56 protein-coding genes, 1 tRNA gene and 1 other RNA gene (2 of these 58 cut by a window edge) are annotated in these 56,658 nt (G+C 69.0%); 36 read left to right on the forward strand and 22 right to left on the reverse strand.

Features of this window, described 5'->3' with window-relative positions; translation table 11 throughout:
• The 9 genes from LL239_RS07875 to LL239_RS07915 all read left to right on the forward strand — a co-directional run.
• Positions 1-65, forward strand: the end of a protein-coding gene (locus LL239_RS07875; RefSeq protein ID WP_228162893.1) for a M23 family metallopeptidase. Its footprint begins 931 nt before the window's first position; 65 of the gene's 996 nt are visible here — the last part of the coding sequence; its start codon lies off the left edge, out of view; its stop codon occupies positions 63-65.
• A 1-nt stretch (position 66) separates the two neighbouring features.
• Complete coding sequence (locus tag LL239_RS07880) at positions 67-333, forward strand: DUF6112 family protein (RefSeq protein ID WP_228162894.1); 267 nt, start codon at positions 67-69, stop codon at positions 331-333.
• Positions 334-431: 98 nt separating this feature from the next.
• Positions 432-923, forward strand: a complete 492-nt coding sequence (locus LL239_RS07885; RefSeq protein ID WP_228162895.1) for a DUF6932 family protein — start codon at positions 432-434, stop codon at positions 921-923.
• Positions 920-1,876, forward strand: coding sequence for a hypothetical protein (locus tag LL239_RS07890; RefSeq protein WP_228162896.1), 957 nt, complete (start codon positions 920-922; stop codon positions 1,874-1,876). Before LL239_RS07885 ends, LL239_RS07890 begins: the two co-directional genes overlap by 4 nt.
• Before the next feature lie 343 nt (positions 1,877-2,219).
• Entirely contained in the window at positions 2,220-2,489 is a 270-nt protein-coding gene (locus LL239_RS07895) for a DUF6112 family protein (RefSeq protein WP_228162897.1), read from the forward strand.
• A gap of 30 nt (positions 2,490-2,519) precedes the next feature.
• Positions 2,520-3,797 (forward strand): conjugal transfer protein TrbL, encoded by a 1,278-nt coding sequence (locus tag LL239_RS07900; protein ID WP_228162898.1) that lies wholly within the window; start codon positions 2,520-2,522, stop codon positions 3,795-3,797.
• A 3-nt stretch (positions 3,798-3,800) separates the two neighbouring features.
• Positions 3,801-5,267 (forward strand): SCO6880 family protein, encoded by a 1,467-nt coding sequence (locus tag LL239_RS07905; RefSeq protein WP_228162899.1) that lies wholly within the window; start codon positions 3,801-3,803, stop codon positions 5,265-5,267.
• Positions 5,268-5,300: 33 nt separating this feature from the next.
• A complete protein-coding gene (locus LL239_RS07910; protein ID WP_228162900.1) occupies positions 5,301-5,738 on the forward strand; it encodes a hypothetical protein in 438 nt (145 codons plus the stop codon).
• A complete protein-coding gene (locus LL239_RS07915; RefSeq protein WP_228162901.1) occupies positions 5,735-7,222 on the forward strand; it encodes an ATP-binding protein in 1,488 nt (495 codons plus the stop codon). Before LL239_RS07910 ends, LL239_RS07915 begins: the two co-directional genes overlap by 4 nt.
• 390 nt (positions 7,223-7,612) lie before the next feature.
• On the opposite strand, the gene LL239_RS07920 is transcribed toward LL239_RS07915, so the two are convergent.
• Positions 7,613-8,002: a heavy metal-responsive transcriptional regulator gene (locus tag LL239_RS07920; RefSeq protein WP_045246594.1), complete on the reverse strand. Its 390-nt coding sequence runs from the start codon at positions 8,000-8,002 to the stop codon at positions 7,613-7,615.
• Positions 8,003-8,077: 75 nt separating this feature from the next.
• Here LL239_RS07920 and merA point away from each other — a divergent pair, with 75 nt between their 5' ends.
• From merA to LL239_RS07955, 7 genes are all read left to right on the forward strand, one after another.
• The gene (merA, locus tag LL239_RS07925) at positions 8,078-9,514 is read left to right on the forward strand and encodes a mercury(II) reductase (RefSeq protein WP_045246603.1); all 1,437 of its coding nucleotides are present in this window, start codon (positions 8,078-8,080) and stop codon (positions 9,512-9,514) included.
• 34 nt (positions 9,515-9,548) lie between these two features.
• Complete coding sequence (merB, locus tag LL239_RS07930; RefSeq protein WP_045246593.1) at positions 9,549-10,211, forward strand: organomercurial lyase MerB; 663 nt, start codon at positions 9,549-9,551, stop codon at positions 10,209-10,211.
• Between the two features lie 96 nt (positions 10,212-10,307).
• Positions 10,308-10,670 carry a Cd(II)/Pb(II)-sensing metalloregulatory transcriptional regulator CmtR gene (gene cmtR / locus LL239_RS07935; protein ID WP_045246592.1) on the forward strand — a complete coding sequence of 121 codons (363 nt, stop codon included), beginning with the start codon at positions 10,308-10,310 and terminating at the stop codon, positions 10,668-10,670.
• Entirely contained in the window at positions 10,667-11,326 is a 660-nt protein-coding gene (locus LL239_RS07940; protein WP_228162902.1) for a cation transporter, read from the forward strand. Before cmtR (LL239_RS07935) ends, LL239_RS07940 begins: the two co-directional genes overlap by 4 nt.
• Entirely contained in the window at positions 11,323-11,631 is a 309-nt protein-coding gene (locus LL239_RS07945) for a hypothetical protein (RefSeq protein WP_045246590.1), read from the forward strand. The genes LL239_RS07940 and LL239_RS07945 overlap by 4 nt, the downstream gene beginning before the upstream one ends.
• Before the next feature lie 272 nt (positions 11,632-11,903).
• On the forward strand, positions 11,904-12,413 hold the full coding sequence (locus LL239_RS07950) for a hypothetical protein (protein ID WP_052671989.1): 510 nt from the start codon (positions 11,904-11,906) through the stop codon (positions 12,411-12,413).
• Positions 12,410-14,221 carry a type IV secretory system conjugative DNA transfer family protein gene (locus tag LL239_RS07955; protein ID WP_228162903.1) on the forward strand — a complete coding sequence of 604 codons (1,812 nt, stop codon included), beginning with the start codon at positions 12,410-12,412 and terminating at the stop codon, positions 14,219-14,221. The genes LL239_RS07950 and LL239_RS07955 overlap by 4 nt, the downstream gene beginning before the upstream one ends.
• 11 nt (positions 14,222-14,232) lie before the next feature.
• Here LL239_RS07955 and LL239_RS07960 read toward each other — a convergent pair whose 3' ends face one another.
• The 4 genes from LL239_RS07960 to cmtR (LL239_RS07975) form a co-directional block, all read right to left on the reverse strand.
• Complete coding sequence (locus LL239_RS07960) at positions 14,233-14,583, reverse strand: hypothetical protein (RefSeq protein WP_228162904.1); 351 nt, start codon at positions 14,581-14,583, stop codon at positions 14,233-14,235.
• 122 nt (positions 14,584-14,705) lie between these two features.
• A complete protein-coding gene (locus LL239_RS07965; RefSeq protein WP_102209671.1) occupies positions 14,706-15,254 on the reverse strand; it encodes a signal peptidase II in 549 nt (182 codons plus the stop codon).
• A gap of 47 nt (positions 15,255-15,301) precedes the next feature.
• Complete coding sequence (locus LL239_RS07970) at positions 15,302-17,203, reverse strand: heavy metal translocating P-type ATPase (protein WP_228162905.1); 1,902 nt, start codon at positions 17,201-17,203, stop codon at positions 15,302-15,304.
• Complete coding sequence (gene cmtR, locus LL239_RS07975) at positions 17,200-17,559, reverse strand: Cd(II)/Pb(II)-sensing metalloregulatory transcriptional regulator CmtR (RefSeq protein WP_228162999.1); 360 nt, start codon at positions 17,557-17,559, stop codon at positions 17,200-17,202. Before cmtR (LL239_RS07975) ends, LL239_RS07970 begins: the two co-directional genes overlap by 4 nt.
• 271 nt (positions 17,560-17,830) lie before the next feature.
• Between cmtR (LL239_RS07975) and LL239_RS07980 the strand changes: the two genes are divergently transcribed.
• The 5 genes from LL239_RS07980 (at position 17,831) to LL239_RS18130 (ending at position 24,563) form a co-directional block, all read left to right on the forward strand.
• The gene (locus LL239_RS07980; protein ID WP_048809344.1) at positions 17,831-18,271 is read left to right on the forward strand and encodes a single-stranded DNA-binding protein; all 441 of its coding nucleotides are present in this window, start codon (positions 17,831-17,833) and stop codon (positions 18,269-18,271) included.
• A gap of 9 nt (positions 18,272-18,280) precedes the next feature.
• Entirely contained in the window at positions 18,281-18,895 is a 615-nt protein-coding gene (locus tag LL239_RS07985) for a hypothetical protein (RefSeq protein WP_102209673.1), read from the forward strand.
• Positions 18,896-19,033: 138 nt separating this feature from the next.
• The gene (locus LL239_RS07990) at positions 19,034-19,558 is read left to right on the forward strand and encodes a hypothetical protein (protein ID WP_045246583.1); all 525 of its coding nucleotides are present in this window, start codon (positions 19,034-19,036) and stop codon (positions 19,556-19,558) included.
• A 71-nt stretch (positions 19,559-19,629) separates the two neighbouring features.
• Positions 19,630-22,017, forward strand: coding sequence for a hypothetical protein (locus tag LL239_RS18125; RefSeq protein WP_374197620.1), 2,388 nt, complete (start codon positions 19,630-19,632; stop codon positions 22,015-22,017).
• 1,310 nt (positions 22,018-23,327) lie between these two features.
• A complete protein-coding gene (locus LL239_RS18130; RefSeq protein ID WP_374197622.1) occupies positions 23,328-24,563 on the forward strand; it encodes a hypothetical protein in 1,236 nt (411 codons plus the stop codon).
• Between the two features lies 1 nt (position 24,564).
• Here the strand turns inward: LL239_RS18130 and LL239_RS08000 are convergent, their stop codons facing one another.
• The 5 genes from LL239_RS08000 to LL239_RS08020 form a co-directional block, all read right to left on the reverse strand.
• Positions 24,565-25,245, reverse strand: coding sequence for a hypothetical protein (locus LL239_RS08000; protein ID WP_228162907.1), 681 nt, complete (start codon positions 25,243-25,245; stop codon positions 24,565-24,567).
• Positions 25,211-25,567 (reverse strand): helix-turn-helix domain-containing protein, encoded by a 357-nt coding sequence (locus tag LL239_RS08005; RefSeq protein ID WP_138172280.1) that lies wholly within the window; start codon positions 25,565-25,567, stop codon positions 25,211-25,213. The genes LL239_RS08000 and LL239_RS08005 overlap by 35 nt, the downstream gene beginning before the upstream one ends.
• Before the next feature lie 77 nt (positions 25,568-25,644).
• Entirely contained in the window at positions 25,645-26,967 is a 1,323-nt protein-coding gene (locus LL239_RS08010; RefSeq protein WP_228162908.1) for a site-specific integrase, read from the reverse strand.
• Positions 26,967-27,191 carry a helix-turn-helix transcriptional regulator gene (locus LL239_RS08015; RefSeq protein ID WP_228162909.1) on the reverse strand — a complete coding sequence of 75 codons (225 nt, stop codon included), beginning with the start codon at positions 27,189-27,191 and terminating at the stop codon, positions 26,967-26,969. Before LL239_RS08015 ends, LL239_RS08010 begins: the two co-directional genes overlap by 1 nt.
• 523 nt (positions 27,192-27,714) lie before the next feature.
• Positions 27,715-28,029: a DUF2277 domain-containing protein gene (locus LL239_RS08020; protein WP_228162910.1), complete on the reverse strand. Its 315-nt coding sequence runs from the start codon at positions 28,027-28,029 to the stop codon at positions 27,715-27,717.
• Positions 28,030-28,144: 115 nt separating this feature from the next.
• Between LL239_RS08020 and LL239_RS08025 the strand changes: the two genes are divergently transcribed.
• Complete coding sequence (locus LL239_RS08025; protein ID WP_228162911.1) at positions 28,145-29,839, forward strand: long-chain-fatty-acid--CoA ligase; 1,695 nt, start codon at positions 28,145-28,147, stop codon at positions 29,837-29,839.
• Between the two features lie 6 nt (positions 29,840-29,845).
• Here the strand turns inward: LL239_RS08025 and LL239_RS08030 are convergent, their stop codons facing one another.
• From LL239_RS08030 to LL239_RS08040, 3 genes are read right to left on the reverse strand one after another with little or no spacing between them, the layout of a single operon-like run.
• Positions 29,846-32,836 carry a bifunctional [glutamine synthetase] adenylyltransferase/[glutamine synthetase]-adenylyl-L-tyrosine phosphorylase gene (locus tag LL239_RS08030; protein WP_228162912.1) on the reverse strand — a complete coding sequence of 997 codons (2,991 nt, stop codon included), beginning with the start codon at positions 32,834-32,836 and terminating at the stop codon, positions 29,846-29,848.
• A 10-nt stretch (positions 32,837-32,846) separates the two neighbouring features.
• Complete coding sequence (gene glnA, locus LL239_RS08035; RefSeq protein ID WP_228162913.1) at positions 32,847-34,187, reverse strand: type I glutamate--ammonia ligase; 1,341 nt, start codon at positions 34,185-34,187, stop codon at positions 32,847-32,849.
• Positions 34,188-34,214: 27 nt separating this feature from the next.
• Positions 34,215-34,421, reverse strand: coding sequence for an SPOR domain-containing protein (locus LL239_RS08040; RefSeq protein WP_228162914.1), 207 nt, complete (start codon positions 34,419-34,421; stop codon positions 34,215-34,217).
• Between the two features lie 98 nt (positions 34,422-34,519).
• On the opposite strand from LL239_RS08040, the gene ppgK reads away from it, so the two are divergent.
• On the forward strand, positions 34,520-35,305 hold the full coding sequence (gene ppgK / locus LL239_RS08045) for a polyphosphate--glucose phosphotransferase (RefSeq protein WP_228162915.1): 786 nt from the start codon (positions 34,520-34,522) through the stop codon (positions 35,303-35,305).
• Between the two features lie 125 nt (positions 35,306-35,430).
• Positions 35,431-36,522 carry a fatty acid desaturase family protein gene (locus LL239_RS08050; RefSeq protein WP_228162916.1) on the forward strand — a complete coding sequence of 364 codons (1,092 nt, stop codon included), beginning with the start codon at positions 35,431-35,433 and terminating at the stop codon, positions 36,520-36,522.
• 170 nt (positions 36,523-36,692) lie between these two features.
• On the opposite strand, the gene rnpB is transcribed toward LL239_RS08050, so the two are convergent.
• The 3 genes from rnpB to LL239_RS08065 all read right to left on the reverse strand — a co-directional run bounded on the left by rnpB (position 36,693) and on the right by LL239_RS08065 (position 39,537).
• Positions 36,693-37,061, reverse strand: an RNA gene (gene rnpB / locus LL239_RS08055) — RNase P RNA component class A.
• Positions 37,062-37,089: 28 nt separating this feature from the next.
• Complete coding sequence (locus LL239_RS08060; protein WP_228163000.1) at positions 37,090-38,802, reverse strand: bifunctional 3'-5' exonuclease/DNA polymerase; 1,713 nt, start codon at positions 38,800-38,802, stop codon at positions 37,090-37,092.
• A 6-nt stretch (positions 38,803-38,808) separates the two neighbouring features.
• Positions 38,809-39,537, reverse strand: coding sequence for a zinc ribbon domain-containing protein (locus LL239_RS08065; protein WP_228162917.1), 729 nt, complete (start codon positions 39,535-39,537; stop codon positions 38,809-38,811).
• Between the two features lie 76 nt (positions 39,538-39,613).
• Here LL239_RS08065 and LL239_RS08070 point away from each other — a divergent pair, with 76 nt between their 5' ends.
• Both LL239_RS08070 and LL239_RS08075 read left to right on the forward strand, forming a co-directional pair.
• On the forward strand, positions 39,614-39,937 hold the full coding sequence (locus LL239_RS08070) for a hypothetical protein (protein ID WP_228162918.1): 324 nt from the start codon (positions 39,614-39,616) through the stop codon (positions 39,935-39,937).
• Positions 39,938-39,951: 14 nt separating this feature from the next.
• Positions 39,952-40,024, forward strand: a tRNA-Val gene (locus LL239_RS08075).
• Positions 40,025-40,027: 3 nt separating this feature from the next.
• On the opposite strand, the gene LL239_RS08080 is transcribed toward LL239_RS08075, so the two are convergent.
• Complete coding sequence (locus tag LL239_RS08080) at positions 40,028-40,723, reverse strand: DUF1345 domain-containing protein (protein WP_228162919.1); 696 nt, start codon at positions 40,721-40,723, stop codon at positions 40,028-40,030.
• Positions 40,724-40,952: 229 nt separating this feature from the next.
• Between LL239_RS08080 and aceE the strand changes: the two genes are divergently transcribed.
• From aceE to LL239_RS08110, 6 genes are all read left to right on the forward strand, one after another.
• Positions 40,953-43,679, forward strand: coding sequence for a pyruvate dehydrogenase (acetyl-transferring), homodimeric type (aceE, locus tag LL239_RS08085; RefSeq protein WP_228162920.1), 2,727 nt, complete (start codon positions 40,953-40,955; stop codon positions 43,677-43,679).
• Positions 43,680-43,767: 88 nt separating this feature from the next.
• A complete protein-coding gene (locus tag LL239_RS08090) occupies positions 43,768-44,955 on the forward strand; it encodes a PucR family transcriptional regulator (protein WP_228163001.1) in 1,188 nt (395 codons plus the stop codon).
• An 82-nt stretch (positions 44,956-45,037) separates the two neighbouring features.
• Positions 45,038-45,958, forward strand: a complete 921-nt coding sequence (locus LL239_RS08095; RefSeq protein WP_228162921.1) for an ACP S-malonyltransferase — start codon at positions 45,038-45,040, stop codon at positions 45,956-45,958.
• Positions 45,955-46,959, forward strand: coding sequence for a beta-ketoacyl-ACP synthase III (locus tag LL239_RS08100; RefSeq protein WP_228162922.1), 1,005 nt, complete (start codon positions 45,955-45,957; stop codon positions 46,957-46,959). The genes LL239_RS08095 and LL239_RS08100 overlap by 4 nt, the downstream gene beginning before the upstream one ends.
• Positions 46,960-47,035: 76 nt before the next feature.
• A complete protein-coding gene (locus tag LL239_RS08105; RefSeq protein ID WP_128216336.1) occupies positions 47,036-47,284 on the forward strand; it encodes an acyl carrier protein in 249 nt (82 codons plus the stop codon).
• 65 nt (positions 47,285-47,349) lie between these two features.
• Positions 47,350-48,588: a beta-ketoacyl-[acyl-carrier-protein] synthase family protein gene (locus LL239_RS08110; protein ID WP_228162923.1), complete on the forward strand. Its 1,239-nt coding sequence runs from the start codon at positions 47,350-47,352 to the stop codon at positions 48,586-48,588.
• 144 nt (positions 48,589-48,732) lie between these two features.
• Here the strand turns inward: LL239_RS08110 and LL239_RS08115 are convergent, their stop codons facing one another.
• The 3 genes from LL239_RS08115 to LL239_RS08125 all read right to left on the reverse strand — a co-directional run bounded on the left by LL239_RS08115 (position 48,733) and on the right by LL239_RS08125 (position 50,704).
• On the reverse strand, positions 48,733-49,236 hold the full coding sequence (locus LL239_RS08115; RefSeq protein WP_228162924.1) for a DUF3145 domain-containing protein: 504 nt from the start codon (positions 49,234-49,236) through the stop codon (positions 48,733-48,735).
• A gap of 117 nt (positions 49,237-49,353) precedes the next feature.
• Entirely contained in the window at positions 49,354-50,184 is an 831-nt protein-coding gene (locus LL239_RS08120) for a hypothetical protein (protein WP_228162925.1), read from the reverse strand.
• 154 nt (positions 50,185-50,338) lie between these two features.
• Positions 50,339-50,704 carry a DUF7882 family protein gene (locus LL239_RS08125; RefSeq protein WP_228162926.1) on the reverse strand — a complete coding sequence of 122 codons (366 nt, stop codon included), beginning with the start codon at positions 50,702-50,704 and terminating at the stop codon, positions 50,339-50,341.
• Positions 50,705-50,970: 266 nt separating this feature from the next.
• Between LL239_RS08125 and LL239_RS08130 the strand changes: the two genes are divergently transcribed.
• A complete protein-coding gene (locus LL239_RS08130; protein ID WP_228162927.1) occupies positions 50,971-52,401 on the forward strand; it encodes a hemolysin family protein in 1,431 nt (476 codons plus the stop codon).
• Positions 52,398-53,417, forward strand: coding sequence for a CNNM domain-containing protein (locus tag LL239_RS08135; RefSeq protein ID WP_228162928.1), 1,020 nt, complete (start codon positions 52,398-52,400; stop codon positions 53,415-53,417). Before LL239_RS08130 ends, LL239_RS08135 begins: the two co-directional genes overlap by 4 nt.
• A gap of 93 nt (positions 53,418-53,510) precedes the next feature.
• On the opposite strand, the gene LL239_RS08140 is transcribed toward LL239_RS08135, so the two are convergent.
• Together LL239_RS08140 and LL239_RS08145 are read right to left on the reverse strand one after the other, a co-directional pair.
• Positions 53,511-54,377 (reverse strand): zinc-ribbon domain-containing protein, encoded by an 867-nt coding sequence (locus LL239_RS08140; protein WP_228162929.1) that lies wholly within the window; start codon positions 54,375-54,377, stop codon positions 53,511-53,513.
• A 112-nt stretch (positions 54,378-54,489) separates the two neighbouring features.
• On the reverse strand, positions 54,490-55,344 hold the full coding sequence (locus LL239_RS08145) for a LuxR C-terminal-related transcriptional regulator (RefSeq protein ID WP_228162930.1): 855 nt from the start codon (positions 55,342-55,344) through the stop codon (positions 54,490-54,492).
• 108 nt (positions 55,345-55,452) lie between these two features.
• On the opposite strand from LL239_RS08145, the gene hxlB reads away from it, so the two are divergent.
• A complete protein-coding gene (hxlB, locus tag LL239_RS08150; protein ID WP_228162931.1) occupies positions 55,453-56,025 on the forward strand; it encodes a 6-phospho-3-hexuloisomerase in 573 nt (190 codons plus the stop codon).
• Positions 56,026-56,070: 45 nt separating this feature from the next.
• Positions 56,071-56,658, forward strand: the 5' portion of a protein-coding gene (hxlA, locus tag LL239_RS08155; RefSeq protein WP_228162932.1) for a 3-hexulose-6-phosphate synthase. The gene runs 51 nt beyond the window's last position; only the first 588 of its 639 coding nucleotides appear in the window; it begins with the start codon at positions 56,071-56,073; its stop codon lies off the right edge, out of view.

Genomic DNA, 56,658 nt, shown 5'->3' on the forward strand with positions numbered 1-56,658 from the left:
ACGGAGTGCAGAACCTCGATGCCGCAAGCACCGCGGCGCTCTGCTCAGCAGAGATGGCCGCGTGACATGGACATATTCCCCGACTTCGGAGCCGTCGGCGGTCAGGCAGAACTGCGCGCCATCGTTGGCGCGCTGCTGACCATCGTGCTCATCCTCGCCGTGCTCATGCTCGTCATCTGCGCCGCAGTGTGGGCGATCTCGTCGGCGAACGGCAACATCACTTCGGCTGTCCGCGCGCGCACCGGATTCCTCGTCTCCGTCGGAGCTGCCGCACTCGCCGGCCTCGGCGTCACCTGGGTCAACTTCCTGCTCGGAGTCGGCGCGGGCATCTGAGGCGTCGTGCTGTCACCACTCGTGCGCTCGCCGCGCCACGAGCCGCAGCCCGATCACGTTCGTGCGCTGGATATAATCGCGCGCATGGGGAGCAACGCGTGATCCCGCCCTTCGAAGACGGGACCTGGTACCTCCCACAGGGGTTGCACACGGCGACGCTCGAAGAGATCGACGAACGCTTTGTCGCCGCCGCACCATTCATTGATCGGCGTCGCGTCGTCTTCGACGCATTCCAGCTCTGGCATGGGATCGTGAGCGGGATCGTGCCCGGCGCTCGCTTCTGGGTCGACGGCGGATTCATCACTCACAAGCCCTGGGCGGCTCCGTCGGACGTCGATGTTACGGTCATGCTCAGGCCGGACGAACTCAACAACCTTCCTGACGACGAGCAGCAGCACCTGGACCAGATGTTCACCAAACCTGGCCCGCCGCGTCAACAGCCCATGTCGGGGCTCGTCGACGCGTTCCTGTGCCTGCGTGGAGACGTGGACAGGACTCTTTACTGGCGGGAGCATTGGTCCACGGTGCTCGGCGAGAACCGGACGAAGTTAAACGGCACACAAAAGGGCTTCGTGGAGGTGAGGTCATGACGCTTTCGAACCAGGCACTCGATCAGTTCCGCGACGCCTGGCACGCCGCCGAAGGCGAGGACTTCGCCAGCCGCCTGCAGCGTCAATCCCTCGAAGCAATAGCATCCGAGAACGATGCACTGCGCCCGGTTCTCTTCGAGCTTACGAACCGTGCGCAGTCCGAGCTTGACCTGCATCTCGACGGCGAGACAGTGCACAATCATGAGGCAAACGCGGAGTCCTTCGCTTCCCTCGTGCGTGGTCTGGCCGATGCGACGAAGGAAGTCGCGAAGCACCTACTTGGACGCCAACGGCGCGCGTCAACGCTGCGAGTCCTCGCGCCGAGTCCTGGCTCCGTGCGTGTAGTCCTGAAGGCCGCGCCACCCGAGGAAGCACCAGGAAAGACCGCGCAGAACACTCGCACGCCCTCGGTCGACTCGACGTCCCTGGACACCGTAGCGGTGCTGCTTTCGCGCGCTCAACACGAAGGGGCAAGCCTCACCGACGACGTTCTGTCCGGGCTGGCTGCCGACCTGCCTCAGAAGGCGCACGCCGGACTGAAACGAGTTGCACGGGCAATCGACGAACAGAATTGGGATATCGCAGGTGAGTTGCGATCTCAGCATGGATTCCAACCGCTGCATGTCAGCCCATTAGGTGCCAAGGCACTGCTCCGAGTCCTCGACGAGCGCCAGGAGAGCAGCGATGTCGTGCGCCTCGATGGAGTCATCGACGGGCAACGCCGATCAGTTGGCGCTTTGTGGTTCACCCCCGACGGCGCAGCAGCGATCGAAGCCGCGGTTCCTAGCCCAGAGCTGATGGAGCAGGTCGTGCAGCATGATGCTGCGAACGCGCGCGTTCGCGCAGTGTTCGATGTCGTCACGATCGTAGGCAAGGGTGCGAACGCACGCCGACGCCAGGTCTACACCCTGCGCTCCATTGAGCCCTTGCCAGAAGCACCGACGCTGATCTGACGACGCATCGCGCCAAGGCGGGAGCATCCGAGCTGGCGTAGGGTTCGCCGCACGGCAACCAGCACTCTTCAGCGACGCTTGCGCGGCTTCGAGGGCCGCTCCAGCGGCGAGCCGTGGCCGACGACGTGCCACCAGCCGCAGTAGTGGCACTGCACGGCTTCTGCGCCCTTCGCTACGCGCGCCGCGACGGTCGCAGCCTCCAGCCGAGTCTCAATCGGAGGGCGCTTTGTCGGGCAACGAACTCCTCGCATAGCCACGACGGTAACCCTGACCTCCGACGTTCCTCGGGACGCCGTGCGCACCTGATGGACGAGACCCGCCCGTCCATTCCAAGGAGCACACAGTGATCGACATCGACCCCAATACCGACGGGTTGCCCGGCATCGAACAGCTCCGCGTCATCGTCGGCGCGGCCATGACGGTGGGGCTCATCCTCGCTGTCCTCGCCCTCATCATCTCGGCCGTGGTCTGGGGCTACGGGGCGAACAGCTCGAATCCGCACCTCGCCAGCCGGGGCAAGGTCGGCGTACTCGTCTCGTGCGGCGCGGCGATCATCTGCGGTGCGTCGGTGACGCTCGTGAACTTCTTTTGGAGCGTCGGCCAGTCGGTCTGACTCCACGACCGAGTTGAGATGGCTGAGCCGATGAGTATCTGTGATGTGCCCGTCATCGCCTCGGTGTGCGATGCCGTGGGTGAGGGAACTGCGTCGCTCATCTCCGCGCCGTTCGACTGGCTCGCGCAGGCAATGGGGCAGGCCGCCGCCTGGCTGTTCGAAAGCGTGTGGGCGGTGTTCGACTCGACAACGCTCGTCGACGTCACTGGAAGCCAGTACGTCTCGGTCTACAACGTGCTGTTCGGGGTGGCGATCTTCGTCATGCTCGTCTTCTTCTGCCTCCAACTCATCACCGGGCTCGTGCATCGAGATCCGATGGCACTGTCGCGCGCGGGCGTGGGACTCGCCAAGTCGGTGCTCGGATCGTTCGTCGCCATCACCCTCACCGCGACCCTGTTGGAGGTCACCGATCAACTCACCATCGGCATCGTGCAGGCGACTGGCAACACGATGGAAGGCATCGGCGACCGCATGGCCCTGCTCGCCGCTGGGCTGACGACGATCAACATCGCCTCGCCCGGCGTCGGTGCGATCATCACGATCTTCCTTGCCGGGCTCGGCATCGCGGGTGCGGGCATCGTGTGGTTCACGCTGCTCATCCGTAAGGCGCTGCTACTGGTCGCCATTGTCTTCGCGCCCATCGCACTCGCCGGGTTCACCTGGGATGCTGCAAAGGGTTGGTTCGGACGCTGGGCGGCGTTTGTCGTGGCGCTCATCTTCTCGAAGCTCGTCATCGTCGTCGTGTTCCTCGTCGCCATTGGGCAGATCAGCGCGCCCATCGACCTCGACCTCGCCTCGATCAGTGACCCGATCTCGGGCGTCGTGCTGATGTTCATCGCCGCGTTCGCGCCCTACCTGACGTACAAGTTCATCTCGTTCGTGGGCTTCGACATGTACCACGCGATGTCGAGCGAGCAGGAAGCGAAGTCGGCGCTCAACCGACCCGTCCCGCTACCGGTCAAGGCTCAGCCGAACGCGGCAAAGTCCGTCCTCGGAGGGCAAAGCGGCGCGAGAGGCGGGACTCCTCCCGCGCCGAGCACAGCTCCCGCTGCAAGTGGCGCAGCAGGCGGCGCTGCGGGCGCAGGTGGCGGGGCGGCCGCTTCCGGTGGCGGGGCTGCGGCCTCGGGGGGCGCGGCAGGTACCGGGGCAGCAGCGGCCGGACCTGCGGCCGCAGCCGTCGTCGGGGCGCAGGTTGTCAAGGCGGCGGCGACAACTGGGCCGAAAGTCGGTGCCGCAGTCGGCGGCGCAGCAGCCGGGCACGCAGAGACATCAACGCCGCCGATACCCGTGGCACCGAGGAAGGGGTAGAACATGGCCACCCGGCACCCTCCGGCTCCCGAGCAGCAGCTCTCCCCCGTGCAGTTCTCGCGCCTCGCGCACCGTGGCATCCTGCTCGGACTGTCGATCTCGCAGTTGATCGTGCTGGGCATTGGCGTGGTCACGGTCGTCGCCACGATCTACACGGGCGGTGGCATGGGGCTGGTCTGGACATCCCCGATCTGGCTCAGCTGTCTGCTGCTCGCGATCGTCCCCGTGGGCGGGCGCAAGCTCGTGGACTGGCTGCCCATCGTGTCGCGCTGGATGTGGCGGAGCACCGCTGGGCAGTTGATCTTCCGCCGCCGCGTCATCAAGCCGCGTCCCGTCGGCACGCTCGCGCTCCCCGGCGATGCGACCGCGCTGCGTGAATGGGTCGATCCCGAGACGGGCACGGCGATGGTGCACGACCCCCACGCTCAGACCCTGACCGCGGTGCTGGGGGTGACGCACCCGGCGTTCGTGCTGCTCGATCCGGGCGAGCAGGAGCGGCGGATCAACGGCTGGGGTCGGGTGCTCGCTACTGCGTGCCGCTCAGGCCGGATCGCCCGGCTCCAGGTCTGCGAGCGGACGCTGCCGGACTCAGGCACGGGGCTCGCCGAATGGTGGGCCAGGCACGGCACCGACGATGAATCCTGGCCTGCGACCACCTACCGGGAGCTGATCGAGCGTGCTGGGCCGACCGGCGAGCGCCATGCGACGACCATCTCGATTGCGCTCGATATGAACGCCTCGGGACGACAGATCCGCTCAGCGGGCGGCGGCATCCGTGGAGCTGCCGCCGTGCTGCGTCAGGAGATGACCACGCTCGTCACGGCGCTGCGAGCTGCGGACCTCGCCACGACCGGCTGGCTCGCGCCCGGCGAAGTCGCTGTCATCCTGCGCTCCGCTTACGACCCGGCTGCTGCGCCCGCGCTGGAGCGGCACGCCGACATCGGGCGTTCCCTCGCCACCGCGGGACCAATCGCGGTGACCGAGAGCTGGGATCGCGTGCGCACCGACTCCGCGCACCACACCGTGCTTTGGCTCTCCGAGTGGCCGCGCTCGCAGGTGTTCCCCGGATTCCTCGCCCCGTTGCTACTCACCTCCGGCGTGCAGCGGTCGTTCTCGCTCATCTGCACGCCAGTTCGCGCCGACATCGCGGCCCGCGACCTGCGGAAGAAGAAGGTCGGCCTGCTCTCCGACGCGACGCAGCGCGCGAAGATCGGCCAGGTCGAGGACGCCGCGCGCACGGCCGAGTACCAGGACGTGCTCCAGCAAGAGTCCGACCTCACCGCTGGGCATGGCGTGCTTCGCTACACCGGCCTCATCTCCGTCTCCGCGCCCACGGTCGATGAGCTGGATGCCGCCGTCGCCGCTATCGAGCAAGCCGCCGTGCAGGCGTCCTGCGAGACGCGCCGCCTCGTCGGCCAGCAGGCCACCGCATTCGCCGCCGCCGCGCTCCCGCTCTGTCGGGACGTGTGACAAACCCAGCCCTCGACCCCGGAAGGAGTGGCCATGCCGATCTTCAGCAATCCCGTGCAGGACGCCACGGAGACCCGCCAGGCGGTGCGGGCGCTCGCTCATGCGAGCCGCGCCTTCGCCGACCCCGCGGACACCTATCAGGTGGTCGGCGAGCTGCTGGGGACGCTGCGCTCCCTGGAGCAAGTGCTGGAGCAGGTCGCGGCGGCGCACGTTCGGCACCACGACAAGGCGTTTCTCGACAATGGCGACCACGAGGCTGGGGTTGATGAGGCTTGGGCCGCCGCCAACGCCCTTCGCAAGGCCGCAGAACTCGTCCAGTTGGCCGAGACTGCCGTCGATCAGGCGACGCAGCATTCGAGCTACATAGCCTGGCACCCGGCACCTGTCGCCAGCCGACCTGAGCTGGACCCGTTCTCACGCGATCCGTTCGAGGCCCACTTCGTCAGTTCGCCAAAGGGGCTGTCGCTATGAGTCCCGACGACCGCGAGCGCCTGCACACCGCGGTCCTGCTCGACCCAGCGGGCGAGCGCCGTGCCGCTCGGAAGGCGCGACGGCGAGCGGCGAACAAGATCGAGACCGCCGACCGCAAGGCGCAGCAGGATCTGGCGCGCGCGGCGTGGGAGGCCGAACGCGAGGCGCGGCGGGCGACGACCTACCTGCCACCGTCCGGCGAGACGAGGCCCGCTGCACTCCGCACACCGGGCCGATTCCGGCTGCCGCGTCACCAGGACACGAGCGCGACGCTGGCCGGGGCGTATCCGTTCCTCGCCGAGGGCGGACTGGGCTCTGCCGGGTTGTTCGTCGGCCAGGATCTCTACAGCGGGGCATCGTTCGTCTATGACCCCTGGGTGCTCTACGCGCAGGGCCTCATCACCGCACCGAACATCGTCCTCGCGGGGATCGTCGGCTCCGGCAAGTCCTCGCTCGCCAAGAGCCTTTACACGCGCTCCATCCCATTCGGTCGGCGGGTATATGTCCCCGGCGATCCGAAAGGCGAGCACACGGCTGTCGCTGAAGCAGTCGGCGGACGGGCGATCGTGCTGGGGCACGGGATGTCTACGCGGCTGAATCCGCTCGATGAAGGGCATCGGCCTTCGGGCCTCAGCGATGCCGAGTGGCAAAGCCAGGTCACCTCCCGGCGACGCGACCTCATCGGCGCACTCGCCGAGACCGTCCTCGACCGCGGCCTCACCCCGCTGGAGCACACCGCCGTCGACTTCGCGCTCACCGATGCGGTGCGCTCGGCCGAGGTGCCGATCCTTCCGATGGTGGTCGACCGCATCCTCGCCCCGCAGCCCAAGGACGACGACGGCAGGCTCGCCGAGGACGGCCGACTCGTCGGACACGCGCTGCGGAGGCTCGTGGCCGGGGACCTGGCGGGGCTGTTCGACGGCCCGAGCACCGTGCGCTTCGACCCGTCACTGCCGATGGTGTCGCTCGACCTGTCGCGGGTGGCAGAGAACTCGACGCTCATCTCCGTGCTCATGACGTGTTCCTCGGCGTGGATGGAGTCGGCGCTTCTCGACCCGGCAGGCGGCCCGAGGTGGGTCGTGTATGACGAGGCGTGGCGGCTCATGTCACATCCGGCGCTGCTGCGCCGGATGGACGCACAGTGGCGGCTCGCGCGGCACTATGGCATCGCCAACCTGCTCATCTTCCACAAGCTCAGCGACCTCGACAACGTAGGCGACCAGGGCTCGGCGATGCGCGCGCTCGCCTCGTCCCTGCTCGCCAACGCCGAGACACGGGTGATCTACCGGCAGGAGAGCGATCAGCTCGGAGCTACCGCGCAGGCCCTCGGACTCACCGGAACGGAGCAGGGATTGCTACCCGGTCTCGGCACCGGACAGGGGCTCTGGAGGATCAAGAACCGCTCGTTCGTCGTCCAGCATCAGCTCCACCCTGCCGAACTTGCGATGTACGAGACAGGGCAGAAGGCAAGAGGAAAGACCTAGATGTTCCCGCGATTTGACGGCTTGGCGGGAACAATGAAGGTCCCCGACCTCAAGCGCCCATGCGGGGGTCGAAGTTCGCGGAACCTGCACGTTCTCGCTGGTGAGGTTGCAGGCAGTGTCCGAAATAGCTTGGACAGCATCGCATGATGGATGGCATTCGGTGAACATGCGAGCAAGCAGGCGCGTCAGTGCGTCATGGACTCAGCCCGGAGGTCTCCGATCGGTCGCCTGAGAGCCGCAATGCCACCCAGAGGCCGCATCGGCGGCAGATGAAGGCGTTGTCGTGCGCCAGGGCGTGGAGCTTGCGTCGCGGGAGTTCTCGCCCGCAGCATGAGCAACTGTGCTGCATGGTCGGTGTCGTCATACTTAGCCTGGTTGCCCTCGGATGCCTCAGATGTAGCTGCAGATGTCCTGTGCGGTGCACCTGGCCGGGTCGCCGGTTTCGGTGGTATCGCGGACTTCGGCGACCGTGGCACGGAGGGCCGTGAGTTCGGCGATCTTCTGGTCGATGTCGGTCAACTGCTTGTTCAGGATGTCGCGGACGTGGGTGCACGGTGCGGCGCCGGCGTCGCGCACCTTCAGGATGTCGCCAATCTGGGACAGCGTCAGGCCCGTGGCCCGACCGCGCCGGATGAAATCGAGCCGCGGCACGATGTCAGCGCTGTAGTCGCGGTACCCATTCCCCGCACGGCTGGGGACTGGGAGCAGCCCACGGTCTTCGTAGAACCGCAGGGTCTTGCTCGTCATCCCGGCCGCTGTGGCCGCCTCACCGATCAGCACGGTACACCTCCGTCGCCGGGGTAGCCTCCGGCATCCCTTGACCTTCCAGCGTAGTGGAAGGTGCAGGCTGAGGCCATGGAAGATCCGACCTCCTTCGACCTGGCCGTCATCGGTTCCGGTGCCGGCTCGTTCGCTGCGGCGATCCGGGCCAGCCAGTTGGGCAAGCGGGTGGTGATGGTCGAGCGAGGCGTCATCGGCGGCACCTGCGTGAACACCGGCTGTGTGCCGTCCAAAGCGCTGCTGGCGGCGGCCGACGCCCGGCACGTTGCCCTAAATTCTGGACGGTTCCCGGGCATCTCCGCATCGACCGGGCGGGTGGACATGCCCGCGCTGATCGAGGGCAAACGCGCCCTGGTCGAGGGCATGCGTGCGGAGAAGTACGAGGATCTGATCGCCTCCTACGGTTGGGACCTGCGAGCCGGAACGGCCGCATTCGCCGGTACCACGGCGGACCCGAGGTTGGAGATCACCGCAGCGGACGGGACGCGGAGCACGGTCGGTGCAGCGCACTACTTGATCGCCACCGGCTCCACCCCAACCATCCCGGCGGTCGACGGGTTGGCCGGTGTCGACTACCTGACCTCAACTTCAGCGATGGAGTTGGAGGCGGTTCCCGAGTCGTTGCTGGTGCTCGGCGGCGGCTACGTGGCGATGGAGCAAGCGCAGTTGTTCGCCCGGCTGGGTTCCCGGGTCACCATGCTGGTCCGATCCCGGCTGGCGTCCCGCGAGGAACCCGAGGCGTCCAAGGCCATGATGGGGATCTTCGCCGACGAGGGCATCCGGGTGGTCCGCCGCGCGAACCTCGACACGGTCCGCACCGACAAGAACACCGGCGACATCATCGCGACGGCCACCGTATCCGGTGGAGCAGAAGAGTTCCGTGCCAGCCGGATCCTGATCGCCACGGGTCGGCAGGCGGTGACCGAAGGACTGAACCTCGCAGCGCTCGGGATCCAGACCGGCCCTTCGGGCGAGGTCATGGTCGACGGTCGGCTCGCGACATCCAACCCGCGGATCTGGGCGGCCGGCGATGTCACCGGGCATCCGCAGTTCGTCTACGTCGCCGCCTCTAACGGGTCCCTGGTCGCGGAGAACGCCTTCACCGGCACCAACCGGGAGGTCGACTACCGGCACCTGCCGCGGGTCACCTTCACCAGTCCCGCTCTCGCCGCCGTCGGGATGACCGAGCAGCAAGTGGTCGCTGCCGGTATCCGCTGCCAGTGCCGGGTACTGCCCCTGGACTACGTTTCCCGGGCCATCGTCAACCGCGACCTGCGCGGTGTGATCAAGGTCGTGCAGAACGCCGACACCGGCCAGATCCTCGGAATCACAGCCGTCGCCGCCGACGCCGGCGACCTCGCCGCAGCCGGTGTGTACATCCTCGAAGCGGCCATGACCACCGACCAAGTCGCCCACCTGTGGAGCCCTTACCTGACGATGGCCGAGGGCATCAAAATCGCCTGCCAAGCCTTCACCGCCGACGTCTCCAAACTCTCCTGCTGCGCCTTCTGAGCGCATCACCAGATCCATCTGAAAGGAAAAGAGAATGACCAACGAACCCGCCGCGATCACCGACCGCCTCGCCACTGCTGAGACCGGGCTGGAAATCTGGCTCTGGCTCCCCCTTCTGAAGCTCCTCGCCGAAGGCGAACCTGTCACCATCGCCGATCTGGCGACCGCCACGGGGCGGACCGCCGACGAAGTGCAGGCCGCGCTCGCCGCGGTTCCCGACACCGAATACGACGACGAAGGCCAGATCATCGGTCAAGGTCTGACCCTTCGCCCGACCCGCCACCACTTCGAAATCGGCGGGGAGCAGCTCTACACCTGGTGCGCGCTGGACACCCTAATCTTCCCGCAGCTGCTCGACCGACCCGGTCGGATCGAATCCTCACAACGCGAGGGCAGCACGCCGGTTCGGATCAGCGTCGACGCCACCGGCGTCACCAGCGTCGAACCGCGCACCGCGGTCGTCTCGCTCGTCAACCCGGAAGACCTCAGCCAGATCCGCTCCGCGTTCTGCAACCAGGTCCACTACTTCGCCTCACCCGACGAAGCCGCACCATGGCTCGAACGCCACCCCGAGGCCACCACCATCCCCGTTGCCGCAGCTTTCGAACTCGCCACCGCACTCGTCGAGTCGATGCACCTCGACCCCGCCACCGTGTCCCCTGACCGATCCGGGCTGAATGGCGCCGTCTGCTGCTGATCGCGGTGGGCGCGTTCGCGATGTCTGCCGTGTGGCGCGCTGGTCCCTCACCCTCCCAGCCTTCCAATAGGTCACCGTTCGCTGTATAGTCACTCCATGCTGACTCTTGCTTCGCGGGTGGACGTGATGAACCGGCTCGGCCGGGCCATGGCCGACCCGACCCGCTCCCGCATCCTGCTGTCGCTGCTGGAGCAGCCCGGTTACCCGGCGAAGCTCGCTCGCGACCTGGACCTGACCCGCACCAACGTCTCGAACCACCTGGCCTGTCTGCGCGGCTGCGGGATCGTCGTCGCTGAGCCCGAGGGCCGGCAGACCCGGTATGAAATCGCCGACCCGCACCTGACCGCGGCCCTGACCGCCCTGGTCGATGTCACGCTCGCCGTCGACGAGAGCGCGCCGTGCCTGGACCCGGGCTGCACAGTCCTCGGCTGCTGCGACACCGAGGCCACCGCCGGATGAGCGCAGCGACGCTGACCGACGAGCGCCGCGCCCGGCTGCACGGTCGGGTGAAGTTCATCGTCTTCTTCACGATCACCTGGAACGTCATCGAGGCGATCATCGCCCTCTCCGCCGGCGCGCTCGCCTCCTCGGCCGCGCTGATCGGGTTCGGGCTGGACTCGGTGATCGAGGTCGCCTCCGCTGCCGCGATCGCCTGGCAGTTCACCCGCAAGGATCCCGAGCTGTGGGAGAAGGCCACCGTCCGGATCATCGGGGTCGCGTTCTTCGCCCTCGCCGCCTACATCACCGTCGACGCTATCCTCGCCTTCACCGGGGTCCGCGAGCCGGAGCACAGCCCGGTCGGCATCGGCATCGCGGTCGCGAGCCTGATCGTGATGCCCGGCCTGGCCTGGTTCGAGTTCCGCACCGGCCGCGAGCTCGGCTCCAAGAGCGTGCAGGCCGACGCCAAGCAGCTCCTGCTGTGCATCTACCTCTCCGGCACCGTCCTCATCGGCCTGCTGCTGAACAGCTTGTTCGAGTGGGCGTGGGCGGACTCCGTCGCCGCGCTCGTCGTCGCGGTCCTCGCGATCCGGGAAGGCATCGAAGCATGGCGCGGCGACATCGAATCCCCCTTGGAAGTCCTCGAAGACCTCGACCACGAGGAGGCCACCCCATGACGCACGTCGGCCCGCTGAACGGCCCACCGATCGCCTGCACCCTCGCCCCGGCTGCCGGCAAAGCGCAGGTGGAGAAGTGGCGAGCGTTCGACGAGGACTACGCGCTCGAGACCGAGCGCACCGACGCTCGCCTGACCATCCACTACGCCAAGGTCGACGACTCCACCCGACGGCTCCGAGAGCTCGTCGCGGCTGACAGCACCTGCTGCGCCTTCGTCGACTGGAGTATCGACGAGACCCACGCCCACCTTCGACTCATCGTCACTGGCACGCCGGAACAGATCGCAGCGCTAAACGTCGGGTAGCCGGGTGCGGGCGTGCCTGAATGGTGCGAGTTCAGGAGCGGTGAATGAACGCCAATATTCCTGAACCAACTGGCACGATTCCAAGGATTCGCTGAGATTCGTCAACGCGCCAGCACACCGGGCGCACCTAGTGTGCATGAGCCATCCCCGACGAGACCACTCGCGCGAACTCACGGCAGTTGGGACAGCGTGAGATGGCCATCACACTTGCCCGGCGACGCCTCGCACGCCAAGAGAGCGCAGAACGGGAGGTCTCTGCGAACGTGCCGCCTGTGCTGCCGGTCGTGACGATGACGGTGCAGCCGGACGCGACGCTCCGCGTCGCAGTCGACGGGGAGCCGTTCGGCGCGCCGACGTTCGCCCCGCCGTGGCACCGGCACTCATTCGCGCAGATCATCAGCGAGGTCGTCGAACAGCGCCACTCGCCCGTGCGCATCGTGGTCCACGAACTCGACGGGAGGGTCTACACGGACATCGTGACGGCTCCGCTTCATCCCACATTCCTCAGCTCATCCCTTCCCGAGTCGCCGGCCCCGGTCGACCAGACTAGCCCTGCGCCAGATACAACCGAACCAGCGCACCCTCTCCCATGCCAGAACGGCGAGGGCTACGTGCCTGGTGAGGAGGTCGCGGTCGCCGTCATCGTCCGGCACACCGGGGCTGACAGCGAGGGCACAGCACGGGCGATCGTCGAGCCGAGTCTGCTCGATCTGAGTCCCACGCACGAGGTCATCCTGCTGGGCCGCGTCTCGGGCACCTGCATCGTCGGACACCCGGCATGACCAGCTCATCACCGCGAGCCGGGGCGTTCGGCGACGAACTGACGAACCTCGCCCTCGGCGCGCTCGTCGGTGCGATGCTGCTGGCCGGTGCGCTCCGCTTCGCCGGGAGCATCGCTGCGTTCGTCACGGGCGCGCCCCAGCCCGCGGCGGGTCTCGAAGCGGGAGTCGGAGTGGTCTTCCACGCCGACGACCCCGGCTCGGCACTCGGCTCCGCGTCGCTCAGCCCCGTCGCCTATTGGATCACCGCCGCACTCCTGCTCGCCGCCATCGGTACCGCGGCGTGGTTCATCTGGCGATGGGTGCGCGAGCTGGGCAAGCGGACCAAGGCCGACCCGAACCGGATCGAGGGAATCGCCGACGCGCGCGACGTGCAGCGCGCCGCATCCGAACGCGACCTTCTGCGTCGCGCGACGACGCTGCGCCCCTCGCTCCCCGAGCCGAAGCCCGAGGAGGTCGGCTACCTCCTTGGAACCTCGCGCGGCAAGCGCGTGTGGACATCCGTCGAGGACTCGATCCTGCTGATCGGCCCGCCGAGATCCGGCAAGGGCGCGAACATTGTCATCAACACCATCCTCGACGCGCCCGGTGCGGTCATCACGACCTCGACCCGGCCAGACAACCTCACGGCGACGCTCCGCGCCCGCCAGTCGCACGGCGGCCCAGTCTCCGTGTTCGATCCCCAGCACCTCGCCGAGGGCGTGCCCGCGGGTCTGCGGTGGTCACCGATCCGCGGGTGCGAGGTGCCCCTGACCGCGATGATCCGCGGCACAGGTCTCGCCGCGGGAACCGGGCTCTCCGGCCCCTCTGTCGAGAACGGCGGATTCTGGGAAGGCAAGACGCGCACGGCGCTACAGGCGCTTCTGCACGCCGCGGCGCTCGATCACCGGCAACCCGCCGAGCTATTCCGCTGGACGCTCGACCCTGCGGCTGCGGCGGATGCCGTCTCCATTCTCGCGTCGCACCCCCACGCCGCGACCGGATGGGCCGAGTCGCTCGACGGGATGCTGCAATCCGACCCTCGCACCCGCGACTCCATTTGGCAGGGCGTCTCGCTCTCCCTCGCCTCGCTCGCCGACCCACGGGTGCTGGAGGCGGTCAGCCCCAGCGAGGACGAGCAGTTCGACCCCGAGGCGTTCCTGCGCGGGTCCGGCACGCTTTACCTGCTGGCGACAGGAGCCGGAGCGGGGGCGTCCTCGTCGCTCGTCGCGGCGTTCATCGAAGACCTCGTAGAGACGGCTCGGCGCATCGCCGCGCGCTCGCCGGGCGCGCGGCTCGATCCGCCTGTGCTGCTCGCGCTCGACGAGATCGGGAACCTCGCGCCTCTGCCTTCGCTTCCGGTCCTCATGGCGGAGGGCGGCGGCACCGGGCTCACGGTGATGCCCGTGTTCCAGTCGCTCGCCCAGGCGCGAGGTCGTTGGGGCGACGACGCCGCGACCGCGATGTGGGATGCGAGCATCACCAAGATCGTCCTCGGCGGCGGGACGGACACACGGCACCTCCAGGACATCTCCACACTGATCGGCGAACGCGACGAGACGACTGACTCCGTGACCATCGGGGAGCGCGGCTTGCGCTCGAACCAACGCTCGATCCGCCGCGTCCCGATCATGAAGGTCGAAGACATCCGCACCCTGCCCCAGGGCACCTCGCTCGTGTTGCTGCGCTCCGCGCCGCCGATCATCACGACCATGCGTTACTGGCTCCATCGGCCGGAAGCCGAGACGCTGCTCGCCCAGCGCGCCGAGGTCGAGGCGATCATGCGGCCGGGCACCGCAGGGATAGGTGAGGCAACAGTCACCGACGACTGACTGTGAGGAGGCTAGATCGGCCAGTCTTTGTGCAGCTGCGAGCCGATACCAAGCGAACTCAGGTCCGCGGTAACGGCAAGCCACAAGTCATTGAAGATCTGGTCGGCGTCGCCCGTCCAGTCGTTTGGAATCGGGGTCGGCGAATCGACGGTATACGAGACGACGTATCCCGGAGCCGAGGAGTCATCCCAAGACAGCGAGACGTTGAGCCTCGCGTTCTCCAGTTTCACGTCGTCATCACCGTCGCCGAATCTGTCGGCGACGTACTCATAGTCGTATGAGAACTGGTAGGAGTCATCCTGCTTCATCGAACGCAGGTACTCGTCCTCATCCTCGAACTCTTCGCCGGTCGAGTTGTTCACGAACGACACTGGACGACCTACCTCTCGCGTTTGTAGGGACCGCTCAGAAATGTCCATCTTCGCAGCGGCAGGACGCGGAAGTGACAGGCGGAATGTCCTCGAAAGCCGCCGCGAGCATGCTTCTAGATGTCTTTCGGAGTCGATCTGTGCTCGTCGGGCTGATGACTCGACCTTCTGCCCTTCGACTGCGAGACGTAGAGGAGTATGCCGAGGGCGACGCCGACACCGAGGATGACGTCGGCAAGGTTGCCGATGAACAGGTTGCCGTAGGCGAGGAAGTCGGTGACGTGGCCGCGACCGAATCCGGGTGGGGCGAGCAGGCGGTCCAGGAGGTTGCCGACCGCGCCGCCCCATAGCAGGCCAATCGCGACCGCCCACCCGGCGGTGCGGGCGCGCGTGGCGGCGATGAGCAGAGCCACGGATGCCGCGGCCGCGATGATGGTGAGCAGCCAGGTTGAGCCGGATCCGAGGGACATGACGGTGCCGGGGTTGAACGCGAGCTGCAAGCCGAGCCAGTCTCCGAGGAGTGGGATGCGGGCTTGTTCGCTGAGCCGTGAAAGGGCGAGTGCTTTGGTTCCCTGGTCGATCAGCACCGCCCCGGCAGCGACGGCGCACGCGATCAGGAATAGACGTGGTCGGACGCGCGAGCCAATAGGGCCGGCGGAATTCATTTTCACGGCATCCGCCCTTCCCTGCGCGAGGCCGTGAACGAGACCGGTCATGCCTTCGTGCGCCGCGCCGCGCGGAGCCCGTTGAGGATCACAATGACCTCCGCGACTTCGTGCACCAGCACCACGGCGGCGAGGCCCAGAATGCCGGTGATCGCCAGCGGCAGCAGGATTGCGATGATCGCGATGGACAGCACAACGTTCTGGTTGATGATGCTGCGGCCGCGACGGGCGTGAGCGAGAGCCTGCGGGATGAGACGCAGGTCGTGGCCGGTGAACGCGACGTCGGCGGACTCGATCGCAGCATCCGCGCCCTTGGCCCCCATCGCGATCCCCAGGTCCGCGGCCGCGAGAGCGGGGGCGTCGTTGATGCCGTCCCCGATCATCGCGGTGGGCTGCGACTTCGACATTTCCGCGACAGCGGCGGCCTTGTCCTCGGGACGCAGTTCGGCGCGCACGTCGCTGATGCCGGCCTGTACGGCGAGGGCCGCGGCGGTGCGGGCATTGTCGCCGGTGAGCATCGTCACCCCGATCCCGCGCCGGTTCAGCGTGGCGATGACCTCAGGAACCTCAGGACGCAGCTCGTCCCGCACCCCGATCGCGCCGACTGGCTGGTCGTTGCGGTGGATGATGACAACGGTCATCCCCTCGGACTCCATCGCCTGCACTTCGTCGGCCAGCGTGCCAGCGTCTAGCCAACGTGGACTCCCTACGGCGAGACGAGCTCCGTCGAGGGTGCCGACAATGCCGTGGCCGGCGGTCTCGCGGACGTCTGTAGCGGCCGGAGCGCCGGGAACCGCGTTGGTGATCGCTGCGGCGAGGGGATGCGTGCTGTGGCCTTCCAGGCTCGCTGCCCATGCCAGCACACCATCCTGGGTCGCGCCGGTGGTGACGACATGGGTAACAGTGGGCTTGTTGCGGGTCAGAGTGCCGGTCTTGTCGACGGCGAGGTGGCGGATGCCACCGAATCGCTCGAACGCGGCACCGGACTTCACAACCACACCGAACTTTGACGCGGCGCCGATGGCAGATACGACGGTGACCGGGACAGCGATCGCCAGAGCACACGGCGACGCTGCGACCAGCACGACCAGAGCACGGGTGATCCACACCCCGGGGTCGCCGCTCAGCAGCGACCCGAGCACGCCGACCAGCACGGCGAGGATCATCACGCCGGGAACGAGGGGGCGGGCGATGCGGTCGGCCAGGCGGGCGCGGTCGCCCTTCTCGGCCTGCGCCTGCTCGACCAGTTCCACAATCGTGGTGAGCGAGTTGTCGGTGCCAGCGGCGGTGGCCTCGACCTCGAGGACGCCGGTGGTGTTGATCGACCCGGCCGACACGTCAATGCCGGGCTCGACCTCGACCGGGATCGACTCGCCTGTGATCGCGGACGTGTCCAGGCTGCTCCGCCCGGCACGCACGATGCCGTCTGTCGCGATCCGTTCGCCCGGCCGGACAACGAGCACATCGCCGACACGCAGCTCCTTCGCCTCCACCTCCGTGGTGGCGTCGCCGCCCTTGACGAGTGCGGTGTCGGGCACGAGCTTCAACAGTGCCCGCAGCCCTGCGCGGGCGCGGTCCATGGCCTTGTCTTCCAGCGCCTCCGCGATGGAGTACAAGAACGCGAGTGCGGCGGCCTCCTCGACGTAGCCGAGGATCACCGCCCCGGTGGCGCTGATCGTCATGAGCAGGCCGATACCGAGCTTGCCCTTGGTGAACAGTTTGCGCAGCGCGCCCGGCACGAACGTGTACGCGCCCAGCAGCAGACCGATCCAGAACAACACCAGACCCGCGGTCTCCGCGCCGGTCCACTCGCACACCAGACCGGCGGCGAACGCGACGCCGGAGGCGATCGGGATCAGAACGCTCGGGCTCCGATACCACGGCCGGTGATCGTCATCATCGTCGTCGAGGTCGACGTGTTCGGCTTGCGAGCCCGTGACCGCGCTCACGCCCGAACCTCCCCCGCCACGCAGCCCTCGACCCCGCAGTCCGGGTCCATGCATGGCACGCTCTCGTCGACCGCGAGCGTCACATCAACCAGCGCCGTCAGCGCGCGCGCGAGGTGCGGGTCTGCGACCTCGTACCGGGTCTGCCGGCCCTCGGGCTCAGCCACCACGATCCCGCACCCGCGCAGACACGTCAGATGGTTCGACACGTTCGAGCGGGACAGCCCCAAATCACGAGACAGCACCGCCGGATAACTCGGGCCGGTCAAGAGGGTCAGGAGGATCCGAGAGCGGGTCGGGTCGGCCATAGCTCGGCCGAGCCGGTTCATCACATCGAGTCGATCGGCAATAGTCATCACATGCTGACTATACATCAGTGGCTGTACTCGGTCTCGCGCTTGCACCTTCGCTCTTCGACCCGCGATCCTCCCGGAAGATGTCCCGGATAGACATCTCGTGGACATTTCCTCCACGAAATGGACATTTCCGAAGAGTCCCTACAGCGTTCTCTGCCCAGGCGACGCTCGCCTCTCAGCCATGTCATCACAGTAGCCCGGGGCGCGGACGATCGAGCTTGCGCACCTATCGGGTAGCAATCCTCTCTCGGCAGGAGAAGTTAGGAGCATCCCGATGCGAACCAAAGAGTCCCTGTGGGGCTTCTTCGCCAGCGACCCGCAACTGTCCTTCAACGAGAAAGGAGAGGCGCGACTGTTCGCCTGGATCGGTCAGGAGCAGTTCGAGCGCAACCCGGACGGCTCGTTCACCCAGGGCGAGACGAAGTTCTACCCGTTCAAGATGTTCCGGAAGACCGCGGAGCACGCCTACGAGAAGTTCGCGCGCGGCGACACCTTCGTCGCCAGCGGGCACGTCCAGAAGTTCAGCTACGAGAAGAACGGCGAGACGATCAGCGGCGAGGAGTTCATCGCCACGCACATCGGCCCCGATGCCGCCCGCACGAGCTACGCCGTCGATCGCGGCCGCTCGCGCACGCAGCACGTCGAGAGCGCAGCCATCGAAGCGCCAGACCCGACCATCCCCCAGCAACCGTCACCCCGTCCGATGACGCTGTGAGGCCGCGTCATGACCACCGACGAGACGCTGTTCCCGCCCGATGACCCCGACTTCGATGTGCCTCCGCTCGAGGAACCGGAGCCCGAGCCGGTGACACCTTCGCCGAGGCCGGCCAAGGAGCCGGACGCCGAGGCGAAGGACACGCCGGAGCCGCCGCGCCCCGTCAACTGGAACATCCTGACCGCGGCCGAGGCGCAGGTGGAGTGGCTGGAGCTGAACGCCTTCGTGAACTGGCTGCGTCACGAGTTCGGCCTGAGCGTGAACGTCGTGCCGCCGTTCTGGCATCGGCACCCGGAGCTGGTGTGGCCGCTGTCGGCGCTGCGGCAGCACTACCTCAACGCCTACGACAAGAAGCAGCACGGCTCGGCACCGTTCGGCTGGTGGCGCGACTTCTGGGCGTTCGTGCCGCAGCTTCGGGACGCGGTGACCGCGTGCGGCACGAAGCTCAACACCGACCGTCCGACGCGGCAGGCGGTGTGGCCGGGCGAGGACGAGCATCCCATGCTGGTGGAGACGGTGATCCCCGACCGGGATGCCGACTTCACGCAGTTCGTCAAGGACGACGTGGCTCGCAGGCAGGCCATCGAGGACGAGTTCTACGCCCATCTCGCGGCGGAGCAGTAGGGCGCGGGCGGTGACGGCGAATGGCGCGGCAGCGATCCCGGAAGCCCTGGCCGGGGCAACTGGAGTTCGACCTGTGGGGGCTCGACGAGCCCGCCGCCGACACCGCGCTCGCCACCGCTCGCGAAACCGGGGCAGGCGATGAACAAGTACGGGCAGATGGCGCTGGAGCACTGGCAGGCGACAGCTCCGAGCCGAGTGGCGGAGCTGAGCGATCCGGCGACGTTCTTCGAGACGCTGGGCCTGGAGATGCAGGCGCAGGTGACGAACCTCGCGTCGATGCTGGCGGGCAGCGACCGGCAGGGGGAGACTTTCTTGCAGAAGGTCGCCCGGCTGACAGCGGCCCGGAGACAGGCGGAGGAGGTCGTGATGTCGCAACTGGCGTGGGTCACCGACCCGAGCCTGCCGCTGGATCAGGCACGGGAGGAATGGGAGCAGACCCGTCCCTCCGACGAGAACCTGGTCCTCTGGGCCGAGCGGATGCAGGACTGCCCGGATTCGATGCCCTCCTCCGTGGAGTTGGAGGAGATGGCGAAGACGTGGGCGCTGCCGGTCGAGTTCCTGCTGGAGCTCGTGGCGACGGAGCCCCCACGGGAGTACATGCGGGCGAACCGGGCGACGCTCGCCGAGGCGGCGACGATCCGCTTCTTCCGCGAGCTGCGGTAGCGCCTCGGTTCGTTCCCGCCTCGCAGGACGACCTTGGCCCCTCGGGCGCGAAGGCACGCTATCGGGCGAACGTGGAGGCGATCCGCCTCATCCACGATCTGAACTCGACGGGTCGCCCCGCGTCTCCAGAGGGTCAGCGCGTGCTCGCCCGCTGGTCGAGCTGGGGCGCGATCCCCGAGGTCTTCGATGATCTGAAGCCCGAATGGGATGCCGAGCGCGCTGAGCTGCGCGAGCTGCTGAGCGACGACGAGTGGGATGCCGCCGCGCGCACGACGATCAACGCGCACTACACCGACCCGATGATCGCCCGGCAGGTGTGGCGGCTGCTGGACGGGCTGGGGTTCCGCGGCGGCGCGGTGCTGGAGCCCGGTTCCGGCGCGGGTACGTTCATCGGCCTCGCGCCGGCGTCGGCGCAGATGACCGGGGTGGAACTCGATCCACTGACGGCGGCGATCTGCGCCGAGCTGTACCCGCACGCGACCGTCCGCGCCGAGTCCTTCGCCGACACCCGACTGCCTGAAGGACACTTCGACGCAGCCATCGGCAACGTGCCGTTCAGCAGGGTCACTCTGCACGACCCGCTGCACAACGCGACCCGGCAGTCGATGCACAACCACTTCATCATCAAGTCGCTGCGCCTGACCCGGCCCGGCGGAATCGTCGCGGTGCTGACCTCGCACTTCACGATGGACGCGCAGAACCCCGGCGCGCGGCGGGAGATGAACGAGCTGGCCGACCTCGTGGGCGCGATCCGCCTGCCCACCGGGGCGCACCGCCGCGCCGCAGGGACGGAGGTGGTGACCGACCTGCTCGTGTTCCGGCGGCGACCGGAGGGCGAGCAGATGCGCGACGACGCCTGGGAGACGGTCGCGCAGGTGCCCATCGACGGCGTGCCGATGCGGATCAACCGCTACTTCGACGAGCACCCGGAGCAGATGCTCGGGGAGGTCGGCGTCGGCCACGGGATGTACGACGCGGCCACGCTCACCATCACGACCGATCTGGCTGACTTGGAGGCGGAACTCGCGGTCGCCGTCGACCAGATCGTGTTCTCCGCGCGCCGGGCCGGGCTGACGATGACCGAGCGCACCGCCGAGCAGCAGGCGCGCCGGGCAGCGTTCACCCCGTCGGCGCCGGAGCTATGGGACGGCAGCATCGTGGCGAGCGAGACCGGCGGCTTCCGCACCGTTGTCTCCGGCTCGCTGGAGCCGCTTGCGGTGCCGAAGTCCGCCGAGCGCGAGCTACGCGCACTGCTGCGTCTGCGCGACGGGGCATCCCGCCTGCTGACCGCGGAAGCGGCGAGCGTGGACGACACGCCTGACATCGTGCTCACCCGCACGACGCTGCGCCGCGACTACCTGAAGTACGTCGGCACCTACGGGGCGCTGAACCGCTACACGCTGCGCCCCACCGGGCGCACGAACGAGGACGGCGAGGAGACCTTCGCGCGCATCGTGCCGACACCGATCCGGCTGCTGCGCTCCGACCCGTTCGGTCCCCTGGTGCTCGCGCTGGAGCAGTTCGACGACGAGGATCAGTCCGCGTCGCCTGCCGCGATCATGAGCCACCGTGTGGTGGTGCCGCGCGCCGAGGTGCAGGGTGTCGACAGCCCGGCCGACGCCATAGCGGTCAGCCTCGACCGCACCGGCCGCATCGACATCACCCTCGTCGCCGATCTGCTCGGCATGAACGACCGCGAGGCGCGCGCGGCGCTGGGAACGCTCGTGTTCGCCGATCCGGTCACGAACCAGCTCACCCCACGCCGGAGTATCTGTCGGGCGACGTGCGGGTCAAGCTCGAAGCGGCACGGCTCCGCGCCGAGGACGACCCGGAGTTCCAGGTCAACGTCGATGCGCTCGCTGAGGTGTTGCCCGCGCCGCTGGGCATCCAGGACATCCACGCGAAGCTCGGCGCCGTCTGGATCAGCGCCGACGTGCACGAGCAGTTCCTGCGTAGCACTCTGCGCGCGCCCGACGTTCGCGTGGAGAACCCGCTGCCAGGCATGTGGGAGATTCGCGGCGGTCGGCAGGGGCTGCCCTCCACCTCGGAATGGGGCACGCCCCGCCGCCCCGCGCCGGACATCGCACAGGCCGTCATGGAGCAGCGGACGATGCTCGTTTACGACGAGGAGAAGGACATCGACGGCAAGGTGCGTCGCGTGCTCAACCCCGTCGAGACCGCCGCAGCGCAGGAGAAGGCCGACGGCCTCCAAGAGCGGTTCAGCGAGTGGGTGTGGGAAGACCCGGCACGCGCGCAGGCGCTCGTGGACGAGTACAACCGCCGCTTCAACTCCATCGTGCTCCGTGACTACACGGATGCCGGGGCATATCTGTCGTTGCCCGGCCTGGCGTCGAACTTCGAGCCGCGCACGCACCAGCGAGCCGCTGTCGCGCGCATGGTGTCCGAGCCCGCCGCGGGCCTGTTCCACGAGGTCGGCGCGGGCAAGACCGCGGAAATGATTATGGGCGCGATGGAGATGCGCCGGATGGGGCTCATCGGCAAGCCCGTCGTGGTCGTGCCGAATCACATGCTGGAGCAGTTCGGGCGCGAGTGGCTCCAGATCTACCCGCGCGCCCGCGTGCTCGCGGCGTCGAGCCTCGACCTCACGGCAGACAAGCGGCGGCTGTTCGTCGCCCGCGCTGCCGCGAACGAGTGGGACGCGATCATCCTCACGCAGGGGGCGTTCGCCAAGATCCCGCTGCGCGCCGAGACGCAGCAGGAGTACATCCGCGGGCAGGTAGACGACGTGCGGCGAGTGCTGGGCGAGGCGACCGGCGAGCAGCGGATGAGCGTCAAGCGCATCCAGCGGAAGCTCCTGGCGATGGAGAACAAGCTCAAGGATCGGCTCGACTCCGACCGCGACCGCGGCGTCTGCTTCGAGGACACCGGCATTGATTACGTCATCGTCGACGAGATGCATATGTACAAGAATCTCGCCACCGAGTCGAACATCAGGGACGCGGCCATCGAGGGCTCGGATCGCGCGAGCGACCTGCACATGAAGCTCGAATACCTCCGCTCCGCGGGGCGCGAGCGGGTCGTGACCGCCGCGACCGCGACGCCCATCTCGAACTCGATCACCGAAACCTATGTCATGCAGCGATACCTGCGGCCCGACGTGCTGGAGTCGGCGGGTGTCGGCGCGTTCGATGCGTGGGCGGCAACGTTCGGCGAGCTGGTCACGCAGATGGAGATCTCGCCGACCGGCAGTACCTTCCGAATGAAGACCCGCTTCGCCCGGTTCCAGAACGGGCAGGAGCTGCTCCGGATGTGGTCGGTGTTCGCCGACGTGAAGACCGCTGAAGACCTCGACCTGCCCGTGCCCGCGCTCGTGCAGCGCGACGACGGCAGCCGCGCGCCCTCCACCGTGCCGGTGCAGCCGACCGTCGAGCTGGAACAGTACGTCGCATCCCTCGCCGAGCGCGCCGAGAAGGTCGCCACCCGCCAGGTGCGGCCCGACGAAGACAACATGCTCCTGATCGCCACCGACGGACGCAAGGCCGCGCTCGACATCCGCATGGTCATCTCCCGCGACCCGTCCGGGCCGAGCAAGGTCGACGTCGCCGCCGACGCGATCCACCGCATCTGGGAGCGCACCCGCGACAACGAGTACCTCGACACGGTGACCGGGCAACCCTCCACGGTGCGCGGGTCGCTCCAGCTCGTGTTCTCCGATATCGGCACCCCGAACCAGGACAGGTGGAACGCCTACGACGAGCTGCGGCAGCAGCTCGTGCAGCGCGGCATCCCCGCCGAGCAGGTCAGATACATGCACGAGGCGAAGACCGACGTGGAGAAGGCCCGCCTGTTCGCCGCCGCCCGTGCCGGCCACGTCGCCGTGCTCCTCGGATCGACGGAGAAGATGGGCGTCGGCACCAACGTCCAGGCCCGCGCCATCGCACTGCACCACCTGGACTGCCCGTGGCGACCCTCCGACATCGCCCAGCGCGACGGTCGCATCATGCGGCAGGGCAACCAGAACGAGGAAGTGGCGATCGTCCGCTACGTCACCGAGCGATCCTTCGACTCCTACATGTGGCAGACCGTCGAGCGGAAGGCCGCGTCGTTCGCGCAGCTCCTGCGCGGCAAGATCAACGCCCGAGAGATCGAGGAGATCGACACCTCCGCGCTGTCCGCAGCAGAGGCCAAGGCAATCGCCTCCGGCAATCCGCTCCTGCTGGAGCACTCCGTCATCCTGAACGAGGTGAACCGGCTGCGCCGCCTCCAGCGCGCGCACGAGCGCAACGAGGACATGCTCGTCCACACCGGAAACCGCGCCCGGTCAGCCGCCGAGCGCGCCGCCGCGGACATTCGCGGGCTGGAAGCCGCTGCCCCACGGATGATCGACACGAGCGGCGACAGGTTCCGCATCACACTCGGCACGCGCGACTACGACTCCCGCTCCGAAGCCGCCCACGCCCTCGCCGCATGGATGGGCGACTCCGGGCTGAAGTGGCTGCCGCGGTACGGGCACAAGGACTTCGGGATCATCGGCCGCATCTCAGGCTTCGACATCCACGTCGAGGCCCGCTCCGGGCTCGCCGCCCTCGATGTGACCCTCTCCCTGCCCGAGGTGCCCCGCTCGGGATTCACGCTGCCGAAGGAGTCATTCCTTGAAGCCAGGCTCGGGCTCGTGCAGCGCATCGAGAACCGCGTCAGCGGCATCCCCTCCCTTCTCGACCAGGCCCGCGAAGACCTGGAAGAAGCCGAGCAGACCGTCGCCGACACCCAGCAGCGCCTCGGCCAGCCCTTCCGCCACGCACAGACCCTCGCCGACGCCGAGGAAGACCTCGCCCGCGTCGAGTCCCAGCTCGCCGCGATGCAGGACGAACCGGCACCCGAGCCCGCCGCGCCAGAGTCCGAGCGCGTCGAGCTGACCATCGAAGCAGTGCGCGCCTACGAACCGAACCTCGGGTCGCGGGAGGGTGCGGGTCGTGAGCCCGCGACCCCGTTCGTCCCCGTGACGCCTCCGGCCGCGCCGCCGGGCAACGCCCAGCGGCTGTAGCTCAGCGGCACTCCCGGCCGAGCCCGTCGACGATCGTGGCCGGGTCGGCGATGATCTGCTCGCAGCGCAGGCAGCGCGCGCCGCGAAAGATCACCTCCGGTTCGCCGTGGATGCCGTGTTCGGGTTCGACCTCGTAGAGGTCCGCGTGTGCGGCGAACAGGCGCGGGTGGTTCTTGGCGATGGCGGCGTGGAATTGCGCGGGCGTGGTCGGCGGGTTGAGCTGACGCTCGACGAACAGGTCGATCACCGTCGAATAGGCATCGCGGGTGAGCCGCGCGGCGAGGAACAGATCGGGGTTCGCCGCCGAGATGCCGACGCTAGCAAGATCGTCCAGCCCGTAGTCGTCCACATCCTCGGTGACCAGGAAGCGTGCGCCCGCGGCCGCAGCATCGGCAAGGATCTGCCGATCCGCGCCCTTCGTGCCTCCGAAATGTTCCGCACCCGTGCCGGTCGGCCCGAGCAAGACGTCGAATCGCTCCCGGACACTCGACGGCGGCAACGCCCTCGGGCGCATGTGCACCTGGGCCTCCCGCTCGGCAGCCCGGCTCCAGAAGGCGCGGAAGCCGCTCGGCACCCCGCCGACGACCAGCAGAGTCCGAGTGACGGGCTTAGCGATGATGTTCGCGTCCAGGAGAACGCGCGTCAGCTCACTGATCGCCGAAGAGGTCGTCGCGGAGTTCATCGCGCGTCAGCTCCACGAGGTCGCCCATCGTCTTGCGCCAGTACCGCGCGAACTCCTCGTAGGGGATGCGATTGCGATTGCCGACCTTGACCGCGCGAATCTCCCCCGCCTTGATCTTCCGCGAGATGGTGGGACGAGACACGCCCATCGCGTCGGCGACCTGCTCGGGGGTCATCATGCGGCGCTTCGCCGTCAGCGTCACCGTCTCCCCATCGGCTGCCGCCTGCTGCACATATGCGGCGACCTGCTCCAGCCAAGCCGGGCGCGCCCCGGCGCTGGAGCGCACATCCTCCGGGTTGATCGTCAAGCTCGTCATGGTCATGACCCCATCCTACCTCCATCTGCACACTCTGGACAATACAAGTGTTCATACGGCATCCCCTTCTTGAGCCTTACAGTTCATGCGTCGATGCCCGCGAACGCCTCGTCGAGCGCGTCAGCCGCGACCTCGACGATGAGGTCGGGACGCTGAGCGTAGTGCCCTTCCGTGATGTCGGTACTGCTGTGCCCGAGCAGGTCGCGTGCGACCTCGACGCCAGCCGTGTCCGATACCGCGGCAGCGACCGCCTTGCGGAGACTGCGGAAGGTGAGATGCTCGGCGTCGACCCCGATAGCCAGCAGTTCCGGCTCGAACTCGCGGCGGAACATCCTGAGCAACTCGCCGACGGCGCTGGGGTCGCGCGGACGGCCGCGCTCGGTCGTGAACAGCACGTCGTCTGGATTCCGTTCGGGGTCGGGAACGTGGCTCGCCACGAGTTCGCTCAGTACCTTCGCCGCGAACTTCGGCACGCGAACCCAACGCTTCTGCCGCTCCGCTTTGGGTGAGTCCTGGCGAAACAGGCCGCGGGACTTGGTGCGAACCATCGTCCCGCCGACCCAGACGAGTGCCTCCATCGTGAGGCTTCCATCCGGTTGTTCCACCGCCTCGAACCGCACGTCCTGGAACCGGATCGCAATCGGTTCTGCTGTCCGCTCGGAGGTGCCGAGCGTGATGAGGATGTAGTCGGCGAGCAGCTTGTAGTTGGGCCGTCGGCCCACCGGATACCGCTTCCGGTGCCGCTCAGGCCACACCTCGCGGATGAGGTGGAGGATGTACTTGACCTGCACCGCGTCGAGTTCGAAGTACACCGTGTCCGGCTCGTCCGCTCGTCTGGTCGCACGGATCGGGTTCGCCACGACGACCGCTCCGTACCGTGTGTTCTGGATCGACCCGGCAGCCGAGAAGTGTCCCTGCTGGATCGCCCAGTCGAACATGAGCGACATCACGTTCCGAACCTTGTTCGCGGTCGTCACCGACTTCTCCCGTGCGATGTCCATAAGCAGCCCATCAGCACGGTCGGCGGTGATGTCGGCGATGGGGATGGCCCCGGCGCGCGGGATGACATGCGCGCGCACCACCGAGGCGTAGCCATCGACGGTCTGCTCGCGGCGCTGGCGCAGCACCCGCGGATCGTCGTCGTGGTACGCCGTCTTCAGCCACGTCGTCGCCAGCTCGGCGACGGTCATGAGCTGTGTTCGTCGCGCCAGGACTCGACCGACGGCGACACCAGCCGCTTCCTGCAACGCGGTCAGAGCCTCAGCCTCGGTCGCTCCGCTGCCGCTGGGACGACGCTCTTGCCCGTTGCCGTCATAGACCCGCGCTCGCGCGATGACCAGGCCGTTCGGCTCGACGGTGTAGGTCACCTTGCCGAGTTCGCCGAGCGCGCGCTTCGGCCGCGCCATCAGTCGCCCGCACTATCCGTCGGGGCCACGATCCGCCCCGCGATGAACGCCTCGACATCCTCATCGCGGTAGCGAACGTTGTGCGACGAGAGTGCGACGAACGGCAACCCGAGACCTCGGCTGCGCGCACGCTCTGTCCGCCAGTCAGCGAGCGTCCTGATCGGGATGCCCGTGTACTCGGCAAGCTCCTGCGGAGTCCAGAGGCGGGGGCGGTCGTCGCTCATACCAATGAGGTGGGCGGCACCACCCGTCGGCCTCCAGCGAACCCCGTAGGACGGCCAAGAATCGAGTAAACGGACGGGTTCTCGGACAGCCGCAGCAGCGACCCCACTCATGCTCACCATTGCACTTCCCTGTGTTTGCAGGGAAGTGTGAGCCTGCGGAACCCCCTCCGGTTCTCAGATCCTCAAGCCGAGCTGTACTTCGGGGTCTGATCGCCCGGTCATTCACGACGAAGCCCGCCCCCGCCGTTTCGCGGGGGCGGGCTTCGTCGTTGTTGGTTCACACTCCGATCAGGCAACTCCCCCTGTGGATGGCCGTGCCAGGTCGACCGACGTTCGGCAGCACTCTTTGAGCAGGTGCGGGGACCGTTCTCGACGGTGCCTCGGGAGGCGGATACTCCTAGCCTGGAGAGCCCCGACGCGCCACCACTTTTCGAGCCCTTCGAAGGGGAGTGAGCCCCGCATCCCGGACTTCGAGAGCCCGGATGCCACTCCCCTGTTCGAGCGTTTCGAGGAGGGGTGAGCGTCAGGATGCCGAGCGCGCGGCGCGCTTCTGCTCCTGGAACACCCGGATCGCCTCGTAGCGCTCCGCCGACCGGGCCTGGCGCTTGGCGGCTTCGACCTCGCGCGTCTTCGGGGGCGCCGTGGTGACCAGGTCGTCGAGCAAGCGGCGTGTGGCCGCCGCGATCTCGTCGACGGCGCGATCGAAGACCTCCTGATTCGCACGCGACGGTTTCGTGGTGCCGGCGATCTTCCGGACGAACTGCAGCGCCGCGTCGTGGCACTCGTCGTCGGAGGCCGGCGGCTCGAAGTTGTGAAGGGGGACGATGTTGCGGCACATGCCAGCAGGGTAGGCCGCTCCCCCGCGGCGCGAAAGGGTGCGGACCCCGCGTTCCCGGCATCCGCACAGGCGCCACGCCCGTTTCGTGTCCGTGGATTCGGGAAGGATGGATGCCATGACCTCCCCCTACGCGTCGCGTCCGTGGTTGAGCTCCTACGCCGAAGGCGTGCCTCACGAGATCGACGAGCCGTCGCAGACACTGCCCGAGATGATCGCGGCCTCCGTCCACCGCTACGGCAAGGGCGTCGCGCTGGAGTTCTTCGGCTCTCAGACCACCTATCGTGAGCTGGGCGACCAGATCTCCCGCGCGGCCGAGGGCCTGCGCCGCCTGGGCGTCAAAGCGGGCGACCGTGTCGCACTGGTGCTGCCGAACTGTCCGCAGCACGTCGTCGCCTTCTATGCGGCGCTGCGACTGGGAGCGATCGTCATCGAACACAACCCGCTCTACACCGCCCGTGAGTTGCGGCACCAGTTCGAGGACCACGGCGCGCGCTTCGCCATCGTGTGGGACAAGGTCGCCGACCTCGTCGCCGACTTCCCGACCGATCTGGCGCTCGAGCACATCATCGCCGTCGACATCACGCGCGCGATGCCGTTCGGTACGCGCCTCGCGCTCAAGCTGCCCGTGAAGAAGGCCCGAGAGTCCCGCGCCCAGCTGACCTCCACTCCGACGTCCAAGCGGGCGACACCGTGGGAGAAGCTGCTCACGCACGGCCGGCTCTCGCGCAAGCACGAGGGTCCGCTGTTGGATGACATCGCGCTGCTGCAGTACACCAGCGGCACGACCGGTACCCCTAAAGGCGCTGTGCTCACGCACGCGAACCTGCGCGCCAACGCGATGCAGGGGCGCGCGTGGGTCCCGGGCCTCCACGACGGCGAGGAGACGTTCTACGGCGTCCTGCCGCTCTTCCACGCGTACGGCCTGACCCTGTGCCTGACGTTCGCGATGAGTATCGGTGCGAAGCTCGTGCTCTTCCCCAAGTACGACCTCGATCTCGTGGCATCCGCGGTGAAGAAGAGTCCGCCGACGTTCCTGCCGGCCGTTCCGCCGATCTACGATCAGCTCGCGCGCGCCGCCTCGCGCGGAACGCTCGACCTCTCGACCGTGCGTTTCGCGATCTCCGGCGCGATGAGTCTGCCGGTCGCGACCGTGGACCGCTGGGAGGCGGCGACCGGCGGTCTGCTCGTCGAGGGGTACGGCATGACCGAGTCCTCTCCCGTCGCCCTCGGCAACCCCATCGGACCGTCGCGGCGCCCCGGGACGGTCGGCGTGCCCTTCCCGAGCACCGACATCCGCGTCGTCGATCCCGACGACCCCGAGAACGACCTCCCGCTCGGCGAGACCGGAGAACTGCTGCTGCGGGGTCCTCAGGTGTTCGAGGGCTACTGGAACCGACCGGCCGACACGGCGGCGACGCTCCTCGACGGCGGCTGGCTCCGCACCGGTGACATCGCGTCGGTCTCGACCGACGGCTTCGTGACGATCGTCGACCGGCTGAAGGAGATCATCATCACCGGCGGCTTCAACGTGTCACCGAGCGAGGTCGAAGACGTGCTGGTGTCGCACCCCGACATCGAGGGGGCCGCGGTCGTGGCGCTGCCCAGACCGCGCGGTGGAGAAGACGTCGCGGCGGCGATCGTGGTGCGCGACGGCGTCAATCTCGAGCCCGAGGCGGTGCGTGACTTCTGCAAGACGCGTCTGGCGGCCTACAAGGTCCCGCGGCGCGTGGTCGTCGTGGACGACCTGCCGCGGTCGCTCATCGGCAAGGTGCTGCGTCGCGAGGTGCGCGAGCGGCTCATGGCATCCTGAGCCCGATCACCCGTAGAAGAGCTTCTCGAAGACGCGGCGGGCGCGTCGCGTCGCCCCGAGGTAGTCCTCCTCGACCTGTGTGGCCGAATGCGGCGGGTACTCCAGGATCCGCCCGATGCCGTCGAGTCGTGCCCGGTCGGCGGGGAGCACGTCGCTCGTCTGTCCGGACAGCAGGGTGTTGGCCGAGCGCAGACGGCTCGCCAGATGCCAGGATGCCGCCAGCTTGTCGGCCGCGTCGGCGGCGATGAGTCCCGCGTCCGCCGCGGCCCGCAGCGCGCCGAGCGTCGAGGTGGTGCGCAGCGCCGGGATCGCGCGGGCGTGCTGCAACTGCAGGATCTGCACGAGCCACTCGACGTCGCTGATCGAACCGGGACCGAGCTTGAGGTGCCGCGCGGGATCGGCACCCTGCGGCAGCCGCTCGTTCTCGACGCGGGCCTTGATGCGGCGGATCTCCCGGAGCCCGTTCGGGTCGGCGGTCTCGGGGTACCGCACGTCGTCGGCGAGGGCGACGAAGTCGTTGATCAGCTTGACGCTGCCCGCCACCCCGCGGGCGCGCAGCAGTGCCTGAGCCTCCCACGAGAGCGACCACCGGCGGTAGTACTCGGCGTAGGCGTCGAGCGACCGGGCGAGCGGACCACTACGGCCCTCCGGGCGCAGCTCGGCGTCCAGATCGAGCGGCAGCCTGTGGTCCTCGGAGTGCTCGCGGAGGCCCGCGACGAGCTTCAACGCGAGGGTGCTTGCACGCTGCGGATCGATGCCGTTCGCGCGATAGACGTACATGACGTCTGCGTCCGAGCCGAAGCCGATCTCCCGTCCGCCGAAACGCCCCATCGCGATGACCGAGAAGTCGAGCGCGTTGTCTTCGGGTGGGACGACCTCGCGGCGGACAGCGCGCAGCGTCGCCTGGATGGTGACCTCGGTGATGGTCGTCAGGGCGTCGGAGAGCTCCTCGATCGACACGACCTCGAGCACGGCGGCCATCGCGACGCGGAGCATCTCGCGGCGTCGGAGGGCACGCACGGACCGCATGGCATCCTCGATGTCGTCCCAGCGGGTCTGGATCGCGCGCGCCTCCTCCTGCAGCGCCGCGCCCGAGCGGGGCCGCAGCAGGGCGTCGTCGTCGAGCCACGCGACAGACTCGGGGATCCATTCCATCAACTCGCCGATGTAGCGCGAGCCCGAGAGTACGCGGGTGAGACTCTCGGCGGCCCCGGCGGAGTCGCGCAGCATCCGCAGGAACCAGGGGGTGTTGCCGAGCCGCTCACTGATCCGCCGGAACACCAGCAGCCCGTAGTCCGGGTCGACGCCGTCGGCGAACCACCGGATCATGACCGGCATCAGGTGTCGCTGGATCGTCGCCTTGCGACTCAGTCCGCTCGTGAGGGCCGCGATGTGCCGCAGCGCGCCGGCCGGGTCGCGGAAGCCGATCGCCGCGAGGCGGTCGCGGGCCTGCTCGGTCGAGAGCGAACGCTCCCCCTCGGGCAGGGAGGCGACGGCCGACAGCAGCGGTCGGTAGAACAGCCGGACGTGGATGTCGCGGACCTCGCGCTTGATGCTCTCCCACGCGGCTTGCACGCCCGCGGCGGAGTCCGCGAGTCCCGTCGCGCGCGCGAGCACGCGAAGGTCGTCCTCCTTCTCGGGGAGCAGCGCGGTGCGACGCAGGCCGCGGAGCTGCAGGCGGTGCTCGAGCAGCCGGAGCAGCCGATAGTCGCGGCCGAAGGCTTCGGCTTCGGTGCGACCGATGTAGCCCTCGGCCACGAGCGCGTCGAGGGCCTCGAGCGTGCCGCGCTGTCGGATGCGCTCGTCGGTCAGCCCGTGGACGAGCTGCAAGAGCTGCACGGTGAATTCGACGTCGCGGATCCCGCCCGGGCCGAGCTTGACCTGTCGATTGATCTCGGCCGCGGGGATGTGCTCGGTGACGCGCTCGCGCATGCGCTGCACGCCCTCGACGAAGTTCTCCCGCGCGGCGCTGTGCCACACCAGGGGCTGTACCGCGGCGATGTACTCCGCGCCGAGTGCGGCGTCGCCCGCGATCGCCCGCGCCTTCAACAACGCCTGGAACTCCCAGCTCTTCGCCCACCGGGCGTAGTACTGCGCGTGCGCGCCGAGGCTGCGGACGAGCGCACCTTGTTTGCCCTCGGGACGCAGGTTCGGGTCGACCTCCCACAGCGGAGGCTCGATCTCAGGCCCGGAGATGCCGCGCATCGTCTGCACGGCGAGCCGCGTGCCGATGTCGATGGCCCGCGCTTCGGACACGACCTCCTCGTCCGCGGTGCCGCCGACGAAGATCACGTCGACGTCGCTGACGTAGTTCAGCTCCCGCGCCCCGGTCTTGCCCATCGCGATGATCGCGAAGCGGGTCGCGGCGACCTGCTCCCGAGGGAACACACCCGGGCCGCTCCCCGACACGCGCGACCGAGCGACGCTCAGCGAGGCTTCGAGCGCGGCACCCGCGAGGTCGGCGAGGGCCGCGGAGACGATGTCGATCGCCCCGGCCGGATCTCGCTGACCGAGGTCGTAGGCGGCGATCCGGGCGAGCAGGCGGCGGTATCGCACACGCAACGCGACCCATGTGGCATCCGTCGCGTCGGCGGCGAAGCCGTCGTCGTCGCCCACGGATGCCAACAGCTCGGCGCGCATGGACTGCTCGTCGGGCACGGTCAGACCCGCGCCGGCGAGGTGCGCGATCTCACCCGGGTGTCGGAGGTAGAACTCCGCGAAGCCGTCCGATGCGCCCACGATGTCCCACAGCGCGCGCCACGTGCCGGGATCGCCGGCGGCGGCGCGGACGGCATCCGCATCGCGCCGCGCGATCTGCACGAGTGCCGCCAACGCCCGGTCGGGATCGGCGACGCGGTGCGCGAGCTCCATGGCATCCGCCCGCTCGGCACCCGTGAGATGTTCGAGCTCGCCCAGGCACGCATCGGCTTCCGCGAGACGCGAGAAGCCGGTGCGGGCCAGGGCGGTGAGCGCCGTCGATCGATCGCCCGAGGTCACCACGGCGGGGTCAGAGCGCCTCGAGGTTGCTCTGCAGCTCGAAAGGCGTGACCTGCGCGCGGTACTGCTGCCACTCGCGACGCTTGTTCAGGAGCACGTACTTGAAGACCTGCTCCCCCAGCGTCTCGGCGACGAGCTCAGACTCCTCGAGGTACCCGAGCGCGTGGTCGAGGCTCGCCGGCAGCGGTGCGTAGCCGAGGGCGCGGCGCTCCGCGTCCGACAACGACCACACGTTGTCCTCCGCCTCGGCGGGCAGCTCGTAGCCCTCTTCGATGCCTTTGAGTCCCGCCGCGAGCATGAGCGCGTACGACAGGTAGGGGTTCGCCGCGGAGTCGAGCGCGCGGTACTCGACGCGCGTGGACTGGCCCTTGTTGGGCTTGTACAGCGGCACACGCACGAGCGCCGAACGGTTGTTGTGGCCCCAGCAGATGAAGCTGGGCGCCTCGTCGCCGCCCCACAGGCGCTTGTACGAGTTGACGAACTGGTTGGTCACGGCCGAGATCTCGTTGGCGTGACGCAGCAGACCGGCGATGAAGTGACGGCCGACCTTCGACAGCTGGTACTGGCCGCCCTCCTCGTAGAAGGCGTTCATGTCGCCTTCGAAGAGCGACATGTGCGTGTGCATGCCGCTGCCGGGCTGACCGCTGAGGGGCTTGGGCATGAACGTCGCGTACACGCCCTGCTCGATCGCGACCTCCTTCACGACCGTCCGGAAGGTCATGATGTTGTCGGCCGTGGTGAGCGCGTCGGCGTACCGCAGGTCGATCTCGTTCTGACCCGGGCCACCCTCGTGATGGCTGAACTCGACGGAGATGCCGAGGTCCTCGAGCATGCGCACCGAACGGCGACGGAAGTCGTGCGCCGTGCCGCCGGGGACGTTGTCGAAGTAGCCGGCCGAGTCCACGGGCTCGGGACGTCCGTCCGGGCCCAGCTGCGAGGACTTCAGCAGGTAGAACTCGATCTCGGGGTGCGTGTAGAACGTGAACCCGGCGTCGGCGGCCTTCGCGAGCGTGCGCTTGAGCACGTGCCGCGGGTCGGCGACCGCGGGCTGACCGTCGGGCGTGGTGATGTCGCAGAACATGCGCGCCGTCGGGTCGATCTCGCCGCGCCAGGGCAGGATCTGGAACGTCGTGGGGTCGGGATGCGCCAGCAGGTCGGACTCGTACGAGCGGGTCAGACCCTCGATGGCCGAGCCGTCGAAGCCCAGCCCCTCGCTGAAGGCTCCCTCGACCTCGGCCGGGGCGATCGCCACCGACTTCAGGGTGCCGACCACGTCGGTGAACCACAGGCGCACGAACTTCACGCCGCGTTCCTCGATCGTCCGCAGGACGAAATCGCGCTGCTTGTCCATCGTTCTCCTCGTCTCGGTCCGAAGGGATCAGCGGCCGGAGCCGGAGCCCCAGTCGGAGTCGCGCGCTTCTTCTTCGGCCCACTTCTTCGAGCGTTCCGCCAGCAGCTGCGGCGCGCGCGCGGCCTCTTCGGCGGTGTCGAAGGGTCCTGCGCGATCGATCGCCGGCGACTCGTAGCCCTGCTCGACCTGACCGGTCTCGAGGTTGTACCAGTACTTCTTGTTCTCGTCGCTCACGATCGCTCCTTGCGTGGGTCTCGCTCCGCAGCGGACGTCTGGCGGGCGCTCTCCCGATCCTACTGATGCAGACCCCGCGCCTGGATAGGCTGGAGGGCATGGCAACGAATGCGTCGCGTGCGGTCGGAGTGGACATCGGCGGAACCGGGATCAAGGCGGGAATCGTCGACCTGGATGCCGGGGAGCTCATCAGCGACCGGATCAAGGTCTCCACCCCCAAGGGCGCGGAGCCCGCCGATGTGCTGGCGGCGGTGAAGGACGTGCTGCAGACGCTGGAGGCGCCGGCCGATCTCCCGCTGGGTGTGGCCTTCCCGGCCATCGTGAAGGGCGGCAAGACGCGGTCGGCGGCGAACGTCTCTCCGTCGTGGATCGGCTTCGAGGCCGAGAAGTTCTTCGAGGACGGTCTCTCCCGTGACATCCACTTCGCCAACGACGCCGACGTCGCCGGGATCGCGGAGGTCCGCTACGGCGCCGCGAAAGGTGTGGACGGTCTCGTGATCCTCACCACCCTCGGCACCGGCATCGGCTCGGCGATGATCTACGACGGCGTGCTCATCCCCAACAGCGAGCTCGGCCACCTCCAGCGTGCGGAGCACAAAAAGGATGCCGAGGGCTACGCCGCCTACTCCGCGATGGAGCGCGACGCGCTGTCGTGGGAGAAGTGGGCCAAGCGTCTGCAGTGGTACTACGACTACGTCGAGTTCCTCTTCAGCCCCGACCTCATCGTCGTCGGCGGCGGAGTGTCGAAGCACTCCGAGGAGTTCCTGCCGATGCTGAAGCTGCGGGCCCCGATCGTCCCGGCGAAGCACCGCAACAACGCGGGCATCATCGGTGCGGCGTCGCTCGCGGTGCCGGTGGCGGAGGCGCTCCCCGCGGTCAAGTAGACGGGTCCGCGCGTTCGCGTCGCGCCGCTGAGGTACCGCGGCGGCGCGTGCACCGCATGGTCTCTCGGGCTGCGCGCGGTGTCAACCGGCGTGCGCTCGGCGTTCCCGAGGCGTGCGGTTGACGCATGAGCGGAATCCGAACCACGACGCCTCGTTCCGGCACGGGCAGGGCCGACGCCGGGAGCGACTTCACCGAACTCGCACGGATCATCCGAGAACGCGGTCTGCTGCGCCGACGCTACGGCTACTACTGGGCCAAGATCATCGGGATCCCCGCGCTCCTGGCCGTGGGGTTGGTCGCGTTCGTGCTGATCGGCGAGACGTGGTGGCAGCTGGTGACGGCGGCCCTGCTCGCGCTGATCTTCACCCAGATCGCGTTCCTCGGGCACGATGCGGCGCACCGACAGATCTTCCTCTCGGGGAAGTGGAATGACGGGGTCAGCCTCGTCCTCGGCGACCTCCTCGTCGGGATGAGCTATGGGTGGTGGCAGCACAAGCACACCCGGCACCACGCGAACCCCAACAAGATCGGCGCCGATCCCGATATCGAACTCCCCGTCATCGCCGTCGCTCCCGACGCCTCACCGCCGCGAAACCGCGCGGTGGCGTGGGTACGAGCGCACCAGGGTCTCTTCTTCTTCCCCATCCTGCTGTTGGAAGGCGTGGCGCTGCACGCGTCGGGAGTGAGAGAGGTGGTGACTCCGGGCCGTCTCGCCCGCCGGTGGGTCGAGATCGTGTTCCTCACGATCAGGCTCGTGGGGTTCCCGGTGCTGGTGTTCCTCGTCCTGTCGCCGGGGCTCGCGTTCGCCTTCCTCGCCGTGCAACTGGGCGTCTTCGGCTTCGCCATGGGCGCGTCCTTCGCGCCGAACCACAAGGGGATGCCGATCGTTCCCGAGGAACTGCGCATCGACTTCCTCCGCCGCCAGGTGATGATGAGCAGGAACGTCGCCGGGACACGTGTCCTCGAAGTCGCGATGGGCGGGCTCAATTATCAGATCGAGCACCACCTGTTCCCCAACATGCCCCGACCCCACCTGCGGAAGGCGGCGCCGATCGTCGCGGCCTACTGCCGCGCGCACCAGGTGCCGTACACCGTCACCGGGCTGTTCACCTCGTACGCGATCATCGTCCGGTACATCAACCGTGTCGGACTCGGCGAGCGTGACGTGTTCCGCTGCCCGCTCGTGGAGCAGCGCAACCGTCCTCGCGGGGCGTGAGCCGTGCGTGCGACGCCGACGACCTTCGCGTACTGACCACGCGTGCTGAGGCCAGGCTCGTGGAGCGGGCGGGCGGTCGACGCGTGCCTCGCCGACTGGTGGGCTTCGCGGCGAGGTGCGAATGCCGTCGCCGCCCGAACCGCACGGACGTACCGGGGACAGGGCGAAGGCGAATGGGCCGGCCTGTACGCCGGGTTCTGTCCGGGGGCGTGACGCCCCGTGGACGGTCATCTCTCTCGGCGACACGTTGCCGTGCCGCTCCAGCGGCCTACCCGGGGACTCGGCGAGCCGCGTCGTCATCCCCTGTCTGGCCTTGCTCCGGACGAGGTTTACCTCGCGGGTCGTGTCACCACGACCCCGGTGGTCTCTTACACCACCCTTTCACCCTTACCCCGCACCCCGAGGGGCCGAGGCGGTCTGCTCTCTGTGGCACTGTCTCGCGGATTGCTCCGGGTGGGTGTTACCCACCGTCCTGCCCTGTGGAGCCCGGACGTTCCTCGGCACGGGCGAACCCGTGACGCGACCGTCCAGCCGACCCATTCGCACCGTCGAGTCTACGCGGGCGGCTCAGCCCTTTTCGGCCGTCTCGCCGATCCGCAGGTCGAGGGGGAAGTCGATCGGGAACGTCCCGAACAGCAGCCGGCCCGCGGATGCCGCCGACTCCCGCACCGCCTCGGCGACGGCGTCTGCGTGCTCCACGGGAGTGTGCACGACGATCTCGTCGTGCAGGAAGAACGCCAGGTGCGGTATCCGCGCGAACGCCGCACCGGACGCGGGCGCAGAGCGCGGGGCATCCACGGGTTCGAGGGTGGCCAGGCGCGTGCGCAGCTCGGCGAGCCACGCGAGAGCCCATTCGGCGGCGGTGCCCTGCACGACGAAGTTGCGGGTGAAGCGGCCGCGGTCGCGGGCGGCGCGGCGGGCGCGGGTCTCGTCGACCCCGGATGCCTCGGCGTCACTGGCCCGCGACTGCACGGCGCGCCACAGCTCGCCGGCGGGCGGTGACGTGCGGCCGAGCCACGTGTGGACACGGCCGCCCTCCTCGCCGACGCGCGCGGCATCGTCGACGAGCGCCATCGCGCGCGGGAACGTGCGCCGCAGCCGCGGAACGAGGCGTCCGCTCTCGCCGCTCGTCGCGCCGTACATGGCCCCGAGCATCGCCATCTTGGCGTGGGCACGGGTGCCGACGGCTCCGGCATCCACGATTCCGGCGTAGAGATCGCGACCGGATGCCGCCTCGGCCAGCGCCGTGTCACGGGCCATCGCCGCGAGCACGCGCGGTTCGAGCTGCGCGACGTCGGCGGTGACGAGGGTCCAGCCCGGGTCGGCGCGGACGGCGGTGCGCAGCTGCCGTGGGATTTGCAGCGCTCCCCCGCCGGATGACGCCCAGCGCCCGGTGACGACCCCGGCGGGAACGTAGACGGGGCGAAATCGCGCGTCGTGGATCCACTCGGCCATCCACGCCCAGCCATTGGCGGTGTAGAGCCGCATGAGCTTCTTATAGGCGATGAGCGGGGCGACGACCGGATGGTCGTGCTCGGCGAGCTCCCATCGGTTCGTCGACTCGACCATGAGCCCCGCCCGGTGCAGCGCGCGCAGCAGCCGCGGCTGCGAGTCGAGCGAGACGGACGGGTCGCCGAGCGCGTCACGCACGGCGACCGCCGCTTGCTCGACCCGCGTCGGCAGTCCGCCCGCGACCCGTGTGCCGAGCTGCTCCTCGAGCATCCGCTCGTGCGTCTCAACGCTCCACGGGAGCCCCGCGGCGTGCAGTTCCGCGGCGATGAGCGCCCCGGCGGACTCGGCCGCGGCGAGCAGGCGCAGCGCCCCGGGCTCGTGAGCGGAGGCGATCGCGGCGCGCTGCCGGTGGTACTCGGCTGTCGCGGCCTCGACGTCGTCGGGTGGGCCCGTGCTCGCGGCACCGAGCGAGAAGAGCGTGTCGGTGTCGTCGGACGTCGAGCCCGTGGCATCCCATTCCGCGTGAGCGCACAGGCCGTGATCATCGACGACGGCGTCGGCATCGCGGAGGATCGCGTGCACCAGCCGGAGGTCCCACGCGCGGGCGACCCGGACTCCGGATGCCAACAGCGAGCCGTACCAGGATGGGGTGTCGCTCCACACCCACCGCACGTCTCCCCCGGTTTCGCGGTCGCGGATCGCGGCGGGCAGGTCGTCGCGCGCGACGGTGACCGTGCGGACGACGGAGCCGTCGGCATCCAGGTCGCTCAGGGCGATGGTTCCGGATGCCGTGCGCCCGACGACGACCTCAGTCGACGAGGACGCCAGGGCGGGTCACCGCGATTCTTCGGTGCGGACGAGGATCGCGCCGCACTCGGGGCAGAACACGACCTCGTCGGTCTGGGCGCGGCGGACCTCGGCGAGGTCGCTCGGCGGAAGGACCATGCGGCACGCCTCGCAGGCGCCCGCGCGCAGCAGTCCCGCGCCGTTGCCACGGGCCGCGAGTCGCTCGTACAGGGCGAGGAGGTCGGCGGGGATCGCACCGGCAACCGCGTCGCGGTCGCGGCGTGCTGCCTCGAGACGGTCGGTGGCTTCGGCGACGACACGCTTGGCCTCGGCGCTGAGCTCGGCGCCCTGCGCGTTGGTCTCGGCGATGAGGGCCTCTTGCTCGGCGACCGCGGCGTCGGCGGCCTCGAGCTGCTCCATGAGGGCGATCTCGGCGTCTTCGAGGTCGCTCTTTCGGCGGGCGAGCGAGGCCAGTTCGGCCTCGAAGCCCTGCGCCTGCTTGGCGTTCGTCGCGGCGGCGAGGCGTTCGGCGTCGCGCTTCACGCGGGCGTCGACGACCGCGACGTCGGACTCGACGCGGGCCAGTTCGGCCTTGAGGTCGTCGCGGACGTTGGCACGATTGCCGAGTTCTTGCGTGAGCGACGACCGCTGCGCGATGAGCTCGCGCACCTTCGCGGCCTGCGGCGGGTTGCCCTTGACGTGCTCGTCGCGGCGGATGCGCGCGTCGAGGTCGGCGAGGTCGAGCAGTTTTCGCTGGTCGGCGGGGTCGGCGTTCACGGAGTCCACGCTACCCCGGGGGCGCGACAGCGGTGTTCCGGTTAGCGTGGACGTTCCCCGTGGAGAGGATGCCCGCGTGAACCCGCTCGCAGCTCTGATCGGCCTTGTCTTCCTGGCGATGGGGCTTCTCGCCTACACGGGCCGATGGAAGGGCTGGATTCGGTTCCGACGCGGGTTCACCAGCACGATCGGATTCGCCTGGCTGTGGTTCGGAGCCGCGGCCACGACAGCATCGCTGGCTGCCGCGGTTTCTTCGCTGCGGCCGCTGTTCTTCTTGCTCGTCGTCATCTCCGCGGCGCTGCTCGTGATCACAGTCGTCGCATTGTTCTGGCTTCCGCGCGCGCTTCTGCCGTCCTGGTACCTCGAGCTGCGCGACGGTTCGGGCCGCCGACCTCGGTAGACTCGAGGCATCCAGGGCCTTTAGCTCAGCTGGTAGAGCGCCACGTTTACACCGTGGATGTCGTCGGTTCGATCCCGGCAGGGCCCACCGTCAACTCAGAATGTTCACGCTCCGCGCGATCACCAGCGCCAGCAGCACGAACCCCGTGATGGCCTGCACCATCATGAACAGCTTCGCGCGCACGCTCAGAGGCATCACGTCGGTGGGGCTGAACGCCATGGCGTTGGATGCCGAGAAGTACAGGTAGTCGATGTAACCGGGCGCCCAGTCCGCGGTGCTCGACGACCGACGCTTCACTTCGCTCACGGCATCCCCGTCGGAATCCTGCGGGAACTGGAAGTCCGCCGGCTGCAGCTGATCGCGCGGATCCCGGCGGCGCGCCACGGGCCCGCCCCGGTCCATCTCCCAGTAGATCGCGCCGTACCCGATGACGTTGATGGCCCACACCTGTGCGGCACCGAGCAGCGTCACGGCGCCGTTGCCCTGCCCATTCAGGAGTTGACCGACGAGCAGGACGAAGGCCACCTGATTCGCGGCGAGCAGCACCGCGACGAAGGCGAGGGCGAAGGCGCGCCCGACACGGGAGTCGCGGTCCAGATGCGTCGGGTGCGCGATCAGCATGGGGATCGCGCACAGCACGCTCGCGGCGACCACGACATACCGCAGCGCGCCCGACACATCGCTCGGCAGCACGGCGTAGAGGAGCGTGCCCAACGCGAGGAAGATCAGCACCGGCCAACGATGTTCCGGCCGCGTGCGGAATCCCGCGGACTCTCTCGACGTCACGCGCTCAGGCTAGACCGCCGATCCTCCGCGGCCGGGAGCCCCGCGCGGGCGCCGGGAACGAGGGATGCCTCGCCGCCGAGGCATCCCCTCGCCCTCGAACCCGTATGCGCGTCTGGAGGGGCTCCGACTGACTAGGCTGGACGACGGTGAATTGTGCGGAGCAGACAAGGGTTGCCGCACACGTATGGCGATTCTCTGGCATGACCTGCCAGACGACGAAAGGTCTTCCGTGACTGTTCACGACCAGGATCCGTATTCGCAGGGGCCGCAGGACAGCGACCCGGAAGAGACCGGCGAGTGGCAGGAATCCCTGCGCCAGCTCGTCCAGGCCAAGGGCCCCGGTCGTGCGCGCGAGATCATGCTGAGCCTGCTCAAGGGCTCGAAGGAACTGCACCTCAACGTGCCGATGGTTCCGACCACCGATTACATCAACACGATCGCGCAGAAGAACGAGCCGGAGTTCCCCGGTGATGAGGAGCTCGAGCGCCGGTACCGCAAGTGGATCCGCTGGAACGCGGCGGTCACCGTCCACCGCGCCCAGCGCCCCGGCATCGGTGTCGGCGGTCACATCTCCACCTACGCGTCCTCGGCGGCGCTGTACGAAGTGGGCTTCAACCACTTCTTCCGCGGCCTCGACGACCCGTCCGGCGGCGACCAGATCTTCATCCAGGGCCACGCCTCCCCCGGCACCTACGCCCGCGCCTTCCTGGAGGGCCGTCTCACCGAGGCGCAGCTCGACGGTTTCCGTCAGGAGAAGTCGGCCGCGCCCAACGGCATCCCGTCCTACCCGCACCCCCGTCTCATGCCGGAGTTCTGGCAGTTCCCGACGGTCTCGATGGGTCTCGGTCCGATCAACGCCATCTACCAGGCGATGTCGAACAAGTACCTCTCGAACCGTGGCATCAAGGACGTCTCCGACTCGCACGTGTGGGCCTACCTCGGTGACGGCGAGATGGACGAGGTCGAAAGCCGCGGCCAGCTCCAGGTCGCCGCGAACGAGGGCCTGGACAACCTGACCTTCATCGTCAACTGCAACCTGCAGCGTCTCGACGGCCCGGTCCGCGGTAACGGCAAGATCATCCAGGAGCTCGAGAGCTTCTTCCGCGGCGCCGGCTGGAACGTCATCAAGGTCGTCTGGGGCCGGGAGTGGGACGACCTGCTCGCCCGCGACACCGAGGGCGCGCTGCTGAACCTCATGAACTCCACGCCCGACGGCGACTACCAGACCTACAAGGCCGAGAACGGCGCGTACGTCCGCGAGCACTTCTTCGGCCGCGACCCGCGCGCGCTCGAGCTGGTCAAGGACTACACCGACGAGCAGATCTGGGGCCTCAAGCGCGGTGGACACGACTACCGCAAGGTCTTCGCGGCGTTCAAGGCGGCCAAGGAGCACAAGGGCCAGCCGACCGTCATCCTCGCCAAGACCATCAAGGGCTACGGCCTCGGTCCCCACTTCGAGGGCCGCAACGCCACGCACCAGATGAAGAAGCTGACGCTGGACGACCTCAAGGCCTTCCGCGACGCGATGGACATCCCGGTGTCCGACGCCCAGCTCGAGGAGAACCCGTACCAGCCGCCGTACTACAACCCCGGCGAGAACGACGAGACCATCAAGTACATGCTCGAGCGTCGTCGCGCGCTCGGCGGCTTCCTGCCCGAGCGTCGCACGACGCACGTCGGTCTCGAACTCCCCGGCGACCAGGCGTACGCGCTGCCCAAGAAGGGTTCGGGCACCCAGGAGGTCGCCACGACGATGGCGTTCGTCCGCCTGCTCAAGGACCTGCTGCGCGTCAAGGGCTTCGGTCACCGCATCGTGCCGATCATCCCCGACGAGGCCCGCACCTTCGGCATGGATGCCTACTTCCCGACGGCGAAGATCTACAACCCCAAGGGTCAGCACTACACTTCCGTCGACCGCGAGCTGCTCCTGGCCTACAAGGAGAGCCCCGAGGGGCAGATCATCCACGTCGGCATCAACGAGGCGGGCGCCCTCGCGGCGTTCACCGCCGCCGGCACGTCGTACGCGACGCACGGCGAGCCGCTGATCCCGGTCTACGTGTTCTACTCGATGTTCGGCTTCCAGCGCACGGGCGACGCCCAGTGGGCGGCGGGCGACCAGATGGCGCGCGGGTTCATCATCGGTGCCACCGCCGGCCGCACCACGCTGACCGGCGAGGGCCTCCAGCACGCCGACGGACACTCGCAGCTGCTGGCATCCACGAACCCCGCCACGGTGTCGTACGACCCCGCCTACGGGTACGAGATCGCGCACATCGTCCGCTCGGGCATCGAGCGCATGTACGGCGGAGAGCACCCCGACCCGAACGTCATGTACTACATGACGGTCTACAACGAGCCGCTGGTGCAGCCCGCCGAGCCCGAGGGCGTCGACGTGGACGGGATCGTCCGCGGCATCCACCGTGTGTCGGTCGGCGAGGGCGACGGTCCCCGCGCCCAGCTGCTCGCGTCGGGCGTCGGTGTGCCGTGGGCGTACGAGGCCCAGCGTCTGCTCAAGGACGACTGGGGTGTCGTCGCTGACGTGTGGTCGGTGACCTCGTGGAGCGAGCTGCGCCGCGACGGCCTCGCCGCCGACGAGCACAACTTCCTGCACCCCGACGCCGAGCCCCGCACCGCGTACCTCACCGAGAAGCTCCGGGATGCCGAGGGCCCGGTGATCGCGGTCAGCGACTGGATGCACGCTGTCCAGGACCAGATCCGTCAGTGGGTTCCGCAGCGCTACCTCACGCTGGGCGCCGACGGCTTCGGTTTCTCCGACACGCGCGCGGCGGCTCGCCGCTTCTTCAAGATCGACGGCCCCTCGCTCGTGGTGCGTGCCCTGCAGGGCCTCGCGGACGAGGGCAAGGTCGACCGCTCGGTCATCGCGCAGGCCATCGAGAAGTACCGCCTGCACGACGTCAACGCCGGCACGAGCGGGAACGCCGGCGGCGAGGCCTGATCGCGTGACCGATCGCGCGGACCACGACGGTTCGGGAGGGGGCGGGTCGACCGCCCCCTCCCGGGCGGCGGAGGAGAAAGCCGACACGCTGGCGTGGCTGCGCCGCATCTCGGGCGACCTCGCCACCGCGACGATCCAGCGGCTCGAAGAGACGCTCCCCTGGTACGCCGAGATGCCGCCGGCCCGCCGCTCGGCGGTCGGGCTCGTGGCGCAGGCGGGCATCACCTCATTCCTCCAGTGGTTCGAGGAGCCGGCGTCCACTCCCGCGATCGCGGCGGACATCTTCGCCGCAGCCCCTCGCGAACTGCTGCGCAGCGTCAGCCTCACCCAGACGCTGCAACTCGTGCGCGTCACCGTCGAGGTGATGGAGGAGCGCGTCGCCGGTCGCAGCGAACGCGTCCGCGAGGCGATGCTGTCGTACTCGCGAGAGGTCGCCTTCGCGGCCGCCGACGTCTATGCGCGCGCGGCCGAGGCCCGCGGGCTCTGGGACGCCCGACTCGAGGCGCTCGTCGTGGACTCGATCCTCACCGGAGAAGCCGACGACGAACTCCCCAGTCGCATCGCGGCTCTCGGGTGGCACGGGCACGGTGAGGTGGCGGTGCTGGTGGGCACGACTCCCCCACAGCTCGACGTCGACCATGTGCGTCGCACCTCCCGCAAGCTCGGCGTCGATGTCTTGATCGGCGTGCAGGGATCGCGGCTCGTGCTCGTCATCGGCCGGGCCGATCTCCCCGTGCGCGGTCGTGAGGAGGTCGCCGAGCTTCCCTTCACCGAGATCGCCAAGCGCTTGGAGCCGAGTTTCGGCTCGGGGCACCTCGTGCTGGGTCCCGCCGTGGCGGCCCTCGTCGACGCGGGGCAGAGTGCGCGCGCGGCTCTGGCCGGGTTCGCGGTGGCCCGCGCCTGGCGACACGCCCCGCGTCCCGTCGAGGCCGACGACCTGCTGCCCGAGCGTGCCCTCGCCGGTGACGCGGTGGCCAAGCAGACGCTCGTCGAGCGGGTCTACCGCCCGCTCCAGGCCCACAGTGCCGATCTCGTCGCCACGCTGTGGAGCTACCTCGACAACGGGCGCTCCCTCGAGGCGACGGCGCGCGAACTCTACGTGCACCCCAACACCGTGCGGTACCGCCTCAAGCGCGTCTCCGAGGTGATCGGGTGGGATGCCACCGGACCACGCGAGGCGCTGATCCTGCAGACCGCGCTGATCCTCGGATCCATCGGAACGGATGCCACTCGCCGCCGCGGACCGGGGGTCCGGCGCACCGCTCCCCCCCGCTGATGCACGGCGCGCACAAAGACACGCCGATTTTCTGTGCCGATATCTCCAGAACGGCCCGGCGGATCCTTGACAGGATGGGACGGTGATCATCGCCGTCTTCCCCGGACAGGGTTCTCAGACCCCCGGGTTCCTCTCGCCGTGGCTCGAGATCGACGGGACGCGGGAGCGTCTGGCCGCCGCCTCCGAGCACGCCGGAGTCGACCTCCTCGCCGCGGGCACCGAATGGGATGCCGACCGGATTCGCGACACCAAAGTCGCCCAGCCCCTGATCGTGGCCGCGAGCCTGCTGTCGTGGAGCGCCCTGAGGGATCGGGCGGGTCGGGCGGCTGACGGCGTCGCGGGCCACTCGGTGGGCGAGTTCGCCGCGCTGGCGGCATCCGGAGTGCTCTCCGAGGAGGACGCTCTGCGCCTCGTCGGCATCCGGGGACGTGCGATGGCCGAAGCGGCCGCGGCCGTGGAGACCGGCATGAGCGCCGTCGTCGGCGGCGATGAGCAGACGGTGCTCGACCGCCTCGACGCGCTCGGCCTGACGCCTGCCAACTACAACGGCGGCGGACAGATCGTGGCCGCCGGCGAGGTCTCGGCCCTGAGCGAGCTCGCCGCCGATGCGCCGCGCGGCTCCCGCGTGATCCCCCTGCAGGTCGCGGGTGCCTTCCACACCCGGTTCATGGAACCCGCCGTCGAGACCCTCCGCGCCGCCGCGGCCGACGTCACAGCCTCCGCCCCCGACGTGACGCTGTGGACGAACTCCGACGGGTCTGTCGTCGATGACGGACGCCGGGCCGTGGACCTCGTCGTCGCCCAGGTGGCATCCCCTGTCCGATGGGACCGCTGTATGACCTCTTTCGCCGACCACGGCGTGACGGGCATCATCGAACTCGCGCCCGCCGGCGCCCTCACGGGCCTGGCGAAGCGCGCCCTGCGCGGAACCCCCACCGTCGCCGTCAAGACTCCGGACGACCTCGACGCGGCCGTCGCACTGCTGAAGGGAGAGCAGGCATGAGCACCCCCACCCTCCGTCAGCTCCAGGGCCCCGCCCACACCCGCATCTACTCCTACGGGGCCGCTCGCGGCGAGAACTTCGTCCCCAACGACGATCTCGTCGGCCCGATCGACTCCAGCGACGAGTGGATCCGACAGCGCACCGGGATCGTCACGCGCGTCCGCGCGAACAAGGAGACGGATGCCATCGACTTGGCGTCCGAGGCCGCGCGCGAAGCCGTCGAGAAGTCCGGCGTCGCTCCGAGTGACATCGACGCGGTGATCGTCGCGACGATCAGCAACCCGAAGCAGACGCCCTCCGCCTCGGCGATCGTCGCCGATCGCATCGGTGCGAACCCCGCGGCCGCGTACGACGTCAACGCCGCCTGCGCGGGCTTCGCCTACGGCGTCGCCCAGGCCGACGCCCTCATCCGCGGGGGCCTGGCAACGCACGTCGTCGTCGTGGGCGCCGAGAAGCTCAGCGATGTCGTCGACCCGACCGACCGCAGCATCTCGTTCCTGCTGGGCGACGGCGCCGGAGCGGTCGTCGTCGGTCCGAGCGACACCCCCGGCATCGGACCCACGATCTGGGGTTCGGACGGCTCGAAGGCCGACGCGGTCGGCATGAACCACACGCTCACCGACTTCCGCGACGGTGTTGCCCCGTGGCCCACGCTCCGCCAGGAGGGACCCACCGTGTTCCGCTGGGCCGTGTGGGAGATGGTCAAGGTCGCCCGACAGGCCATCGAGGCCGCCGGCATCCAGCCCTCCGACCTGGCCGCGTTCGTGCCGCACCAGGCCAACATGCGCATCATCGACGAGTTCGCCAAGCAGCTGGGACTGCCCGAGTCCGTCGTGATCGGCCGTGACATCGAGACCACCGGCAACACCTCCGCCGCCTCGATCCCGCTCGCCACCCACCGCCTGCTCGAGGAGCATCCCGAGCTCAGCGGCGGCCTCGCGCTGCAGATCGGCTTCGGTGCCGGTCTCGTCTTCGGCGCGCAGGTCGTCGTCCTCCCCTGACGCGCGAGCGTCGAACCCTAGACTGATCGGGGCTCGGGACGACTCCCCGGGCCCGCCCCCAACAACAGGAGAAATCATGGCATTCACCAACGACGAGGTTCTCGCCGGCCTTGCCGAGCTGATCACCGACGAGACCGGCATCTCGGCCGACGAGGTCGCGCTCGAGAAGTCGTTCACGGACGACCTCGACATCGACTCGATCTCGATGATGACGATCGTCGTCAACGCCGAGGAGAAGTTCGGCGTCACCATCCCCGACGACGAGGTCAAGAACCTCAAGACCGTCGGCGACGCCGTCACGTACATCTCGTCGAACCAGTCCTGACCCTCCCGGTGGGGGCTGCGGCCCCCACCGGTCACGACCTTTCCGGCCGCATCAAGGATCCAACCATGAGCACACCCCGCATCGTCGTCACCGGTATCGGTGCCACCTCGCCCATCGGCGGGACGGCCCCCGACAGCTGGTCCGCGCTGCTGTCCGGTGCCTCCGGCGCACGCACCCTCGAGCACGAATGGGTCGAGCAGTACCAGCTCCCGGTCACGTTCGCGGCCGAGGCGCTCGTGCGCCCGGACACCGTCCTCGAGCGTCCCGTCGCTAAGCGCCTCGATCCGTCGTCGCAGCTGGCGATGGTCGCGGCGAAGGAGGCGTGGGAGGACGCGGGCAGTCCGGACATCGACCCCGATCGCCTCGGGGTCGATTTCGCCACGGGGATCGGTGGAGTGTGGACGCTCCTCGACGCATGGGACACCCTGCGTGAGAAGGGCCCGCGTCGGGTCATGCCCATGACCGTGCCGATGCTCATGCCCAATGCGGCGGCCGGCAACCTGTCGCTGCACTTCAACGCCCGCGCGTTCGCGCGCACGGTGGCCTCGGCGTGCGCGTCGAGCACCGAATCGATCGTCAACGCCGTGCAGCACATCCGCGACGGCCTCGCCGACGTCGTGATCGCCGGTGGCACCGAATCGGCGATCCACCCCATCACGATCGCGTCGTTCGCCTCGATGCAGGCGCTGTCCAAGCGGAACGACTCCCCCGAGACCGCGTCGCGCCCCGGCAGCATCGACCGCGACGGCTTCGTCATGGGCGAGGGCGCGGGCGTGCTCATCCTCGAGACCGAGGATCACGCCAAGGCGCGCGGGGCGAAGATCTACGCCTCGATCGTGGGCGGCGGCGTCACGGCCGACTCGTACCACATCACCGCCAACGACCCCGAGGGTCGCGGCGCCGCCCGTGCGGTCCGCATGGCGTTGGAGATGGCGGGGGCGTCGGCCGACGACGTCACCCACATCAACGCCCACGCCACCTCCACCCCGGTCGGGGACCCGAACGAGTACCAGGCGCTGCGCGCGGTCTTCGGCGAACGCGTCGACGAGATCCCGGTGTCGGCCACCAAGGCATCCACCGGTCACCTCCTCGGCGGGACGGGTGCCCTCGAGGCCATCTTCACGGTGCTCGCGCTCCAGAAGCGCGTCGCCCCGCCCACGATCAACATCACCGAGCAGGACCCCGAGGTGCCCTTCGCGCTCTCGGGTTCGCCCGTCGAACTCGGCTCGGGCGACCAGCTGGCCATCAGCAACTCGTTCGGGTTCGGCGGTCACAACGCCGTCGTGGCGATCGCGTCCGTCTGATCACGGCCGAACGCCCCCGGCATCCCCCGACTGCTGCGGGGATGACGGGGGCGCTCGGTGTTGATCGGGCGAAGGATACGCGGTCCCGGTACCGGGAAACGGTCACCGGCCTCCGGTAATGACGCCTCCCCCACCCGACATCTCTCAGCCGACCTTGTGCAGCCAGACGATGCGCTGCTCGTCGCCGGCGTGGCGGAAGGGCTCGAGCTCCTCGTCCCACGCCGAGCCCAGGGCCACGTCGAGTTCACGCTGGAGCTCGAACGGGTCGCCCGCGGCGACCTCCATGGCGTATCGGACACGGTCCTCGCCGATGACGACGTTGCCGGCGGCATCCGTCTGGGCGTAGTGGATGCCGAGCCCCGGCGTGTGCATCCAGCGGCCACCGTCGCTGCGAGGCGTCGGATCCTCGCTGACCTCGAAGCGCAGGTGCTCCCAGCCGCGGATCGCACTGGCCAGAGCGGCGCCGGATCCGACCGGGCCCTCCCAGTAGAACTCGGCACGCCGACTGCCGTGGAGCACGGGCTGATCGGCCCAGTCGAAGTTGACCGCACGGCCGAGAGCGCGTCCTACCGCCCACTCGAGGTGGGGGCACAACGCGCGCGGCGCCGAGTGGATGAGGATCACTCCGCGCGAAGACGTGGTCGCCATGGTCTCTCCTTCGTCAGGTACGTCTTCCCCTACGACCTGCGCGAGAGCGGTGGCGGCTGTTCGGTTGTCTCGGTCATTATCGCCCGTTCATAACGAAATCACAACACTGTGATTCCGCTAGGCGAACCAGAGCTTCCAGTAGAGCGCGAAATTGCGGTTGCCGTAGGACGAGCACGCGTCGCCCGAGCCCCAGCGTGCGTCGATCGCCGCAGCGTTGGGCTGGTACGGCGTGTAGTTGTAGAGAGCGGCGGTGGCGTGGTTCCGGATCTCGACCTCGGTGCCCCCGCAGGCCGGATCCGGCGAGTAGGCGATGTAGTGCGTGCCCGGCTGTCGCATGAATGCCGACGCCCTGTAGGCCTTGAGATCGGTGGCGCCCTGAGCCACCTGCTCGGCGAAGCCCGCGCGTCCGGGGTCGCAGGGTGCGTCGTCGGGGCAACGGGCACCCATCGCCGCGCCGAGGGCATCGGCCGAGGGGGCCCGGGCGATCCGGCCCGAGATGAGGCTCTGCTCTTTCTGGAGCGTCACGAGCAGCACCTTGGCCGATATCCCGCATGCCCGCTGGATGCGATCGATGATCTCCGCCGCGGAGAGCTCTCCGCCCTCGTACGCCTCGCAGACGGTCTCCCCGGTGTCCTGCGACACGACCGCGTCGCGTGGCGCGAGGTCGGCCCGCAGGACGCTGAGACAGGAGTCGTTCGCGCAGTCGCGGACCTTGTCCTCGAGGAACCGCTGGATCTCGCCGGCATCCATCGACGCACCGTCGTAGAAGTCGCTGTCGGCGACGAGGTAGCCCGGGTCGAAATCGGCGAGATCGATCGAGGCACGCCGAGTCTCGGCGTTCCACGCCGAAACCAGGTGCACCAGCGGGATGGTGACGGCCACGATGATCGCCACGACAGCAGCGGCCAGGATGCCGACGACCAGACGTCGGCGTCGCAGGACGCGCACGCGGGCAGCGGAACGCCGGGCGCGCCGGCGCGGTCGCGCGGGTCGGCGCCCGGGCGCCGGGGGACGACGTCTCCCCGTTCCCCGCATCGCCATGGGTCGATCGTGCCCTACCGCGCTGATCGCGTGCTGGACGCAGACCTGCAGGCGTGTGTTCCTATCGCCGGCGAGCCGGTGTCCCGTGGGCGGGAGCGTCTGAGCGCCCGGAGCGCGCCGGCGCGGACGGCGGCGCGGCGACACCGGATCCGGTCAGCGTGAGGCCGTCGGCACCGCTGGCGGCGTGCATCATCTGATCGACGAGTTCGCGGTCGATGACCGGTTCCCGTCCACCGTAGAACTGCAGCACGAGGGCGTTCGATGCGTGGATCCACATACTCGCCTGACGCACCCCCTCGTTCACCGGCAGCTGGAGCATGAAGCCCTCGTTGCGGCGCAGCTTGTTCATGATCACGATGCGCAAATGCGCCAGAAGCCGGTCGTCGATGTCGAACGTCGCACGGTCGCGGTAGATGAGGCGTCCCACGGCAGGTCCATTTCCGGCGCGCCGAAGCGCACCTATCGAGCAAAGGGCGGGACCACGCCGGGAAGCGAGGCAATGCGGGGATACACATTCTGCCATCCCGCGGCCCTCGGTCGCGCGCCACAGCGGATTCAAAGCCGGCACCGATAGCGTTCTGGTCACCGAGTCGACGACCCACGAGAGAGATCCCCCGTGAGCCATCCCCGCACCTCCCCCGACCAGGAGGGCCGATCTTCGAGCCCCCTCGTTTCGAGAGGGGGTGACCTTCGATGATCGCGGCTGTGCTGACGCTCCTTCTCGGCGTCATCGTCACGTTCGCGATCATCGCGGCATGCGGCTTCTTCGTCGCTCAGGAGTTCGCGTTCATGTCGGTCGACCGGTCGCGGTTGGCCGCGCGGGCCGAGAAGGGCGACGTCCAGGCGAAGCGCGTGCTGCTGATCACGCAGCGCACCTCGTTCATGCTGTCGGGCGCTCAACTCGGCATCACCGTCACGGGGCTCCTCATCGGGTACGTCGCCGAGCCGCTCATCGGCGCGTCGATCGGCACGCTCCTGGGCGGCGCCGGGATCGACCCCGGTGTCTCCGTCGCGATCGGCACCATCGGTGCGCTGCTGCTGGCCACCGTCGTCACCATGATCTTCGGAGAGCTCTACCCGAAGAACCTCGCGATCGCGAGCCCCGAGCCGCTGGCGCGAGCACTGGCGGTACCGACGCGGATCTACCTGCTCGCGTTCGGGTGGCTCATCACGGTGTTCGACGTCGCCGCGAACGCTCTGCTGCGTGCGGTGCGCATCGAGCCCCTCGAGGATGTCGACGAGAGCGCGACCGCGCGCGACCTCGAGGCCATCGTGCAGGAGTCGCGGGCCAGCGGCGACCTCCCCGACGACCTGTCGATGATCATCGACCGCATCCTCGACTTCCCCCGGCGCGATGTCGAGCACGCCATGATCCCCCGTTCCCAGGTCGACTCTGTTCGGCCCGAGACCACCGTCGGCGAGGTGCGCACGCTCATGGCCACCGGCCACACCCGCTACCCCGTGATCGGCGAGGAGGACTCCCCCGTCGGTGTCGTCGAGCTGATCGACGTGCTGCGGGAGGATCCGGATGCCGGGGCGCCGGTGTCGTCGGTCATGCGTCCGGCCGTCGTGCTGCCGACGTCGATGCTGCTGCCCGTGGCCCTCGACCGCATGCGGCACAGCCGCAACGAGCTCGCGTGCGTGGTCGACGAGTACGGCAACTTCGACGGCATCCTGACCATCGAGGACTTGACGGAGGAGGTCATCGGCGAGTTGTCCGATGAGCACGACGCGGAGGTCCACGAAGCGATGCCGGTGGGCGAGGCCACGTGGACGGTACCGGGCGACCTGCACCTCGACGAGCTCGAGCGCCTCCTCGGTCACGACCTCCTCGAGGGCGACGTCGAGACGGCCGCGGGCCTGGTGATCGAGGCGCACGGCGATCTCCCGACCGTCGGAGCGGTCGTTCGGATCGACCTGCCCGAGCGGGCCGGCGAGGTGGTCCAGGGTCTGCACCTGGACCGGTGGCTCGAGATCGAGGTCGCCGAGGTCGACCGGCACGTGCCGTCACAGCTCGTGATCCGGCTCCGCGAACGGGATCGGGATGCCGACGTCGCGGACGCGACCGGCATGCCCGACGCCTCCGACGTCGCCGCGACCTCGGACGGGGAGGCGGCCCGATGAATGGGTGGGTCGTGGCCCTCGTCACCGCGGTGCTCATCGTCGCGAGCGCCTTCTTCGTCATCGTCGAGTTCGCCCTCCTCGCCGCGCGCCGACACCGGCTCGAGGAGGAAGCGGCCACCAGCGCCTCCGCCCGTGCGGCCCTGCGCGGTGTCAACGAGCTCACCGTCATGCTCGCGTTCGCACAGCTCGGCATCACCGCCTGCACCTTCTTGCTCGGCGCCATCACGAAGCCCGCGATCGACTACGCCCTCGCGCCCGTGTTCGAGCAGTGGGGCCTTCCCAGCGTGCTCGCGGACGTCATCGCGTTCATGCTGGCGCTGATCGTCGTGACGTTCCTGCACCTCGTCATCGGCGAGATGGCGCCGAAGTCGTGGGCGATCGCGCATCCGGAGACCGCGGCGAAGGCGACCGGCATCCTGGCCCGCGCCATGACGTGGCCGCTGCGGCCGTTCCTGCTGTGGATCAACCGCATCGCGAATCGTCTCGTGAGGGCCTCGGGAGTCGAGCCGGTGGACAAGGCCGCCGCCGGCGGCCAGGACGCCGACACGATCCGCGAGCTCGTCGCACACTCTCGACGCGCGGGCACCCTCGACGAGCAGTACTCCGAGCCGATCGCGCAGGCCATCCAGCTCGGCACCCTGACCGTCGGTGACATCGTCCGCACCGACCGGAGTCCGACCGCGGTCGCGGCGGACGCCACCGCCGCCGACGTCCAGGCCGCCGCCGCGGCGTCCACCCACCTGCGCATCCTCGTGGGCTCCGGGGCGTCGGCCCGTGTCGCTCACGTGCGCGACACGCTCGAGGTCGCCCCGTCGACACCGGCAGGCGAGATCGCCCGGGAGCCGCTCGTGCTCGAGCCGGGTGCGGCGGCGTACGACGCCCTCGCCCGCATGCGCCGCGGCCGTGTTCAGCTCGCCACGGTCGTCGACGGCGATCGCCTGCTCGGCGTGGTGACCCTCGATGATCTGCTGAAGCAGATCCTGCCGGGTGCGGCGGCGGTCGACGTCGCGGACTGAGGGGACGGCGCTCGTTCCGGGGCGCGTCTCTCCGCCCGGGCGGTGAACGCGCGAACGGGCGGCAGGACGCACACCCGGAACGCGGCCTGACCGTCATCGCACGTAGGCGTCCACGAACAGCGGACCCCGGATACCGCGGATCGTGGCGATCAGCCGCTCGAGCGCTGCGCGGTTCCAGGTCGAGAGCTGCAGGTCGTACGGACCCAGCGGCTCGAGCCTGCCGGTGCGGAGGCGGACGACCTCCCACCCGACCGACCGCAGCGCGCGGTCTTTGCGGCGATCGGCCTGTTCGCGGTGTCCGACGTGCTCGAGACCGTGTCGACCGATGGAGTCGTACTCGACCGCGATGCGAACCTCGGGCAGGACGAGATCGGGCCACACCTCGAGGTGGTGGAAGAACGGTCGACCGACCCGGACGGCGTTCACGCCGGGGGTGAACGCGAGACGGTCGAAGAGGTCCGCCCGCACCCGGTCCTCGACACGGGAGGCCGGGCGCGGTGCACACACCGAGGTGAACGCCTCTCCGGGAGGAAGGTCGGGCGTCTTCTCGCACACCGTCATGGGCTTCCGTGGACGGCGAGCCCGTATGACGCCGGCGGGCGGCGGCGACGGATCGTCGACCGACTCCCGCATCGGCAATGCCACCACCCGCCTCGGTGCGGCCGACTCGCTGCATTCCGGACACCAGGCGCTCCGCCGCCGCTCGCGACCGGGCCGCGAGCGCTGCTCGGTCGGGGTCGCTGCGAACCGGTGCCCCGCGTCGCACTGCCACAGCAGGAGGACGTCGGCCGCGGGTGGCACCTGGCTCAGCGCGATCCCGGCGTTGAGCTCGGGGTGGTACTGCCGGATCAGTGCCGGGTACGCCGCCCACACCTGGCGATAGGCGCCGACCGCATACGGGATCTCGGCGCCCTTCGACCACTGCCGCCGGGCCCACCACGCTTCGACTCTCTCCGCCACGCGACGACGCTAGCGGCGACCACCGACACGCCCCTGGGCCGGCGGCATCCCCGGTTCTGCGGCGAGACGCCCTCCGTGTGCCGGGATCCCCGTGGCCGCCGGGAGACGACGGTCACATCGGCGGACGCGGGTCATCGCGGCGTGCCCCACCGGCCGCCCCGGCGAGTTCGGCGCGCGTGCGCGCACCGTGCTTTCGCAGGAGATTCGCCACGTGGTACTTGACGGTGTTCAGGCTGATGCCGAGGCCGTCGGCGATCTCGCGGTTGCCGACGCCGGTCGCCACGAGCCGCAGCACATCCCGCTCGCGTGCCGTGAGATCGGAACCTGTCGCGGCCTCGAGCGCCCGCGGCGAGGGATCCAGCGGGAGTGAGATGTCGAACGTCGAGCCCCACCCGGGAGTGGATGCCACGGCGAGCGTGCCCTCGAGAGCGATGACACGCTCCGCGATGGGGCGGACAGCGTCGTCGTGCGCATCGAGCGTGCCGGCCCCGTCGTCGCGCAACTGCATGAGCAGGTTCCGACCGTCGCAGTCCCACTGGATCCGGACTCGACGGGCAGCGCCGTCGTCGACGAGCGCGAGCACTGCCGTGCGCACGATCGCCCGCGCGCTGTGGGCGATGTCACCGGGGAGCGCGCGGCCGGTCGCCGGCGGCTCGACGAACTGCACGTCCAGGTCACCGAACCGCACCAGGGGACGCAGATCCGCGCGCAGACGCGAGAACGCCCCCGTGACCGGTTCCAGCAGCGTGCTCCGTTGCCGATCCGTCGCGGTGCGCAGCTCGATGAGCGCGGCCGAGGCGATCTCGACGGCCTCGGCCCTCGCGGCGGCGTCCGACAGCCGGGGCGCTCGCAGCGCCGCCAGGATCGACTCGAGCGTCAGGGCGTGACGGTCGGCCTGATCCATCACCGTGCGGGCGTGTTCGGATGCAGCGGAGCGACCCGCGTGGATCTCGGTGTCTGTGGCCACTCCGTGAACCTAGCCGTCCCACCCGGGAGATTCATCCCACCCGATCGGATGGGGTCGCCGCCTGGGCGGGCAGCAGCGCGACCGGTGGATCGCGGCGACGATCGTCGTATGGCCCACACCACCTTCGCCGATGCCCTCGGCACGATCGATCGCGAACTCCGGGACGTCGCCGCCGCGCTGCGGCAGGCCGACCCGGAGCCGTTCGAGACTGCGCTCCGACTCCTGGGCGACGCGGAGCGCGTCTTCGTGCACGGCGCCGGGCGATCCGGATTGGCCCTGCGCTCGACAGCGATGCGGCTCATGCATCTCGGACTCGCGGTGCACGTGGTCGGCGAGGTCACGACGCCGGCGATCCGTCGCGGTGATGTCCTGCTCGTCGCCAGCGGCTCCGGCACCACCGGCGGGATCGTCCAGGCGGCGCGCACGGCCGCCGACGTCGGCGCCCGCGTGATCACGGTGTCGACCACGGACTCCTCGCCCCTGTCCGACATCGCCGAGACCACCCTGGTCATCCCGGCGGCGACGAAGACGGACCGTTCCGGCACGGCATCCGCCCAATACGCCGGGAGCCTGTTCGAGCAAGCCGTCGGGATCCTCGGCGACGCTCTCTTCCACGTGCTGTGGCAGCGCAGCGGCCGCAGCGCCGACGACCTCTGGCCCCGGCACGCGAACCTCGAGTGACTCGTACCGGGCATCCGACCCCCTCCCCCATCGAAAGGACACCCCATGCAACTCCAGTTCGCCATGGACACGCTGACCACCGAGCACGCACTCGACCTCGCCGGCAAGGCCGCGCCGTACGTCGACGTCCTCGAGCTCGGCACGCCCCTGATCAAGAGCGCCGGACTCTCGGCGATCACCGCCATCAAGGAGGCGCACCCGGACAAGATCGTCTTCGCCGACCTGAAGACCATGGATGCCGGTGAGCTCGAGGCCGACATGGCCTTCCGTGCCGGCGCCGATCTGGTGACCGTGCTCGGCGTCGCCGGGGACAGCACGATCGCGGGCGCGGTGAAGGCCGCGAAGGCGCACGGCAAGGGGGTCGTGGTCGACCTCATCGGCGTCCCCGACAAGTCCGCGCGCGCGAAGGAGGTCACGGCGCTCGGCGTCGAGTTCGTCGAGATGCACGCCGGCCTCGACGAGCAGGCCGAGGACGGCTTCACGTTCGAGACGCTGCTGCGCGACGGGGAAGCATCCGGTGTCGCGTTCTCGGTCGCGGGCGGAGTCACCGCGGGCACGGTCCGTGCCGTGCAGGAGTCCGGCGCCCGCATCGCCGTGGCCGGTAGCGCGATCTACAGCGCCGACGACGTGGCA

This window comes from Microbacterium testaceum (assembly GCF_020781835.1).
GTDB lineage: Bacteria > Actinomycetota > Actinomycetes > Actinomycetales > Microbacteriaceae > Microbacterium > Microbacterium testaceum_H.

Bases quoted from the DNA above. Each gene is read 5' to 3' on its own strand.
- LL239_RS07880 (WP_228162894.1), top strand. From the start codon at position 67: ATGGACATATTCCCCGACTTCGGAGCCGTCGGCGGTCAGGCAGAACTG.
- LL239_RS07890 (WP_228162896.1), top strand. From the start codon at position 920: ATGACGCTTTCGAACCAGGCACTCGATCAGTTCCGCGACGCCTGGCAC.
- LL239_RS07900 (WP_228162898.1), top strand. From the start codon at position 2,520: ATGAGTATCTGTGATGTGCCCGTCATCGCCTCGGTGTGCGATGCCGTG.
- LL239_RS07905 (WP_228162899.1), top strand. From the start codon at position 3,801: ATGGCCACCCGGCACCCTCCGGCTCCCGAGCAGCAGCTCTCCCCCGTG.
- LL239_RS07910 (WP_228162900.1), top strand. From the start codon at position 5,301: ATGCCGATCTTCAGCAATCCCGTGCAGGACGCCACGGAGACCCGCCAG.
- LL239_RS07915 (WP_228162901.1), top strand. From the start codon at position 5,735: ATGAGTCCCGACGACCGCGAGCGCCTGCACACCGCGGTCCTGCTCGAC.
- merA (WP_045246603.1), top strand. From the start codon at position 8,078: ATGGAAGATCCGACCTCCTTCGACCTGGCCGTCATCGGTTCCGGTGCC.
- merB (WP_045246593.1), top strand. From the start codon at position 9,549: ATGACCAACGAACCCGCCGCGATCACCGACCGCCTCGCCACTGCTGAG.
- cmtR (WP_045246592.1), top strand. From the start codon at position 10,308: ATGCTGACTCTTGCTTCGCGGGTGGACGTGATGAACCGGCTCGGCCGG.
- LL239_RS07940 (WP_228162902.1), top strand. From the start codon at position 10,667: ATGAGCGCAGCGACGCTGACCGACGAGCGCCGCGCCCGGCTGCACGGT.
- LL239_RS07945 (WP_045246590.1), top strand. From the start codon at position 11,323: ATGACGCACGTCGGCCCGCTGAACGGCCCACCGATCGCCTGCACCCTC.
- LL239_RS07955 (WP_228162903.1), top strand. From the start codon at position 12,410: ATGACCAGCTCATCACCGCGAGCCGGGGCGTTCGGCGACGAACTGACG.
- LL239_RS07965 (WP_102209671.1), bottom strand. From the start codon at position 15,254: ATGAATTCCGCCGGCCCTATTGGCTCGCGCGTCCGACCACGTCTATTC.
- LL239_RS07980 (WP_048809344.1), top strand. From the start codon at position 17,831: ATGCGAACCAAAGAGTCCCTGTGGGGCTTCTTCGCCAGCGACCCGCAA.
- LL239_RS07985 (WP_102209673.1), top strand. From the start codon at position 18,281: ATGACCACCGACGAGACGCTGTTCCCGCCCGATGACCCCGACTTCGAT.
- LL239_RS07990 (WP_045246583.1), top strand. From the start codon at position 19,034: ATGAACAAGTACGGGCAGATGGCGCTGGAGCACTGGCAGGCGACAGCT.
- LL239_RS18130 (WP_374197622.1), top strand. From the start codon at position 23,328: ATGCACGAGGCGAAGACCGACGTGGAGAAGGCCCGCCTGTTCGCCGCC.
- LL239_RS08000 (WP_228162907.1), bottom strand. From the start codon at position 25,245: ATGAACTCCGCGACGACCTCTTCGGCGATCAGTGAGCTGACGCGCGTT.
- LL239_RS08005 (WP_138172280.1), bottom strand. From the start codon at position 25,567: ATGACCATGACGAGCTTGACGATCAACCCGGAGGATGTGCGCTCCAGC.
- LL239_RS08010 (WP_228162908.1), bottom strand. From the start codon at position 26,967: ATGGCGCGGCCGAAGCGCGCGCTCGGCGAACTCGGCAAGGTGACCTAC.
- LL239_RS08015 (WP_228162909.1), bottom strand. From the start codon at position 27,191: ATGAGCGACGACCGCCCCCGCCTCTGGACTCCGCAGGAGCTTGCCGAG.
- LL239_RS08020 (WP_228162910.1), bottom strand. From the start codon at position 28,029: ATGTGCCGCAACATCGTCCCCCTTCACAACTTCGAGCCGCCGGCCTCC.
- LL239_RS08025 (WP_228162911.1), top strand. From the start codon at position 28,145: ATGACCTCCCCCTACGCGTCGCGTCCGTGGTTGAGCTCCTACGCCGAA.
- glnA (WP_228162913.1), bottom strand. From the start codon at position 34,187: ATGGACAAGCAGCGCGATTTCGTCCTGCGGACGATCGAGGAACGCGGC.
- ppgK (WP_228162915.1), top strand. From the start codon at position 34,520: ATGGCAACGAATGCGTCGCGTGCGGTCGGAGTGGACATCGGCGGAACC.
- LL239_RS08050 (WP_228162916.1), top strand. From the start codon at position 35,431: ATGAGCGGAATCCGAACCACGACGCCTCGTTCCGGCACGGGCAGGGCC.
- LL239_RS08100 (WP_228162922.1), top strand. From the start codon at position 45,955: ATGAGCACCCCCACCCTCCGTCAGCTCCAGGGCCCCGCCCACACCCGC.
- LL239_RS08105 (WP_128216336.1), top strand. From the start codon at position 47,036: ATGGCATTCACCAACGACGAGGTTCTCGCCGGCCTTGCCGAGCTGATC.
- LL239_RS08110 (WP_228162923.1), top strand. From the start codon at position 47,350: ATGAGCACACCCCGCATCGTCGTCACCGGTATCGGTGCCACCTCGCCC.
- LL239_RS08115 (WP_228162924.1), bottom strand. From the start codon at position 49,236: ATGGCGACCACGTCTTCGCGCGGAGTGATCCTCATCCACTCGGCGCCG.
- LL239_RS08130 (WP_228162927.1), top strand. From the start codon at position 50,971: ATGATCGCGGCTGTGCTGACGCTCCTTCTCGGCGTCATCGTCACGTTC.
- LL239_RS08135 (WP_228162928.1), top strand. From the start codon at position 52,398: ATGAATGGGTGGGTCGTGGCCCTCGTCACCGCGGTGCTCATCGTCGCG.
- hxlB (WP_228162931.1), top strand. From the start codon at position 55,453: ATGGCCCACACCACCTTCGCCGATGCCCTCGGCACGATCGATCGCGAA.